Annotated in this window: 55 protein-coding genes, 2 tRNA genes and 1 pseudogene (2 of these 58 cut by a window edge); 39 read left to right on the top strand and 19 right to left on the bottom strand. The window is 64.8% G+C overall.

The genetic code is table 11. The annotated features are described in order from the left end of the window. The 3 genes from ligD to LB523_RS23125 all read right to left on the bottom strand — a co-directional run. Positions 1-1,839 carry the 5' portion of a DNA ligase D gene (gene ligD / locus LB523_RS23135; RefSeq protein WP_224607277.1) on the bottom strand. Its footprint begins 663 nt before the window's first position, so 1,839 of the gene's 2,502 nt are visible here — the first part of the coding sequence; it begins with the start codon at positions 1,837-1,839; its stop codon lies off the left edge, out of view. A gap of 12 nt (positions 1,840-1,851) precedes the next feature. Then, complete coding sequence (locus LB523_RS23130) at positions 1,852-2,715, bottom strand: Ku protein (RefSeq protein WP_224607274.1); 864 nt, start codon at positions 2,713-2,715, stop codon at positions 1,852-1,854. Between the two features lie 81 nt (positions 2,716-2,796). After that, the gene (locus LB523_RS23125; protein ID WP_095770182.1) at positions 2,797-3,303 is read right to left on the bottom strand and encodes a ferritin-like domain-containing protein; all 507 of its coding nucleotides are present in this window, start codon (positions 3,301-3,303) and stop codon (positions 2,797-2,799) included. Positions 3,304-3,700: 397 nt separating this feature from the next. Between LB523_RS23125 and LB523_RS23120 the strand changes: the two genes are divergently transcribed. From LB523_RS23120 to LB523_RS23110, 4 genes and pseudogenes are all read left to right on the top strand, one after another. Beyond that, complete coding sequence (locus LB523_RS23120) at positions 3,701-3,847, top strand: hypothetical protein (protein ID WP_095770181.1); 147 nt, start codon at positions 3,701-3,703, stop codon at positions 3,845-3,847. A 2-nt stretch (positions 3,848-3,849) separates the two neighbouring features. After that, entirely contained in the window at positions 3,850-3,975 is a 126-nt protein-coding gene (locus LB523_RS29295; RefSeq protein WP_263481806.1) for a hypothetical protein, read from the top strand. An 85-nt stretch (positions 3,976-4,060) separates the two neighbouring features. Next, complete coding sequence (locus tag LB523_RS23115) at positions 4,061-4,507, top strand: thiol-disulfide oxidoreductase DCC family protein (RefSeq protein ID WP_224607271.1); 447 nt, start codon at positions 4,061-4,063, stop codon at positions 4,505-4,507. Between the two features lie 30 nt (positions 4,508-4,537). Further along, a pseudogene (locus tag LB523_RS23110) lies at positions 4,538-6,130 on the top strand (DUF4166 domain-containing protein); the annotation flags it as partial. 44 nt (positions 6,131-6,174) lie between these two features. Here the strand turns inward: LB523_RS23110 and LB523_RS23105 are convergent. The 3 genes from LB523_RS23105 to LB523_RS23095 form a co-directional block, all read right to left on the bottom strand. Continuing rightward, entirely contained in the window at positions 6,175-6,552 is a 378-nt protein-coding gene (locus tag LB523_RS23105) for a DUF1850 domain-containing protein (RefSeq protein WP_224607267.1), read from the bottom strand. After that, the gene (locus LB523_RS23100) at positions 6,549-8,672 is read right to left on the bottom strand and encodes a TRAP transporter permease (protein WP_224607263.1); all 2,124 of its coding nucleotides are present in this window, start codon (positions 8,670-8,672) and stop codon (positions 6,549-6,551) included. The genes LB523_RS23105 and LB523_RS23100 overlap by 4 nt, the downstream gene beginning before the upstream one ends. 221 nt (positions 8,673-8,893) lie before the next feature. Then, positions 8,894-9,853 (bottom strand): TAXI family TRAP transporter solute-binding subunit, encoded by a 960-nt coding sequence (locus LB523_RS23095; protein ID WP_224607262.1) that lies wholly within the window; start codon positions 9,851-9,853, stop codon positions 8,894-8,896. Between the two features lie 255 nt (positions 9,854-10,108). Between LB523_RS23095 and LB523_RS23090 the strand changes: the two genes are divergently transcribed. Both LB523_RS23090 and LB523_RS23085 read left to right on the top strand, forming a co-directional pair. Next, the gene (locus LB523_RS23090) at positions 10,109-10,480 is read left to right on the top strand and encodes a YciI family protein (protein ID WP_224607260.1); all 372 of its coding nucleotides are present in this window, start codon (positions 10,109-10,111) and stop codon (positions 10,478-10,480) included. 6 nt (positions 10,481-10,486) lie between these two features. Next, positions 10,487-11,734, top strand: a complete 1,248-nt coding sequence (locus LB523_RS23085) for an RNA polymerase sigma factor (protein WP_224607258.1) — start codon at positions 10,487-10,489, stop codon at positions 11,732-11,734. 295 nt (positions 11,735-12,029) lie between these two features. Here the strand turns inward: LB523_RS23085 and LB523_RS23080 are convergent, their stop codons facing one another. The 6 genes from LB523_RS23080 to hrcA form a co-directional block, all read right to left on the bottom strand. Further along, the gene (locus tag LB523_RS23080) at positions 12,030-12,653 is read right to left on the bottom strand and encodes a glutathione S-transferase family protein (protein WP_224607256.1); all 624 of its coding nucleotides are present in this window, start codon (positions 12,651-12,653) and stop codon (positions 12,030-12,032) included. 109 nt (positions 12,654-12,762) lie between these two features. Continuing rightward, positions 12,763-13,743: a cysteine synthase A gene (cysK, locus tag LB523_RS23075; protein WP_140847075.1), complete on the bottom strand. Its 981-nt coding sequence runs from the start codon at positions 13,741-13,743 to the stop codon at positions 12,763-12,765. A gap of 188 nt (positions 13,744-13,931) precedes the next feature. Beyond that, the gene (locus LB523_RS23070) at positions 13,932-14,549 is read right to left on the bottom strand and encodes a LysE family translocator (RefSeq protein WP_140645935.1); all 618 of its coding nucleotides are present in this window, start codon (positions 14,547-14,549) and stop codon (positions 13,932-13,934) included. A gap of 351 nt (positions 14,550-14,900) precedes the next feature. Then, positions 14,901-16,241: a PQQ-dependent sugar dehydrogenase gene (locus LB523_RS23065; RefSeq protein WP_224607254.1), complete on the bottom strand. Its 1,341-nt coding sequence runs from the start codon at positions 16,239-16,241 to the stop codon at positions 14,901-14,903. Positions 16,242-16,362: 121 nt separating this feature from the next. Beyond that, complete coding sequence (locus LB523_RS23060; protein ID WP_095767926.1) at positions 16,363-16,560, bottom strand: hypothetical protein; 198 nt, start codon at positions 16,558-16,560, stop codon at positions 16,363-16,365. 71 nt (positions 16,561-16,631) lie between these two features. Continuing rightward, a complete protein-coding gene (gene hrcA, locus LB523_RS23055) occupies positions 16,632-17,714 on the bottom strand; it encodes a heat-inducible transcriptional repressor HrcA (protein ID WP_095767927.1) in 1,083 nt (360 codons plus the stop codon). Positions 17,715-17,933: 219 nt separating this feature from the next. On the opposite strand from hrcA, the gene rph reads away from it, so the two are divergent. The 9 genes from rph (at position 17,934) to LB523_RS23010 (ending at position 23,757) form a co-directional block, all read left to right on the top strand. Next, entirely contained in the window at positions 17,934-18,650 is a 717-nt protein-coding gene (rph, locus tag LB523_RS23050; protein WP_027169620.1) for a ribonuclease PH, read from the top strand. A 184-nt stretch (positions 18,651-18,834) separates the two neighbouring features. Then, positions 18,835-19,245: a VOC family protein gene (locus LB523_RS23045; protein ID WP_224607252.1), complete on the top strand. Its 411-nt coding sequence runs from the start codon at positions 18,835-18,837 to the stop codon at positions 19,243-19,245. After that, positions 19,245-19,937 carry an RdgB/HAM1 family non-canonical purine NTP pyrophosphatase gene (rdgB, locus tag LB523_RS23040; RefSeq protein ID WP_224607249.1) on the top strand — a complete coding sequence of 231 codons (693 nt, stop codon included), beginning with the start codon at positions 19,245-19,247 and terminating at the stop codon, positions 19,935-19,937. The genes LB523_RS23045 and rdgB overlap by 1 nt, the downstream gene beginning before the upstream one ends. Further along, positions 19,934-21,106 (top strand): radical SAM family heme chaperone HemW, encoded by a 1,173-nt coding sequence (gene hemW, locus LB523_RS23035; protein ID WP_224607246.1) that lies wholly within the window; start codon positions 19,934-19,936, stop codon positions 21,104-21,106. The genes rdgB and hemW overlap by 4 nt, the downstream gene beginning before the upstream one ends. A gap of 87 nt (positions 21,107-21,193) precedes the next feature. After that, positions 21,194-21,514, top strand: a complete 321-nt coding sequence (locus LB523_RS23030) for a hypothetical protein (protein ID WP_224607243.1) — start codon at positions 21,194-21,196, stop codon at positions 21,512-21,514. Between the two features lie 31 nt (positions 21,515-21,545). After that, entirely contained in the window at positions 21,546-21,866 is a 321-nt protein-coding gene (locus tag LB523_RS23025) for a low molecular weight protein tyrosine phosphatase family protein (protein WP_224607240.1), read from the top strand. 182 nt (positions 21,867-22,048) lie between these two features. Further along, the gene (locus LB523_RS23020; protein ID WP_224607237.1) at positions 22,049-22,480 is read left to right on the top strand and encodes a hypothetical protein; all 432 of its coding nucleotides are present in this window, start codon (positions 22,049-22,051) and stop codon (positions 22,478-22,480) included. A gap of 10 nt (positions 22,481-22,490) precedes the next feature. After that, positions 22,491-23,387, top strand: a complete 897-nt coding sequence (gene rsmI / locus LB523_RS23015) for a 16S rRNA (cytidine(1402)-2'-O)-methyltransferase (protein ID WP_224588270.1) — start codon at positions 22,491-22,493, stop codon at positions 23,385-23,387. Further along, a complete protein-coding gene (locus LB523_RS23010) occupies positions 23,380-23,757 on the top strand; it encodes a YraN family protein (protein WP_095767933.1) in 378 nt (125 codons plus the stop codon). The genes rsmI and LB523_RS23010 overlap by 8 nt, the downstream gene beginning before the upstream one ends. A 233-nt stretch (positions 23,758-23,990) precedes the next feature. Here the strand turns inward: LB523_RS23010 and LB523_RS23005 are convergent, their stop codons facing one another. Beyond that, positions 23,991-24,797: an undecaprenyl-diphosphate phosphatase gene (locus LB523_RS23005; protein WP_140847887.1), complete on the bottom strand. Its 807-nt coding sequence runs from the start codon at positions 24,795-24,797 to the stop codon at positions 23,991-23,993. Between the two features lie 161 nt (positions 24,798-24,958). On the opposite strand from LB523_RS23005, the gene LB523_RS23000 reads away from it, so the two are divergent. From LB523_RS23000 to LB523_RS22945, 12 genes are all read left to right on the top strand, one after another. Then, the gene (locus tag LB523_RS23000) at positions 24,959-25,651 is read left to right on the top strand and encodes a glutathione S-transferase family protein (RefSeq protein ID WP_040986376.1); all 693 of its coding nucleotides are present in this window, start codon (positions 24,959-24,961) and stop codon (positions 25,649-25,651) included. Further along, a complete protein-coding gene (gene queG / locus LB523_RS22995) occupies positions 25,632-26,783 on the top strand; it encodes a tRNA epoxyqueuosine(34) reductase QueG (RefSeq protein WP_224607233.1) in 1,152 nt (383 codons plus the stop codon). Before LB523_RS23000 ends, queG begins: the two co-directional genes overlap by 20 nt. A 12-nt stretch (positions 26,784-26,795) precedes the next feature. Further along, positions 26,796-27,698, top strand: coding sequence for an SDR family oxidoreductase (locus LB523_RS22990; protein WP_224607229.1), 903 nt, complete (start codon positions 26,796-26,798; stop codon positions 27,696-27,698). A gap of 126 nt (positions 27,699-27,824) precedes the next feature. Beyond that, positions 27,825-28,907 carry a penicillin-insensitive murein endopeptidase gene (mepA, locus tag LB523_RS22985; RefSeq protein WP_224607226.1) on the top strand — a complete coding sequence of 361 codons (1,083 nt, stop codon included), beginning with the start codon at positions 27,825-27,827 and terminating at the stop codon, positions 28,905-28,907. Between the two features lie 213 nt (positions 28,908-29,120). Next, entirely contained in the window at positions 29,121-30,140 is a 1,020-nt protein-coding gene (locus LB523_RS22980; RefSeq protein ID WP_224607224.1) for a glucokinase, read from the top strand. 119 nt (positions 30,141-30,259) lie between these two features. Further along, positions 30,260-32,131, top strand: a complete 1,872-nt coding sequence (locus LB523_RS22975) for an ABC transporter ATP-binding protein (protein WP_224607222.1) — start codon at positions 30,260-30,262, stop codon at positions 32,129-32,131. Then, the gene (gene dapB / locus LB523_RS22970) at positions 32,128-32,949 is read left to right on the top strand and encodes a 4-hydroxy-tetrahydrodipicolinate reductase (protein ID WP_224607220.1); all 822 of its coding nucleotides are present in this window, start codon (positions 32,128-32,130) and stop codon (positions 32,947-32,949) included. The genes LB523_RS22975 and dapB overlap by 4 nt, the downstream gene beginning before the upstream one ends. 31 nt (positions 32,950-32,980) lie before the next feature. Then, positions 32,981-33,601 (top strand): 2,3-bisphosphoglycerate-dependent phosphoglycerate mutase, encoded by a 621-nt coding sequence (locus LB523_RS22965; protein WP_224607218.1) that lies wholly within the window; start codon positions 32,981-32,983, stop codon positions 33,599-33,601. Between the two features lie 452 nt (positions 33,602-34,053). After that, a tRNA-Leu gene (locus LB523_RS22960) sits at positions 34,054-34,138 on the top strand. Between the two features lie 122 nt (positions 34,139-34,260). After that, positions 34,261-34,983 carry a hypothetical protein gene (locus tag LB523_RS22955; RefSeq protein ID WP_224607217.1) on the top strand — a complete coding sequence of 241 codons (723 nt, stop codon included), beginning with the start codon at positions 34,261-34,263 and terminating at the stop codon, positions 34,981-34,983. Positions 34,984-35,071: 88 nt separating this feature from the next. Then, entirely contained in the window at positions 35,072-36,739 is a 1,668-nt protein-coding gene (locus tag LB523_RS22950; protein ID WP_224607215.1) for an FAD-dependent oxidoreductase, read from the top strand. 123 nt (positions 36,740-36,862) lie between these two features. Next, positions 36,863-37,171 (top strand): UBP-type zinc finger domain-containing protein, encoded by a 309-nt coding sequence (locus tag LB523_RS22945; protein ID WP_224526116.1) that lies wholly within the window; start codon positions 36,863-36,865, stop codon positions 37,169-37,171. 34 nt (positions 37,172-37,205) lie between these two features. Here the strand turns inward: LB523_RS22945 and LB523_RS22940 are convergent, their stop codons facing one another. Next, positions 37,206-37,388 carry a hypothetical protein gene (locus tag LB523_RS22940; RefSeq protein WP_112128832.1) on the bottom strand — a complete coding sequence of 61 codons (183 nt, stop codon included), beginning with the start codon at positions 37,386-37,388 and terminating at the stop codon, positions 37,206-37,208. A 568-nt stretch (positions 37,389-37,956) separates the two neighbouring features. Here LB523_RS22940 and LB523_RS22935 point away from each other — a divergent pair. From LB523_RS22935 to LB523_RS22905, 7 genes are all read left to right on the top strand, one after another. After that, on the top strand, positions 37,957-38,943 hold the full coding sequence (locus LB523_RS22935) for a Gfo/Idh/MocA family protein (protein ID WP_224607213.1): 987 nt from the start codon (positions 37,957-37,959) through the stop codon (positions 38,941-38,943). 40 nt (positions 38,944-38,983) lie between these two features. Further along, positions 38,984-40,639 (top strand): FAD-binding dehydrogenase, encoded by a 1,656-nt coding sequence (locus tag LB523_RS22930; RefSeq protein WP_224607210.1) that lies wholly within the window; start codon positions 38,984-38,986, stop codon positions 40,637-40,639. Between the two features lie 105 nt (positions 40,640-40,744). Further along, positions 40,745-41,065: a hypothetical protein gene (locus LB523_RS22925; protein ID WP_224607208.1), complete on the top strand. Its 321-nt coding sequence runs from the start codon at positions 40,745-40,747 to the stop codon at positions 41,063-41,065. Positions 41,066-41,100: 35 nt separating this feature from the next. Next, on the top strand, positions 41,101-41,988 hold the full coding sequence (locus LB523_RS22920; RefSeq protein WP_224607205.1) for an RNA polymerase sigma factor: 888 nt from the start codon (positions 41,101-41,103) through the stop codon (positions 41,986-41,988). A gap of 369 nt (positions 41,989-42,357) precedes the next feature. Continuing rightward, the gene (locus LB523_RS22915) at positions 42,358-46,371 is read left to right on the top strand and encodes a Pls/PosA family non-ribosomal peptide synthetase (RefSeq protein WP_224607203.1); all 4,014 of its coding nucleotides are present in this window, start codon (positions 42,358-42,360) and stop codon (positions 46,369-46,371) included. Then, entirely contained in the window at positions 46,368-46,847 is a 480-nt protein-coding gene (locus LB523_RS22910) for a GNAT family N-acetyltransferase (RefSeq protein WP_224607201.1), read from the top strand. Before LB523_RS22915 ends, LB523_RS22910 begins: the two co-directional genes overlap by 4 nt. Beyond that, positions 46,844-47,494: a 4'-phosphopantetheinyl transferase gene (locus LB523_RS22905; RefSeq protein ID WP_224607199.1), complete on the top strand. Its 651-nt coding sequence runs from the start codon at positions 46,844-46,846 to the stop codon at positions 47,492-47,494. Before LB523_RS22910 ends, LB523_RS22905 begins: the two co-directional genes overlap by 4 nt. A 120-nt stretch (positions 47,495-47,614) precedes the next feature. On the opposite strand, the gene LB523_RS22900 is transcribed toward LB523_RS22905, so the two are convergent. The 3 genes from LB523_RS22900 to LB523_RS22890 form a co-directional block, all read right to left on the bottom strand. Next, the gene (locus LB523_RS22900; RefSeq protein ID WP_224526093.1) at positions 47,615-48,142 is read right to left on the bottom strand and encodes a dihydrofolate reductase family protein; all 528 of its coding nucleotides are present in this window, start codon (positions 48,140-48,142) and stop codon (positions 47,615-47,617) included. Positions 48,143-48,383: 241 nt separating this feature from the next. After that, a tRNA-Arg gene (locus LB523_RS22895) sits at positions 48,384-48,460 on the bottom strand. Between the two features lie 281 nt (positions 48,461-48,741). Further along, entirely contained in the window at positions 48,742-50,235 is a 1,494-nt protein-coding gene (locus tag LB523_RS22890; protein WP_095767953.1) for a sensor histidine kinase, read from the bottom strand. Positions 50,236-50,489: 254 nt separating this feature from the next. Here LB523_RS22890 and rpmH point away from each other — a divergent pair, with 254 nt between their 5' ends. From rpmH to yidC, 3 genes are read left to right on the top strand one after another with little or no spacing between them, the layout of a single operon-like run. Next, positions 50,490-50,624, top strand: coding sequence for a 50S ribosomal protein L34 (rpmH, locus tag LB523_RS22885; protein WP_008833937.1), 135 nt, complete (start codon positions 50,490-50,492; stop codon positions 50,622-50,624). Between the two features lie 16 nt (positions 50,625-50,640). Next, positions 50,641-50,994: a ribonuclease P protein component gene (gene rnpA, locus LB523_RS22880; protein WP_095767954.1), complete on the top strand. Its 354-nt coding sequence runs from the start codon at positions 50,641-50,643 to the stop codon at positions 50,992-50,994. Between the two features lie 13 nt (positions 50,995-51,007). Further along, positions 51,008-52,840 (top strand): membrane protein insertase YidC, encoded by a 1,833-nt coding sequence (gene yidC / locus LB523_RS22875; RefSeq protein ID WP_224526088.1) that lies wholly within the window; start codon positions 51,008-51,010, stop codon positions 52,838-52,840. A gap of 200 nt (positions 52,841-53,040) precedes the next feature. Here yidC and secB read toward each other — a convergent pair whose 3' ends face one another. Beyond that, positions 53,041-53,544, bottom strand: a complete 504-nt coding sequence (gene secB / locus LB523_RS22870) for a protein-export chaperone SecB (RefSeq protein WP_095767956.1) — start codon at positions 53,542-53,544, stop codon at positions 53,041-53,043. Positions 53,545-53,895: 351 nt separating this feature from the next. After that, positions 53,896-54,387, bottom strand: a complete 492-nt coding sequence (locus tag LB523_RS22865; protein ID WP_224607197.1) for an FxsA family protein — start codon at positions 54,385-54,387, stop codon at positions 53,896-53,898. Between the two features lie 201 nt (positions 54,388-54,588). Between LB523_RS22865 and LB523_RS22860 the strand changes: the two genes are divergently transcribed. Both LB523_RS22860 and LB523_RS22855 read left to right on the top strand, forming a co-directional pair. After that, positions 54,589-55,296, top strand: a complete 708-nt coding sequence (locus LB523_RS22860) for a Tim44/TimA family putative adaptor protein (RefSeq protein ID WP_224607195.1) — start codon at positions 54,589-54,591, stop codon at positions 55,294-55,296. A gap of 23 nt (positions 55,297-55,319) precedes the next feature. Next, positions 55,320-56,149, top strand: the 5' portion of a protein-coding gene (locus LB523_RS22855) for a murein transglycosylase A (RefSeq protein ID WP_224607193.1). 274 nt of this gene lie beyond the right edge of the window; 830 of the gene's 1,104 nt are visible here — the first part of the coding sequence; the start codon lies at positions 55,320-55,322; its stop codon lies off the right edge, out of view.

Raw genomic sequence — 56,149 nt, 5'->3', positions numbered from 1 at the left:
CGAGGCGTGTTTCTGGAAGAAGCGCTGGCCGTGGATGCCGTCCGGTGCCCGCACAAGGCTCAGCGGCCGGTTGACGACGAATTCTGCCATGCGCGGCCAGACCAGAGCGTAATGGTCGAGCAGGTCCCGCTTGGAAACCTTTTCGTCGGGCCATAGCAGCTTGTCGGGATGCGAGAGCTTGATCGAGGTCTTCGCCGTTCCGGCCGAGGGTTTCGGCGCGGTCTTTGCACCCGGCTTCGCCCCGGTTTCGGCCTTCTTCGGCTGTTCCTGCACGACTTCCTCCGCCGGCTTGTCCTCGCGCAACCCCTGGAACGAGGCGTGCCGGATTATACGGTCGGAAGTCCAGCTGCGGAACTCCACCTCGCCGACAAGTTCCGGCTTGACGAAGGTGAGGCCCTTGCCCTTGGGCACGGCGGCCGAGAACGGCGAGGCCGTCGCCTTGAGGCCGTCGAGCTTCTTCTTCAAATCCGTCATCACCTTGCCGGAAAAGCCGGTGCCGACACGGCCGGCATAGTGCAGCTTGCCGCCTTCGTTGAACCCGACCAGCAGCGAGCGCAGGCCGCGCCCGGTCTTGTCCGAGGGCAGATAGCCGCCGATGACGAATTCCTGGCGCAGCGTGCATTTGGATTTGATCCAGGAGAGCCCCCGCCCACTGCGGTAGGGCGCGTCGGCGCGTTTCGACACCACGCCTTCCAGTCCCATGCGGCAGACATGCTGCAGCATGACCTTGCCCGGCTCGTGGAAATGGTCGCTGAAGCGCAGCGCCGAATGTTCGGGCTGCTGGCCCAGCAGCTCTGCCAGCGCCTGCTTGCGTTCGACCAAGGGTTCGCGGCGCAGATCCCTGCCGTCGAGCCGCATCAGGTCGAAGACATAATAGACGAAGCGGTCGGCGCGTCGGGCCGACAGGTCCGCCTGCAGCAACGGGAAGGATGACACGCCGCTGTCGGCCAAAACCACGATCTCGCCATCGATGATGGCGTCGCGGCATTTCAGCCTGGCAAGCGCAGCGGTGACAGGACCATCGAATTTGTCCGTCCAGTCGAGACCGGCGCGAGTGAGCAGCCGGACCTCGCTGCCGGCGATCTGCGCCTGCATGCGGTAGCCGTCGAATTTGACTTCATGCAGCCAGTCCTCGCCGGCGGGCGCATCCTTTTCCAGCGTCGCCAGCTGCGGCTCGATGAATTCGAGACGCTTGCCAGGCCCGGCCTTGGTCTTGGGGGCAGCCGGCCTGTTGGATTGCCAGACTTTCGACTTCTCGCCCCTAGCGGTCTTGCCTTCGCCCACCTCCTCGATGGTCAGGCCCGACTTCACCGATCTCGGTTCCTCCTCGAGAACATCCTCGCCGGGTCGGGCGGCGGCATCGTCGGATTTGATCAGCAGCCAGTTGTCGCGCTTCTCGCCCGGGCGGGGCCGCAGCCTGACCAGATGCCAGCGGCCGTTGAGCTTGTGGCCCTCGAGCTCGAAGTCGATATGGCCCTTCTTCATGCCCTTGGCCGGATCGCCTTCCGGCGTCCACTTGCCTTCGTCCCAGACGATCACCGAGCCGCCGCCATATTGGCCCTTCGGAATGGTGCCTTCGAAGGACGCGTAGTCGATTGGGTGATCCTCGACATGCACGGCCAGCCGCTTCTCATGCGGATCGAGGCTCGGGCCGCGCGTCACCGCCCAGCTCCACAAGACGCCGTCATGCTCAAGCCGGAAATCATAATGGAGCCGCGTGGCGGCATGCTTCTGGACGACGAAGATGCCGCCGCCTTGCTTTTGCCTGCCGACCTTGCCGGCCGGCTCGGCGGTCTTCTTGAAGTCGCGCTTGGCGTGATACTGCTCGAGGCCGGCCATGCCGCCATCCTCCTATGCGGATTTGCGTTTTGGCGCGGCCTTGCTCTTGCTTTTCCCGGCCGCCGCTTTCGATGTGGCCTTGCCGGCTTTGCCGCCGCCTTCCGCGTTCAGGCTCTTCTTCAACGCATCGAACAGGTTGACCACATTGGACGGCTTTGGCTGCGCCTTGGCCTTGGGCGCCTTCTTGCCCGCCTTTTTGGCGCGGATCAGCTCAAGGAGCGCCTCCTCGTAGCGGTCGTCGAATTTCGACGGGTCGAACTTCGTCTTCTTGCCGTCGATGATGTGCTGGGCCAGGTCGATCATCTCCTTGTCGGTCTTCGCCGCCGCGATGTCCTCGAACACCGTCGCCGGCCGGCGCACCGTGTCGTCGTAGCGCAAGGTGGTCAGCACCATGCCCTTGCCGAGCGGCTCGATCGCCACCGGCCGCTCGCGCCGATAAAGCACGATGCGAGCAAGTCCCGCCATCTTCCTGGCCGCCATCGCGTCGCGGATGACGGCGAAGGCTTCTTGCGACACCTCGTCCGCCGGGGAAACATAGTAGGGCGTGTCGAGGTAGATCTGCTCGATCGAGGATTTCTCGACGAAGCCGTCGAGGCTCATCGTGTGCGAGGATTCGATCTGCACCGCCTCGATCTCGTCCTCCTCGATATGGACGAAGTCGCCGTCGCTCACCTCATAGCCCTTGACCTCGTCGCCCTCCTCAAGCGGCTTGCCGGTGCCCGCATCGACATAGATGCGCTTCACGGTGTTGCCGGTCTTGCGGTTGAGGATGCGGAAAGAGACTTTCTCGGCATGGGTCACGACGTTGGTGAGCTCGATGGCGCATGTGACCAGCGACAGTTTGAGATAGCCCTTCCAAGCCGGGCGTGGTGCCATTGCGAACTCCTGCGCGATGCGGTTTCAATCGCAACGGACAGGGGTTCGCTTGGGTTCCGGGCGGGCTGGCCACGCAGCCTGCTATTCGGCGGCCTGCAGGTTGACCTTGCTTTCCGCGATTTCGGTGAGCTTGCGGTCCGTCGCCTCTTCTTCCTTGAGGTTCTTGGCCAGCACGTTGGCGCAGTCGCTGCGGCCGAGCTGCTTGGCCCAGGCGATCAGCGTGCCGTAGCGCGTTATCTCATAGTGCTCGACGGCCTGGGCGGAGGCGATCAGCGCGGCATCCAGAACCTCCTTGTCGTCGACATCGCCGCTGACTTCGTCAGCCTCCGCGAGGATGCCGTCGATGGCCGGGCAATTGACGGTCTTGGCCTTGACGCCGTGCAGCTCGAACACCTGCTCGACCCGCTCGATGTGACCCTTGGTCTGCGCGAGATGCTTCTCGAAGCCGCCCTTCAATTGCGGATCGGTCGCCTTGTCGATCATTTTCGGCAGCGATTTCTCGATCTGCTTCTCGGCATAATAGATGTCGCGCAGCGTGTGGATGAAGAGGTCGTCCAGCGTCTTGATGTCTTTCGAAAAGAAGCCCATGGCGGTTGCCTTTCCATGTTTCGCATTGTCGGGAAGTTGCGCGGCAGAGGGCCGCCAACACGGCCGGTTCGCCCCGGCCTTGCGGTGTCAACGTCGTGTTCCGGGACAGGTTCCTGCCCGCCCAGACGCGCGAGAGGAAATTTCCTGTCGCCGGGCAAACGTGAAACAGATGCGCGCGCAAGCGACATCGGAACGAAACATATGTGATGCAAAAGTCACACGGAGCGGAATCGCGACGAAAGGCGCCGAAAGACCCCGAATCAGCCGCAATCCCGCCACGAAGCAACGTGTTTCGGACCAGAAATTAACATCACGTTCACCGACTATTCACGCCTCGACGCTATGCTCTCGAACAATTCGGACGGGACATCCGAAAGCGGGACAGGGACCAGGTAAAATGAACTTCTGGAATCACATCGCCGGCTATGCCGCAGCCATTCGCGAATTCGTCGCGCCGACCTATCGGCCGGAGCGCTATTACATGCGCGGCCCAGGGCCGGCCTGCGCGCGCCGCGGCAACTCGCTGGGCGTCGGCGTGAACTGATCATGACCCGCGAACGAGCCCACCATGGCCGCATCTGCCGGCCGGCCGCCGACCAGCGCGCCACCACCTATCGCGCCGAGCGGTTGACGCTCGCCGGCAACTGGCGTGCGACAACGCCGCGACTTTGACGCCGCCGCCGGCTGCCTTAGTGTCTCCCCTAGCTTAGTGTCCCCTTGGTACAGCGTAAGGGGGTCACAAGCAGCCGGGGCCGCCATGACCGACCTGCCCGAACGTCCCATCTTGCCGCGCCGGGCCTATGACGCCCGCCAGCCGCTGATCGTGTTCGACGGCGTCTGCGTGTTCTGCTCGGGCTTCGTTCAGCTCATCCTCAAGCTTGACCGGAAAAGACGTTTCCGCTTCGCCACCGCGCAGTCGCCGCTCGGCGAGGCGCTGTTTCGCGAGCACGGCCTGCCGACCGACGACTACGACAGCAACCTCGCCATCATCGACGGCGCGGCCTTCACCAAGCTCGACAGTTTCGTCGCCGTCATGGACGCGCTCGGCTGGCCATGGCGCTCCGCGAAGGCGCTGCTCATCCTGCCGCGGCCGCTGCGCGACTGGCTCTATGACCGCGTCGCCAAGAACCGCTACGCGCTGTTCGGCCGGAAAGACAGTTGCGAGATACCCTCGGCCGAGTTGCGGGAGCGATTGATCGGCTGACGGCGGTTACGGCAGGCTTGGGGGCAAGGCATGAAGCTTCTCATCGTCGGCGGCTACGGCACCTTCGGCGGACGCATCGTCCGATTGCTGGAGAACGAGCCACGCCTCGAGCTCATCATCGCCGGCCGGTCGCTCGCCAGGGCCGAGGCTTACTGCAGAGGACGGGGCGCGACCGAGGCCAGGCTTGTACCGACGGCATTCGACCGCGACGGCGACCTTGCCGCGCAACTCGCCAGCATGCTGCCCGACATCGTGGTCGACGCCAGCGGTCCGTTCCAGGCCTATGGCGAGGGGCGCCACCGGCTGGTCCAAGCCTGTATCGGTGCGCGCATCCACTATCTCGACCTTGCCGACGGTTCGGACTTCGTCGCCGGGGTATCAGCCTTCGACGCGGCGGCTAAGGCGGCCGGCGTGATGGTGCTCTCCGGCGTGTCGAGCTTTCCTGTGCTGACGGCGGCGGTCGTGCGGCGCCTTTCGGCCGGCATGGTGCGTGTCGACGGCATCCGCGGCGGCATTGCGCCATCGCCCTTCGCCGGCGTCGGCGAGAACGTCATCCGCGCCATTGCAAGCTATGCCGGCCGGCCGGTGCAGATGCTGCGGGGCGGCAGACCGGCCGAAGGTTATCCGCTCACCGAGCAGATGCGCTATACGATCGCGCCGCCCGGGCGCGTGCCGTTGAGAAACACGCTGTTCTCGCTGGTCGACGTGCCGGATTTGCGCGCGCTGCAGGCGTTGTGGCCGGAAACGAAGATGATCTGGATGGGCGCCGGCCCGGTGCCCGAGCTGCTGCACCGGGCGCTGATCGGCCTGGCTTGGCTGGTCCGCGCTGGCCTGGTGCGGTTGCTGTCGCCGCTGGCGCCGCTGATGCATTGGGCGACCAACAGGCTGTCATGGGGCGAGCATCGCGGCGGCATGTTCGTCGAGGTCGACGGCGTGGACGAGGCCGGCAGGCCGATCAAACGGTCCTGGCACCTGTTGGCCGAGGGCGATGACGGGCCGCTGATCCCGTCCATGGCGGTCGCGGCGATCATCCGCAAGGCGCTCGACGGCCGCATGCCCGCGCCGGGCGCCCGGGCAGCAGTGCGCGACGTCGAGCTCACGGAGTATGAAACGCTGTTTGCCGGCAAGACGATTTGCACCGGCTTCAGGGACGAGACCGGCAAGGGGAAGGCGCTCTATCCCGATCTGCTCGGCGATGGGTGGAAAAGCCTTCCGGCTGAAATCCGCGCCATGCATGAGGGAGCGGCGATGGCGGACGGACGCGCCAGCGTGGAGCGCGGCGGCGGCATTCTTAGCCGGCTTGCCGCCCGCATGGCCGGCTTCCCACCTGGCGCGGCCGATGTCCCCGTCAAGGTGCGTTTCGCTGCCGACGGGCACGGTGAGACCTGGACGCGGACTTTCGCAACGTACGGTTTTTCGAGCCGGCAGTTTGCCGGGCGTGGCCGATCGGAGCGGCTGCTTTGCGAGCGCTTCGGCCCGCTCACCTTCGCCATGGCGTTGGTGGCGGGCAAGAACCGCCTGTCGCTCGTGCTGCGGCGCTGGAGCTTTCTCGGCCTGCCGCTGCCGATGTGGCTTTGTCCGCGCTCGACCGCGTACGAAACCGTCGAGGACGGCCGCTTCCGCTTCCATGTCGAGATATCGCACCCGGTCGCCGGGCTGATCGTGCGCTACCGCGGCTGGCTCGAGCCGTCGCACGGTTCGAGCACGGTGGGTTCGCCGGCCGTCTCGCCCAATTCGCGGCAGCCGGCGGCCGTGCACAGCGTCCAACCCTTCCCGGTGGCGCCGGACGCTGCGAGCACCAGGCGCGGCTGGGGTCCGATCCGTGGCGCATAGACCCACCAGCCGCTGCGCAGCACCGAGCCCTCCGGCGGCTCCATGCCGGCGCCGGAGCCCTTGACCCGCGCCTCGACGGCCTGCAGCCCGGCCGGCGACACTTTCCAATCCTCCTGCCAGCGCGTCCGTTCCACCGAATGCGTCCAGGACAGCGTGAAGGCGGCGACGGCAAGCGTCACCGTTTTGCCGGCGGCAAGGATGCACAGGCTCATGCGGTCCCCGCCGTGGACAGCCGGCGGGCGCGCCACCAGTGCCAGCCGATCCAGACAAACGCCAGCGCCCAGCCGGTCTCGTCGGTGAGCGGCAATGCGGCCACCAGCAGCAGGCCGGCGCAGAACGCGACGAGACGCTCCCACCAGGCCATGCGGCGGGCGAGGAAGCCGACGGCGGCGGCGCCCCAGAGCACGATGCCCATGCAGGCCTTGACGAGGATATAGCCGACCTCGACGGGATAGCCGAACGACGCCGCGATGGGACCGGCGTCCTGCAGCATCAGCGCCGGCGTGTAGACGGCCATGAACGGCACAACGAAGCCGGCAATGGCGAGCTTGGTCGCCTGGATGCCGATCTTGAGGCCGCTTTCCTTGGCCATGGGTGCTGCCGCAAAGGCGGCGAGCGCCACCGGCGGGGTCAGGTCCGCCATGATGCCGAAATAGAAGACGAACATGTGGCTGACCACCAGCGGCACGCCGAGCGACAGCAGCGCCGGGCCGGCAAGCGAGGAGGTGATGATGTAGTTCGGGATGGTCGGAATGCCCATGCCGAGAATCAGGCAGGTGAGCATGGTCAACACCAGCGACAGGAACAGATTGTTCTCGCCGATCGAGATGATCCAGCCGATGAAGGTGGAAGCGATGCCGGTGAGCGTCAGCGTGCCGATGACGATGCCGACAATGGCGCAGGCGATGCCGACGGGCAGGGCGTTCTTGGCTCCTTCGGCAAGCGAGTCGACGCAAATGCGCAGCGTCTCGCGGCCGCCCTTGAAGGCGAGGCAGGCAATGACGAGCGCCGCGATGACGAGGCTCAGCACATTGACGCCGAAGCGCATGAAGGACGCCGCGGCAAGCCCGAGCGCCAGCCAGAAGACGAAGCGAAAGGCAAGCGGTCCGATCAACGCTGCCAGCGGCGTGCCGAGGATGAGCACGACGGTCAGCGCAAGGCCCATCGTGCCGGCGAAGATCGGCGTGTAGCCGGCAAAGAGCAGATAGACCAGAACGGCAAGCGGCAGCACGAGCGGCCAGTGCTTCCTGACCGCTTCCCACGGATTGGGCAGCTCCGCCTTGGCCATGCCGTGCAGGCCGGCCTTGCCGGCTTCCAGATGCACCTGCCAGAAGCAGGCGCCGAAATAGAGCAGCGCCGGGATGATCGCCGCCTTGACCACCTCGGCGTAAGGGATGTTCAGCGTCTCGGCCATGATGAAGGCGACGGCTCCCATCACCGGCGGCATGATCTGGCCGCCCATCGAGGAGGTCGCCTCGACCGCGCCGGCGAAGGCGGAGCGGAAGCCGAAGCGCTTCATCAGCGGGATGGTGAACTGGCCGCTGGCGACGACATTGGCGACGCCCGAACCGGAGATGGTGCCCATCAGCGCCGACGACAGCACGCAGACCTGGGCCGGGCCGCCGCGCCACGAACCGACGAGACCGAGCGCGAAATCGTTGAACAGCGCGATCATGCCGGCCCGTTCGAGGAAGGCGGCAAAGACGACGAAGATGAAGATATAGGCCGCCGAAACATAGACCGGCGTGCCGTATATGCCTTCGGTGCCATAGGCGAAGGTGTCGACAAGCTGCGCGAAATCATAGCCGCGATGGATGAAGGGCGGCGGCAAATGATTGCCGACGAAGCAATAGGCGAGGAAGATGAAGGCGATGACCGCCAGCGGCAGGCCCATCAGCCGCCGCGCCGCCTCGAAGACGAGCACCACCAGCAGTGCGCCGACGATCAGGTCCGGCGTCGTGAGGAAGCCGGAGCGGCGGATGAGGTCGGCATAGAAGACCCAATTGTAGAGGCCGGTGGCGAATCCCAGCACGCCAAGCACCCAGAAGCCCACCTTCGCCGCGGCGCTCCTGGCGCGCAGATTGGCGATCAGGCCGAAACCGAGCAGCAGCAGGAAGCCGACATGCATGGCCCGCACCACCTGGCTGGGCAGGCTGCCATAAGCGGCGATGTAGATCTGGAAGACCGAAAAAGCGACCGCAATCAGGAAGGCCGCCTTGCCGGCGAGGCCTTCGCCAAAACCGGGCGGCAGGCCTTCGACTTGTTCCTCGGCGACGGGAAGATGGAACGTGGGCGGGTTGTCGTCGCTTGTTGCGGGCTTGGCTTCGCTCATCCGACGGTCTCCAAGACGAACGAATGACAGTGCGAGGCACCCCCCTCTGCCCTGCCGGGCATCTCCCCTGCAAGGGGGGAGATCGGAAGCGTCAATGACGGCGCTCTTCCTGCTACATCGGCGATTGGCGAAGCGCGCGGCGACAGCCAATCTCCCCCCTTGCGGGGGAGATGGCCGTCAGGCCAGAGGTCTGGCGAAGACATCTCAGACTGCCCCGCCCCCTACTTCAGCAGCCCTTTTTCCCTGTAATATTTCTCCGCGCCGGGATGCAGCGCCACGGGCATGCCGTCCAGCGCCTTGGCCGGATCGATCGCCTTGGCGGCGGCATGGGCGGCTACCAGCTGGCCGAGATGCTCGAACAGCAGCTTGGTCATTTGGTAGGCGGTCTCGTCGGAGACGTCGGCCCGGGTAATCAGGAAATTGCCGACCGCGGCGGTCGCGACATCCTGCGTCTGGCCTTCATAGGTGCCTTTCGGGATAACCACGGAAAGATAGGGCGCGCCGATCTTGGCGACGTCCTCGGCCGGCACGGCGACGACGTTGATGGGAACCGAGGTGGCAAGATCGCGGATGGAAGCGACGCCGAGGCCGGCCGACTGCAAGGTGGCGTCGAGCTGGCGGTTCTTGATCAGCTCGACCGATTCGGCGAAGGGCAGGTATTCGACCCGTCCGAGGTCCTCGTATTTTAGACCGGCGGCGGCGAAGATGGCGCGCGCGTTGAGCTCGGTGCCGGAGGCAGGCGCGCCGACCGACAGGCTCTTGCCCTTGAGGTCGGCGAGCGTCTTGATGCCGGAGTCCTGGCTGGCGACGATCTGGATGTAATTGGGATAGATCGCGGCAATCCCGCGCAACTTGTCGAGCTTGCCCGGGAAGCCGGCCTCCGTGTTGCCTTCGGCAGCCATCTTGACCGAATCGCCGAGCGCAAAGGCGATCTCGCCCTTGCCCTGCTGCAGCAGGTTGAGGTTCTCGACCGACGCTTTCGTCGCCTGAACCTGCGTGCGGGCGCCTTCGATGCCCTTGCCGTAAATCTCCGACAGGGCGACTCCGAGCGGATAGTAGACGCCCGACGTGCCGCCGGTGAGCACATTGATGAATTCCTGCGCCCCGGCCGACACGGCGCCAAGGCCGAGCGACAAGGCCAGCGCGCCGGCGGCAACAAGCTTGGTCCTGAAATTGAACATCGCGATTTCCTCCCTGAAATGCCGGCCCGCAATCCGCCCCTCCTGGCGAGCCTGCGACGAGTTTAGACGGCGGAAGGCAAATGCCAACCCGCAATTGCGTGCGTTAGACCAATGGTTGAGTAGCGGCGAACGACGGCTTGCGCTCGATGGCTTTGGGGGCGAAAGATTTTCAAGACGCCTGTCGAAATCGGCCGATGCCGCACGACATAGGTCGGCACGCGACGATGCGGCCTTCAAGAAAACGGGAGAACTTCCATGCGATACATGCTTTTGATCTACAATGACGAGGCCGCGATGGCGAACGTGCCGAAGGAGCAGACCCAGCAGGTGCTCGCGGCCTATGGCGCCTATACCGAGGCGCTGAAGAAATCCGGCGCATATATCGCCGGCGAGCGGCTGCGCCCGACGCAGGCCGCCACCGCGGTACGGATGGCGAACGGCAAGACCAACGTGCTCGACGGCCCCTATGCCGACACCAAGGAGCAACTGGCCGGCTTCTATATGATCGAGGCGGCCGACATCGACACGGCGATCGAATGGGCCGCGCGCTGCCCGGCGTCCAGCACCGGCACGGTCGAGCTGCGGCCGATCTGGGAAATGGCAGAGTACGTCGCCGCCGCGGAGTGACCCGCGATGGATGATCGCTCGGAGATCGCGCGGGCGGCGGCCGAGGCGGCCGCCCGGCGCAGCTACGGCAAGCTGGTCGCCTGGCTCGCGGCGCGCACGCGCGACGTCGCCGGCGCCGAGGACGCGCTGGCCGATGCCTTCGCGGCCGCGCTCGAACGCTGGCCGCGAACCGGCGTGCCGGCGCAGCCCGAAGCCTGGCTGCTCGCCGTGGCGCGGCGGCGCGACGTAGACGCCGTGCGGCGTCGTCTGACCGGCGAGGCGGCGCGCGACCATCTGAAGTTGATCGCCGAAGAGATGGAGGAGCGCGTGCGCGGCGAAGACCTGCCCGATGACCGGCTGCGGCTGATGTTCGCCTGCGCCCATCCGGCGATCGAGGCCAGCGTGCGCGCGCCGCTGATCCTGCAGACGATCCTCGGTTTCGACGCCGCGACGATTGCCTCGGCCTTCCTGGTTTCGCCGGCGACGATGGGCCAGCGGCTGGTGCGGGCCAAGGCGCGCATCCGCGAGACCGGGATTCCGTTTCGCGTGCCGGAAAAGGCGGAGCTGGGCGAACGGCTGGACGCGGTGCTCGAAGCAATCTACGCCACTTTCGCCGAAGGCTGGTCGGATCCGACCGGGACTGACAGCCGGCGGCGCAATCTCGCCGCCGAAGGCATCTGGCTCGGCCGGCTGGTCGCCTCGCTGATGCCGGACGAGCCGGAGGCGCTCGGCTTGCTGGCGCTGATGCTTTTCGCCGAGGCGCGCCGCTCGGCGAGACGCGGCCCGGAGGGGGGTTTCGTGCCTTTAGCCGAGCAGGACATCGCGCTCTGGGACGACCGCCTGATCGACGAGGCGGAGGTCTTGCTGGTGCGCGCCGCGCAAAGGGGCATCATCGGCCGCTACCAGCTGGAGGCCGCCGTGCAGTCCGCCCATACGGCGCGCCGGCGCGGCAGCGGCACCGACTGGGCGGCGATCCGCCAGCTGTATGACGCGCTGCAGGCCGTGGCCGGCTCGCCCGTGGTGGCGATCAACCGCGCGGTGGCGATCGCCGAAACCGAGGGCGCTACGGCCGGCCTAGCGGCGCTTTACGTGCTGGGCGACGACAAGCGGCTGCAGGACTACCAGCCCTATTGGGCCGCCCGCGCCGGGCTGTTGGCGAGACTCGGCAATATCAAGCAGGCGGCAGAATCCTACGACCGGGCGATCGGCCTCGAGCGCGACGCCGCGCTGCGGCGTTTCCTGCAGGGCGAGAAGGCGAAGCTCGTCAGGAATTAGGGCAATGCCAGGGAGATTGGCTGCAGCCTCCCGACCTCGTCATTCTAGGGCGGAGCAAGGAGCGAAGCGACGCGCGCAGACCCTAGAATCCATGCCGTTACCTTGGCCGAAGGATGCAAACGGCGCAGAATTCTGCACCGTTGCGGCGCGTCGAAGTCACGGAATGGATCCTCGGGTCTGCGCGCGTCGCTTCGCTCCTTGCTTCGCCCGTGGATGACGATGCCGGACCGTTTCGGCCAATCTCCAAGGCGTGCGATCTGCCAGCGCAACCGCTGCGCACTTGCCTGGAATTGCCCTAGGCCCACATCTCGTGCGATGCGTTCAGCTTGCGCATCAGCTCATTCTCGCGCAGCCTCGCCCACAGACGTTCGATGTTCGGCCAGGCGCCGCGCACCTTCTGGACCTCGGGATGCCAAGCCACCAGCATGACGAGGTAGATGTCCGCCAGCGACAGCCTCTCGCCGGCCAGCCAGTCGCGGCCGGCCAAAGCCTGGTCGAGAATGGCAAAGCCGCGATCCATCTCGGCGACCGCCGCCTGCTTAACCGGCTGCAGGCCGTCGCCATCGGTGGTGTAGCGATGGGCGTAATAGAGCCGCAGCACCGCCGGGTAGAGCACCGACGACATGAAAGCCATCCAGCGCAGGAAATCGGCGCGGGCGGGCGAGCCCGCTTGCGGCGCGAGACGAGCTTCAGGGTGGCGCTCGGCGAGCAGGATGCAGATCGCCGCAGATTCGGTCAGCGAATGACCGTCCGGCAGTGTCAGCACGGGCACCTGGTTCAAAGGGCTGATGGCGAGGAAGGCCGGATCCGGCGGATCCTTCTTGGGCACGTCGATCTGCTCGAAGGGCACGCCGGCCATGGCAAGCGCCGCCTCGACGACGAAGCCGCCGCTGTTTGGGCGCGTATAGAGCTTGTACATGAAAATCCTCCAACCGGCCGATTGGGCCGGCGGCGATATGAGCCGGAAGCGGCGCCTGCCTCAAGCCGCCGACGAATGCCACCGGCGCCTTTTCAGCGGTCCAGTCCGTTCAGGCCCCCAGCCCGTCGAACAGGATGGTCGAGAGATAGCGCTCGGCGAAGGAGGGGATGACGACGACGAGGGTCTTGCCCTTGTTCTCCGGCCGAGAGCCGACGACGATTGCCGCCTGGAGTGCCGCGCCCGACGAGATGCCGACCGGAACGCCTTCGAGCCGGGCGACGAGACGCGCATTGGCGACCGAATCCTCGTTCGAGACCCTGACGACCTCGTCATAGATCGAGGTGTCGAGGATTTTGGGCGCAAAGCCTGCGCCGATGCCCTGGATCTTGTGTGGGCCGGGCTGGCCTCCCGACAGAACCGGCGAGGCTTCCGGCTCGACCGCCACGACGTGCAGCGAAGGCTTGCGCTTCTTCAGCACCTGGCCGACGCCGGTGATAGTGCCGCCTGTGCCGATGCCGGCGACGAAGATGTCGACTTCGCCATTGGTGTCGTTCCAGATTTCCTCGGCCGTGGTGCGGCGGTGGATTTCGGGGTTGGCCGGATTTTCGAACTGCTGCGGGATGATGGCGTTGGGCAGCGTCGCGGCGAGCTCGTCGGCCTTGGCGATGGCGCCCTTCATGCCTTTCGGGCCCTCGGTCAGCACCAGCTCGGCTCCGAGCAGCGCCAGCATCTTGCGGCGCTCGACCGACATCGTCTCCGGCATGGTGAGGATCAGCTTGTAGCCCTTGGCGGCGGCGGCGAAGGCGAGCGCGATGCCGGTGTTGCCGGAAGTCGGCTCGATCAGCGTGGTCTTGCCGGGCGAAATCTTGCCGGCCTCCTCCAGCGCCTCGATCATGGCGACGCCGATGCGGTCCTTGACGGAGGCGATCGGGTTGAAGAATTCGAGCTTGGCCAGAAGGTTGGCGACGATGCCCTTTTCCTTCGCAAACTTGTCCAGCCTGACCAGCGGCGTGTCGCCAATCGTCTCCGTGATCGAGTTGAAGACGCGGCCGCGGCCGGGCACGCGCGCGGAGGTGACGGGCTTGTTCATTGGTTTCGCTCCCAAGGCAATGGCACAGGCAGACAGAATAAGGCTTTCAGCCGCGCAAGATAGGCTGAGGCTGGAAAATATCCGAGTGGGGCGGTTGCTCAAAAGCGCCCGCGGCCGGAAATGCATTTTCCGCCAAGCCGGGTTTCAGGAATAGTTTGGCCGAATCCGGGATCGGTTGAGATTGGAACCTATTGACGCGCCGCTATGGCGGCAGCCGCGCCCATCATGAAGCCGGCGGCGGTGCGGTTCAGCACCTTCAGCGCGCGCGGCGATTTCAGGAACCAGCGCGCCTTGGCTGCGAGCGCCAGATAAGGCACCAGCACCACGAACAGAACCGCCACGGTGAGCATCGCAAGAATCGCGTAGTCGGCGAGCGTGATCGTCTTCAGGTCGACGATGGTCGGCGTGATGGCGAGATAGAAGATCATCGTCTTGGGATTGCCGAGCGTCACCGTCAGCCCGGCGATGAAGCTCGACACCAGCCCGCCTTTGGCCTTCCGCGCCTCGACGGTCTCGGGCGTGATGCCGCTGGTCCAGAAGCGCCAGGCGAGGAAGGCGAGATAGGCGACGCCGGCCCATTTGATGGCGAGGAAGACCATGCCGAAGGTCTGCGCGACGAAGGCGAGCCCGAGCACGACGGCGGTGAGATAGGTGAGGTCGCCGAGCATCAGGCCGAACGACATGGCAAGCGAGGACCGGAAGCCGGAGCCGAGCGCGCGGGCGACAAGCGCCGTGACGCCGGGGCCCGGAATGGCGGCGGCGACGCCGAGCGCGGCGCTGTAGGCAAGGAATCCGGTGAGTGTCATTGGTTCTGGCCTGGCGTATGTGGGGCTGGGTTTTTATCACGATGCCGGATCGACGGTAATTCCCTCGCACTGGAATTCGTTACGCCAGCGCGACTGGCACGGGCATTTGGCCGGTCGCCCGGCGGGCGCCTTGGAGATTGGCTGGAGCGTCCCAACCTCGTCATCCACGGGCGGAGCAAGGAGCGAAGCGACGCGCGCAGACCCGAGGATCCATTCCGTGACCTCCGAGCGCCACAACGGTGCAGAATTCTGCGCCGCTGCACTCTTTGATCAGGGTCACGGAATGGATTCCAGGGTCTCCGCGACGCCGCTTCGCGGCTGCTCCGCCCTGGAATGACGAGGTTGGGGGAGCTACCCACCATACGTAATACGCCAGATCGTCCCGTTGCCGTCCTCGGTCAGGATCAGCGCGCCGTCCCTGGCCACGGCGACGCCGACCGGCCGGCCCCAGACCGCGTCGTCGGATATGACGAAGCCGGTGGCGAAGTCCTCGTATTCGCCGGTCGGCTTGCCGTCCTTGAACCTCAGCCGCACCACCTTGTAGCCGGTGCGGACATTGCGGTTCCACGAGCCGTGCAGCGTGACGAAGGCGTCGCCCTTAAAATCGGCCGGGAAGTTGGCGCCATCATAAAAGGCGATGTTGAGTGGCGCCGAATGCGCCTGCATCAGCACGTCCGGAACCGTGACCTTGCCGGCGAGATCGGGGCGGGCGCCCTTGTGGCGCGGGTCCTCATTGTCGCCGATATAATACCAGGGCCAGCCATAGAAAGCGCCGTCCTTCACGGCGGTGGCATATTCGAAGGGGGTGTTGTCGCCAAGTTCGTCGCGCTCGTTGACGACGCACCAGAGCGCGCCCGTCGCCGGCTGCATGGTCATGCCGGAACAGTTGCGCAGGCCGGTGGCGACGGTTCTGCGGTTGTTGCCGTCGGGGTCGAAGGCCAGCACGTCGGCGCGGCCCTGTTCCAGACCCCAGGCCTCGCCCAGCGGCTGCGATTTCGTCCACGCCTCGACACCGCCCTTCGGCTTCGCGCCCATGTCCTCGGCGATGTTGGAGCCGGAACCGACCGACAGATAGAGCGTCTTGCCGTCGGGCGAGAAGGCGATGTCGCGCGTCCAGTGGTGGCTGGCGGGGACTTTGGCGACGATGGTTTCCGGCTTGCCCGACGCTTCCAGGTCGCCGTCGCGGTAGGGGAAGCGGACGACGCTGTTGCTGTTGGCGACATAGACCCATTGCGGCTTGTCGCCCGGCGGGTAGAAGGCGATGCCGTAGGGCCGGGTCAGGCCCTTGGCGAAGATCGACTCCTGTGCAGGCTTGGCGCTGCCTTCCGCCAGGCGATAGACGCGCACCTGGTTCGCCCGGCTCTCGGCAACGAAGAAGTCGCCGTTCGGCGCCACCCGCACGACGCGGGGACTGTCGATGCCGGATGCGATCAGTTCGGCGGAAAAGCCAGGCGGAAGCTTTGGCTTCGCATCCTCGGGGCGCTCGGTGACGCCGCCGCCGTTCGAGGCGGACTCCGTCATGTCGGGTTTCGGCAAATCCTCAGGTTTCAGCAGTCGGCGCACGCCCGGACGGTCGGCTTTCCAGTCGCCGAAAGCTTTTTCGCCGCTGAGCAAGGGCTGACCGGCCTGCTGCGCAAAGGCAGCCGTGGCAAAAACCAGCGCGAGGCCCGCAAGGCCGGCGATCCGCATCATGCTGTCCTCCGTCTCTGCCACTATGTCCTGCCTTCGGGTGCCTCAGTCGATAAGGCCCCGGAGACAGAACATATTGGGCTAACGATCGAAAAGAGAAGCTCGCGCACGTGACTTGCCGGCCTCAGGCCTCTTCGGCATCCAGATCGTCGTCGAGGCGCTTTTCCAACTCGACGAGATCGGCCGGCAGGGGCAGGCCCATGGCGCGCATCTCTCTTAGCTTCTCGCGCAGCTGCTCCTGGATCTCGTGCTCGTCCTCGGGCTGGTTCACCATTTCCTCGAGCAGCAGGCTGATCTGGGCCTTGAGCGATTCCAGCGCCATGTTCTTCTCCTTAGCACCCTCAGCTGTGTCGAGGTTCAGGTCAGGCCGGCCTCACCTGAATATCGATACACCTAACGAAGCATGCGGGAAATCAGTTGTGCAGTGTAATCGACCATCGGCACGATGCGGGCGTAGTTCAGGCGGGTCGGCCCGATGACGCCAAGCGCGCCGACGACGCGGGCGTCCTTGTCGCGATAGGGGGCGACGACCAGCGAGGAGCCGGACAGCGAAAACAGCTTGTTCTCCGAGCCGATGAAGATGCGCACGCCCGGCCCTTCTTCGGCAAGATCAAGCAGCTGCAGCAGCCCGTCCTGGGTTTCCAAATCCTCGAACAGATGGCGAAGCAATTCGATGTCCGCCTGAGCGGTGACGTTTTCCAGGAGGTTGGCGCGGCCGCGCACGATAAGGCGCGCCGGCAGGCCGCTTTCGGCGCCGGCCCAGACCGCGAGGCCTTTCTCGACCAGATCCTGCGACAGCGTGTCGAGGGCAGCCCTGGTCTCGTCCTTGATGCGGGCGATTTCCGCCCGCGCCTCGGCCAGTGTCCGGCCACGGATATGGGCGTTGAGGAAATTGGACGCCTCGTGCAGCTGCGACACGGTGGTGCCGGCCGGCAGGTCGACGACGCGGTTCTCGACATCGCCGTTCTGCGACACCAGCACGGCGAGTGCCTTTGCGGGCTCGAGCTGGATGAATTCGATGTGCTTCAGCGCCACCTCGTGCTTGGAGGCGAGCACGAGGCCGGCGCCGCGCGACATGCCCGACAGCATCTGGCTGGCCTCGGTCAGCATATGCTCCAGCGTCGCGCCCGAGCCGGAGGCGCGCACCTGCGCCTCGATGGTGCGGCGCTCGTCGTCGGAAAGGTCGCCCAGCTCCATGAAGGCGTCGACGAAAAAGCGCAGCCCGGTCTGGGTCGGCAGCCGCCCGGCGGAAACATGCGGCGCGTAGATCAGCCCCAGATGCTCGAGGTCGCTCATCACATTGCGGATGGTGGCCGGCGACAGCGACGAGGGCAGGATGCGCGACAGGCTGCGCGAGCCGACCGGCTCGCCGTCGCGCAGGTAGGAATCGACGATCCGCCGGAAAATATCGCGCGAGCGCATGTCGAGTGACTGAAGTACCGGCGACTGCGACGTCGGATCGACTGGTTTGTTCATTCCGGCGAGAAACCTCCTTCCAAAAGATATAGACTTAAGCTACGGCGGCGCAACCCGGTGCCGCGCTCGCGGTCACACGGTGCCGCGTTTGCGGTCACCGGTGGCGCGTTCGCAGTCGCGCGGCCCGTTTTCCTGCGCGGCGTCCTTTTCCTTTGCGACTTGCCCCGCATGCGTCTACAAGCCGGCCACGATTCCGGAAACGACAAGAAAGAAGGCCGAATGCGCCCCTCCAAACGCCAAGCCGACGAAATGCGCGCCATCTCCTTCGAACGCGGCGTCTCCAAGCACGCCGAAGGCTCGTGCCTGGTGAAGTTCGGCGACACGCATGTCCTGTGCACGGCGAGCCTGGAGGAAAAGGTGCCGGCCTGGATGCGCAATTCCGGCAAGGGCTGGGTGACGGCCGAATACGGCATGCTGCCGCGCTCGACCGGCGAGCGCATGCGGCGCGAAGCCTCCGCCGGCAAGCAGGGCGGCCGCACGCTGGAGATCCAGCGGCTGATCGGCCGCTCGCTGCGCGCCGTGGTCGACCTGCAGGCGCTGGGCGAGCAGCAGATCACCGTCGACTGCGACGTGATCCAGGCCGATGGCGGCACTCGCACCGCCTCGATCACCGGCGGCTGGGTGGCGCTCTACGATTGCCTGCGCTGGATGGAAGCGCGCCAGATGGTGAGCGTCGCCAAGGTGCTCAAGGACCATGTCGCGGCGATTTCCTGCGGCATCCATGACGGCCAGCCGGTCATCGATCTTGATTACCTGGAGGATTCCTCGGCCGGCACTGACGCCAATTTCGTCATGACCGGCAAGGGCGGTATCGTCGAGATCCAAGGCACGGCCGAGGGCGAGCCTTTCTCCGAGGAGCAGTTCGCGGCGCTGATGGGCTTGGCGAAGAAGGGTATTTCGCGGCTGGTGAGCCTGCAGCAGATGGCGGTGGCGTAGGTTTTCGAATGCCGAGCCTAGGCCCCCCTCTCTGGCCTGCCGGCCATCTCCCCCTCAAGGGGGGAGATTGGATGTCACGGCGGCTTTCGCCAATCGCCAATGTTGCAGAAGAGGTGCCGGCGTGGCCGCAGCTAATCTCCCCCCTTGAGGGGGAGATGCCCGGCAGGGCAGAGAGGGGGGCCTCGTGATACCCTCTGCAATCCTCGAATCCACCCTCTACGTCACAGACCTACACGCCGCCGAAACCTTCTACCGCGACATCATCGGCCTCGAAGCCTTAGGCAAGGTCGAAGGGCGCCACGTCTTCTTCCGCTGCGGCGACGGCGTGCTGCTTCTCTTCAACGCCGAGGCAACGAAAATCCCGCCGGCGCCGGACGCTCGGCTGAAGGTCCCGCCGCACGGCACGGCCGGCGAAGGGCACCTCTGCTTTGCGGCAACCGCCGATGAAATCGCTGCATGGCGCAAGCATCTGTCCGCCAACAACATCGCCATCGAAAGCGATTTCGAATGGCCGCAGGGCGGGCACTCGATCTATATCCGCGACCCGTCGGGCAATTCGATCGAGTTCGCCGAGCCAAGGATCTGGGGTTTCTGATGCACTCGCAACCTTTTCATTCCCTTGGGGAAAAAAAGATCGTCGTCGCCAGCCACAATGAAGGCAAGCTGCGCGAATTCGCCGACCTGATGGCGCCGTTCGGATTCGAGGCGAAATCGGCCAAGGAATACGGCCTGCCCGAACCCGACGAGACCGGCACCACCTTCGAGGAGAACGCCTATATCAAGGCATATGCCGCCGCCAAGGCGACCGGCCTGCCGGCGCTGTCGGACGATTCCGGGCTCTGCGTCGACGCGCTCGACGGCGCGCCCGGTGTCTATACCGCCAACTGGGCCGAGACGCCGGACGGCAGCAGGGATTTCGGCATGGCCATGCAGCGCACCGAGGTGGCGCTTCAGGAGGTTGGCGCTACGGAGCCCGCGCAGCGCACCGGCCGCTTCGTCGCCGTCATCTGCCTGGCATTTCCCGACGGCGAGGCCGAATATTATCGCGGCGAGGCCGAAGGCAGGCTGGTGTGGCCGCCGCGCGGCACGCTCGGCTTCGGCTACGATCCGGTGTTCCTGCCCAACGGTTTCGACAAGACCTTTGGCGAGATGAGCGCGCAAGAAAAGCATGGCTGGAGGCCCGGCCAGGCGACGGCGCTTTCGCACCGCGCCCGCGCCTTTCAGAAATTCGCCGAAGTGCGATTGAATTTGGCCAGATTGGATTTGGCGCGATCAGGATCCGCATGAGCGCAGTGCCCCTACCGCTCGACCGCAGCCCCGGCTTCGGCGTCTATATCCACTGGCCGTTCTGCGCGGCCAAGTGCCCTTACTGCGACTTCAACAGCCATGTCCGCCACCAGCCGGTCGACCAGGAGCGTTTTGCGCGCGCCTTCGAGACGGAGCTCAAGACCATGCGCGACCGCACCGGGCCGCGCGAGGTGACCAGCATCTTCCTCGGCGGCGGCACGCCGTCACTGATGAAGCCGGAAACGGTGGCCGCCGTCCTGGAGGCCGTGGCGAGGAACTGGACGGTGCCGGCCGGCATCGAGGTGACGCTGGAGGCCAACCCGTCCTCGGTCGAGGCCGAGCGTTTCCGCGGCTATCGCGCCGCCGGCGTCAACCGCGTCTCGCTCGGCGTGCAGGCCCTGAACGACAAGGATCTGCGCTTTCTCGGCCGACTGCACAATGTCGAGGAGGCGCTGCACGCCATTGGCCTCGCGCGCGAAATCTTCCCGCGCCTCTCCTTCGACCTGATCTACGCACGGCCCGGCCAGACACCGGAGGCGTGGGGGGCGGAGCTGGAGCAGGCGATCGGCTATGCCGTCGACCACCTGTCGCTCTATCAGCTGACCATCGAGGAGGGCACGCCCTTCCACGCGCTTTACGCGGCACGCAAATTCACGCTGCCCGACAACGATCATGCCGCCGACCTCTACGCGCTGACGCAGGAGGCAACGGCGGCGCAAGGCCTGCCGGCCTATGAGATTTCCAACCACGCGCGGCCGGGCGCCGAGAGCCGGCACAACCTCACCTATTGGCGCTATGGCGAATATGTCGGCGTCGGCCCCGGCGCGCATGGCCGCTTCGTCGAGAACGGCCGCCGCACGGTGACGATCGCGGAAAGAATGCCGGAGACCTGGGCCAATCTGGTCGAGGCCAAAGGCCACGGCGTCACCGGCGGCGAGATCCTGACGCGTTCCGAGGAGGCTGACGAGTTCCTGCTGATGGGACTGCGGCTGGCCGAAGGCATCGACCTGCAGCGCTACGAGGCGCTCTCGGGTCGCGGCCTTTCGAGCGCGCGGCTCTCGGTGCTGCAGGAAGAAGGCCTGGTGGCGCCTGTCGGCAACGCCCGCCTGCGCGCCACGACGGCGGGGATGATCGTGCTGGATGCGGTGGTGGCGGATTTGGCCAGGTAGCGCGGCAGCCAGTCAGTCTGCGCGATGATGTTAGATATTTGGCTTGCCTAGCCGAATGCCATTTCCATGCATCCAATGGGACCTGCAATGAAGTTCCTGATCCATGAGACGCTGCGAACTTTAAACACGGATGATGTTTTTGAGTTTGGATTGACCGAGATTTCGAAATCCCATGAGCATCCCGACCTCTATGAAGCAGTGACCGTGTTCATCAGAAACCGGAAATCGCAGAAACACAAAACGTCGGGCTTGAGCGAGTTTGACGTCGTGCGCAGTTTCATGACTTATGTTGGGATAAATTTGAGGGCAATCGCAAAAGACGATTCGATAGAATTCGACTTGAACGGACTTACTCTGGATCAGTACATACCGCTTACGAAATCAATACGCGAGATTATGGACGAGTAGCGCTGGTCCCTCCATAGGATATCTGCTCGCTTTGAAGAACGTGCTTTTCGTCTGCAGCCAGAATCGGCTGCGCAGCCCGACTGCCGAGCAGGTGTTTTCCAAACGCTGCGACATCGAGGTCGAATCGGCCGGCACCAATCACGACGCCCACAATCCGTTGACGCATGAGCTGGTCGCCTGGGCGGACATCATCTTCGTCATGGAAAAGGCACACCGCGCCAAGCTGCAGAAGAAATTCCGATCGAGCCTGAAAGGCGCCAGGGTTATCTGCCTCGAAATTCCGGACGACTATGAGTTCATGGACCCGGAACTGGTGCGGCTGCTGGAAGCGAGGGTGGGTAGATACCTTTGAAAGAGGCGAATGCCTCTCGCGTTCGTCATTCTCGGGCTTGACCCGAGAATCCATGCCGTGACTTTGGCCATAGGGTGCAGCGGAGCAGAATTCTGCACCGTCAGCGACGCTTCAATGTAACGGCCTGGACTCCAGGGTCTGCGCGCGTCGCTTCGCTCCTTGCTTCGCCCTGGAATGACGAAGTGGGGCCGCTCGCGGCCAATGACGATGGACGCGACGCCTTAAGCGTCGTGCTTCTGGCGGTGCTTGCCGCGGTGCTTCTCGCCATGCGCCTCGCCGTGACGGACAGGCTTCTGGTCGGCCTTGTCGCGGCGCGCGCCGGACTCGGCGGCGATGGGGTGTGGAGGGATGCCCTCGCGGGCGGTCTTGCTTTCAAGTCGGCTGATAAAAATATCGAAGCGATTGGGCATCGTTCGGTCCTGCCTCCTCCCGGGGAATCAGGGGTTAAATTCGCCGATGTGGGTTTCGTTCCGCACTGTGGCAAAGGCAAGGCGATTTCGTTGCGTCGACCTCACGTTTTGCAACGGGGCGTCAGCCATGCGAAACAGATTTGGTTCTTACGCAATTCCGGACGGAAAACCGCGACGCACTTTTCCTGGAATTGCTCGGAATGAGGGGCATTCGGTGACCGGCGACAAACGCAGCTATCTGATCGGGCAAAGCGAGGTCGCGGCGCGGCCGCTTCAGCCGGCGCTTTATCTGGTGGCGACGCCGATCGGCAATCTGGCCGACATCACGCTGCGCGCGTTGGAGACGCTGGCCGCCGCCGACATCGTCGCCTGCGAGGACACGCGCGTCTCGCGGGTGCTGCTCGAGCGCTACGGCATCCGCCGCCGCACCACCGCCTATCACGAGCACAATGCGGGCGAGGCCGGGCCGAAGCTGATCGAGGCGCTGGCCGCCGGACAGAGCGTCGCGCTGATTTCCGACGCCGGCACGCCTTTGGTCTCCGATCCCGGCTACCGGCTGGTCGGCGAGGCGCTGGAGCGCGGCATTCGCGTCGTGCCCATCCCTGGACCTTCGGCTCCGCTTGCGGCGCTGACCGCTTCCGGCCTTCCTTCCGATGCTTTCCTGTTCGCCGGATTTCTGCCCGTGAAGACCGGGCAGCGGCTGACCAAGCTGGAGACGTTCAAGCAGGTGCCGGCGACGCTGATTTTCTTCGAATCGCCGCGCCGTCTGGCAGAGACGCTCGGCGCCATGGTCGAGGCGCTGGGCGGCGCGCGGAAAGCCGCCATCGGGCGCGAGCTGACCAAGACGTTCGAGGAGATGCGCACCGGAACGCTTGCCGAGTTGGCAGACCACTATGCGGCGGCCGACACGCCGAAGGGCGAGATCGTTATCTGTGTCGGTCCGCCCGAAGCGGCGGAGGACCAGCCGGCCGACATCGACCGCCTCCTGCTCTCGCTTGCGGCCGAAATGCCGGCATCGAAGGCTGCAGCGGAAGCGGCAAAAATGACCGGCGGGCAGAAGCAGGCGCTTTATCGGCGACTGCTGGAGCTGAAGGCGGACGGGGATGGCTGAACGCACGGTCGGCCATCGCCGAAAGGCCTATCGGCGCGGCCACCGCGGCGAGTGGCTGGCGGCGCTGGCGCTGATGCTGAAAGGCTATCGCATCCTTGCCCGGCGCCACCGCACCAGGCTCGGCGAGATCGACCTCATCGCCCGGCGCGGCGACCTCGTGCTGTTCGTCGAGGTCAAGGCGCGGCGAACATTGATCGAGGCGATGGAAGCGATCGGCCGCGAATCGGAGCGCCGCATCGAGGGTGCCGCGGATTTGTGGCTGTCGCGCCAGCCGGATTACGGCCGGCTGTCGATGCGCTTCGACATGGTGGCGGTGCTGCCCTGGCGCTGGCCGGTGCATGTCGAGAACGCGTTTTACGGGAAGAGTTGACGGTCTGCCCAACGGCGATGGGCTGGCGGGACAGCGCCCCCCTCTGGCCTGCCGGCCATCTCCCCCACTAGGGGGGAGATCAGATGTCGCTCTCGCTTCGCCAATCGCCAACGTTGCAAGAGGTGGTGCCGCTGGCGGAACTGCTAATCTTCCCCCTCGTGGGGGAGATGCCCGGCAGGGCAGAGGGGGGCGCGAAGGAACTCGACGAAGCAGTATAAGAGAGCGACCTCAGTTCACCCCCAGACCATCAGCGCCGCCAACCCGAGTCCTCCAACCACCAGCCGCCACCAGCCGAACAGCGAATAACCGTTGCGCGAGACGTAATCGAGCAGGAAGCGCACCACGATGAGCGCGGTGACGAAGGCGGCGATGAAGCCGACGGCGATGATCGGCAAATCGGCCGAGGTCAGCACGTTGCGGTTCTTGAAAAGATCGAAGGCGAAGGCGCCGACCATGGTCGGCATGGCGAGGAAGAAGGAGAATTCGGCCGCCGCGCGCTTGTCGACGCCCATCAGCAGCGCGCCGACGATGGTCGAGCCGGAGCGCGAGGTGCCGGGGATCAGCGACAGACACTGGAACAGGCCGATCTTGAGATAAACGCTCAACGGGAAGTCCTCGACATCATGGTGGACCGGCTTGAGGTTGATGCGGTCGACGATGAGCAGAACCACGCCGCCGATGATCAGCATGATGCAGATCAGCCGGGGCGATTCGAACAATATGGTCTTGATGAAATCATGCGCCAGCGCGCCGATGACGGCGGCCGGCAGGAAGGCGATCAGGATACCGACGACGAAATGCCGGGTCTGCGGATCGCTGGGCAGCTTGATCAGCATCTGCCACAGCTTGCTGAAATAGACGCTGAGGATCGCCAGGATCGCGCCGAGCTGGATCAGGATCTCGAAGGCCTTGCCGGTGGAGTGGAAGCCGAGGAAATGCCCGGCAAGCAGGATGTGGCCGGTCGAGGACACCGGGATGAACTCGGTCAGGCCCTCCAGCAACCCAAGCAGCAGCGCTTCGACGATGGTCTGGCTTTCCATGGCAACCTCTGCTTTTGAATGACGGCTAAGGGAAGGGCTTGCTTGTCATGGGGCGGAAGTCCCCCTATAGGTCGCAACACCATGACAGTCCCTGGAATCGGGCGGCCAAGACTTATCGGCGCTGACACCGATTCGCCAGTGCGCCTTTTCATCGCGGAACCATGCTGACGCTTTTCCATCATCCCATGTTTGCCACCTGCCGCTTCGTGCGCCTCGCTTTCGGCGAGTATGGCGAGGAGTTGGCGCTGATCGAGGAAAAGCCGTGGACGCGGCGCAAGGAGTTCCTGGCGCTGAACCCGGCCGGCACGCTGCCGATCCTGCTCGCCGAAGGCGACGTGCCGATCGTCGGCGCCATGGTGATCGCCGAATATCTCGACGAGACGCGCGGTGTCCTCAAGCGCGACAAGCGGCTGTTCGCTGAGGACCCGATGCAGCGCGCCGAAATCCGCCGGCTGACCGACTGGTATCTGGCGAAGGCTGAAAGCGAAGTGACCCGCCACCTGGTGCGCGAGCGCGTGCTGAAGCCGGTCATGCCGGAAACCGCCGGCGGCGGCTCGCCGGACTCGGCCGCGATCCGCGCCGCGCGCGCCAACATCCGCCAGCACATGAAATACACCAACTGGCTCGCCGGCACGCGCCATTGGCTGGCCGGCAACAAGGTGACCTATGCCGATCTTGCGGCGGCGGCGACGCTTTCGGTGCTCGATTATCTCGGCGAGATCGACTGGCGCGAACATGGCGCCGCGCGCGAATGGTACACGCGGGTGAAATCGCGGCCATCGTTCCGGCCGCTGCTCTCCGACCGGGTGCGCGGCCTTTCGCCGGTATCGCATTATGCGGACCTCGACTTCTGAAACCTTGCGCGCGCTGATCGAGGCGGAGGCGCGCCGCGCCGGCTTCGAGGCTGTCGCGGTGACCCGGCCGGACGCGATCCCGCTGGCGGCGGCAAGGCTCGCCGAATTCGTATCCGACGGTTTCCACGGCTCGATGGAGTGGATCGCCGACACTGTTCAGCGCCGCGCCGAACCCTCGACGCTGTGGCCGGAGGTGCGCTCCATCATCGTTCTCGCCATGAATTACGGCCCGGACCGCGACCCGCGCGATGTCCTCGAAAAGCGCGACCGCGGCGCGATCTCGGTCTATGCGCAGAACCGCGACTACCACGACGTGATGAAGGGCCGGCTGAAGGAGATCGCCGGCAAGATCGTGGCGAAGGCCGGCGGCGACGTGAAGGTGTTTGTCGATACAGCACCAGTGATGGAAAAGCCTCTTGCCGAAGCGGCGGGGCTCGGCTGGCAAGGCAAGCACACCAACCTGGTCAGCCGCGCGCATGGCTCGTGGCTGTTCCTCGGCACGATCTTCACCACGGCCGAGCTGGAGCCGGACCAGCCCGAAATCGACCATTGCGGCTCCTGCCGAGCCTGCCTGGACGTCTGCCCGACCGGCGCGTTCCCCGCGCCCTACCGGCTCGATGCGCGGCGCTGCATTTCCTACCTGACCATCGAGAACAAGGGGCCGATCCCGCGCGAGTTCCGCGACAAGATCGGCAACCGCATCTATGGCTGCGACGATTGCCTGGCGGCCTGTCCGTGGAACAAGTTCGCCAGCGCGGCGTCCGAGGCAAAGCTGGCCGCGCGCGCCGATCTGCGCGAGCCGCCGCTTTCGGAGCTGCTCGCGCTCGACGACGCGGCGTTCCGCGCTTTCTTCTCTGGCTCGCCGATCAAGCGCATCGGCCGCGACCGCTTTGTCCGCAACGTGCTGATTGCCGCCGGCAATTCGGACGACGCCTCGCTAACGCCTATTGTGCATCACCTGCTCGACGACGCCTCGCCGCTGGTGCGGGGTGCGGCAATCTGGGCCCTGTCGCGACTGCTCTCCGACCGCGAATTTGGCGATCTTGCCGCCACAGCTGCGAAAGCCGAGACGGATGCGACGGTCCGCGAGGAATGGCTGGCGGCGCCGGCATATCCGGCGAAGGCCGATTGAAGGGGTTCATCGATGGGCGAAAGACGCTTCTTCATCTTCGGCGCCGGCTATTCCGGCAAGGCTTTCGCGCGGGCCAATGACCGGCGCGCTCCGGTCTGCGGCACGACGCGGGCGCAGGAAAAGTTCGAGGTGCTGCGATCGGCCGGGATCGAGCCGCTACAATTCGATGGCGCGCTCTCGCCCGAGGTCAGCGATGCGCTCGCAAGGACCACGCATCTCATCGTCTCGATCGCTCCCGACGAGGCCGGCGACCCGGTGCTCAACGCCGCCAGCGAGACGATCCGGGCAAAGATGCCGGCGCTGGAATGGATCGGCTATCTCTCGACCGTCGGCGTCTATGGCGACCATGGCGGCGCCTGGGTGGACGAGACCAGCGCGTGCCGGCCGGTGTCGAAGCGCTCGATGATGCGGGTGGCGGCCGAACAGGAATGGCTGAAGCTTGGCCGGGCGATCGGCAAACCGGTGGCGATCCTGCGGCTTTCCGGGATCTATGGACCCGGCCGCAACGCGCTGTCCAATCTCGAGGACGGGACGGCGCGGCGGCTGGTCAAGCCGGGACAGGTGTTCAACCGCATCCATTGCGACGACATCGCCGGGGCGCTCTGGCTTCTGTCGGAAAACAATCTCGGCGGCATTTTCAACGTCACCGATGACGAGCCGGCGCCGCCGCAGGACGTCGTGGCTTACGCCGCCGGGCTGATGGGGATCGAGCCGCCGCCCGAAATTCCTTTTGAGACCGCCCAACTTTCGCCCATGGCGCGGTCTTTCTATGGCGAGAACAAGCGCGTCGCGAATCAGGCGATCAAGGCGGCCGGCTACCGCTTCCGGTTTCCCAACTACCGGGTGGCGCTGGAGCGGATGTGGGCCGAGGGCAACTGGCGGGACGGAGCGCCGCGCAGCCCGATGCGAGGATGATGCCGGTGAAGGACGATCATCTTCTACTGCTTTGATCGATGTGGGACGCGCGGCGTGGTATGATTCGTTCCTGATCAGATCGCTTGACGCGCGGCAAACGGATAGACTGGAGAGGGACCCAGCCTGATGAATTTGCGATCGCTGCCTGACCGCAAGCCGTTCCTGACCGCCGCGCTGGCGCTGGTGGCGCTCGCCGCGCTGGCGGCTGTCGCTATTTCGGCCGAACCTCGTGCCAAGGAGTTGTTCGGCGCCCGAAAACTGCCGGCCGTGGCGCCCGCGCAATCCTTCGGTTTCTATTCGAAAGGCTGCTTCACCGGTGGCGTCGCGCTGCCGATGGACGGCCCGACCTGGGAAGTGATGCGCCCGTCGCGCAACCGGCGCTGGGGTCATCCGGCAATGATCGCGCTGATCGAGAAGCTTTCGCGCGATGCCCAGGCGGATGGCTGGCCGGGGCTTCTGGTCGGCGATGTCTCGCAGCCGCGCGGCGGACCGATGATGACCGGCCACGCCTCGCACCAGATCGGGCTCGACGCCGATATCTGGCTGACGCCGATGCCGAAGCGGCCGCTGACCATCGCGCAGCGCGAGACCATGAGCGCGACGCTGATGGTCGACGAAAAAACGCATCTGGTGAAGGACGCGCTGTGGACGCCGGCGCATACGCGGCTTTTGAAGCGCGCGGCGAGCTATCCTGAGGTCGAGCGCATCCTGGTCAATCCCGGCATCAAGAAGAAGCTCTGCGACACCGTCACCGGCGACCGCTCCTGGCTGCGCAAGATCCGGCCGTTCTGGGGCCACGACTATCATTTCCATATGCGCATCGGCTGTCAGCCGGGCTCGCCCTTCTGCAAGGGGCAAGAGACGACGCCGGACGACGATGGCTGCGGCAAGCCGCTGGCCTGGTGGTTCACCGAGGAGCCGTGGCGGCCGAACAAGAATCCGGATGCGCCCAAGGCGCGCGACCTGATGACGATGGCCAACCTGCCCAAGCAGTGCCAGGACGTGGTCAACGCACCGGACGCGCCCTCGCTGGAGGCCGTGACCTATCATGGCGGCGGCGATGCCGCGGCGGCCGTGGCCGAACCGCAGCCGACCGAGCCGGCGGAAACGATCTCCAGCGGCAACGCCGCGATCCCGGCGGCGGCAAGCGCTTTCGCGCCGACGCCAAAGATCGGCATCCCGCTGCCAAGGCCAAGGCCCGGGAACTAGTGCGTTTCACCGTTTCACGAAGCGGCGAAACGCCCTATCTCTTCGCTTTGACGCAATTCCGGACGGAAAGCTACGGCGCGGGCGCCGAGCCTAACCGCTCTCACTTTTCCTGGAATTGTTCTAAGGCGCAAGCGGGCTTCCCCTTTGCGGGGTCATGCGCTAGTCAATCGATTGAAACGGCGCAGCGGCGCCGCAACGAGGACGATCAAAAGCATGGCAGGCGAAGACGAGAAGGGACTGCGGTTTCCGGTCCTGATCGGCGATATTGGCGGCACCAATGCGCGCTTCTCGATCGTGCTCGACGCCAATTCGGAAGCCACCGAGCCGCAGATCGTCCAGACGGCGAATTTCAAGACCATCGACGAGGCGATCCAGGCGGCGGTGCTCGACCGCTCGTCCATCCAGCCGAACTCGGCGGTGCTGGCGATCGCCGGGCCGGTTGACGGCGACGAGATCCCGCTCACCAACTGCCCCTGGGTCGTGAGGCCCCGGCAGATGCTTGCCAATCTGGGTCTGGGCGAGGTCGTCGTGCTCAACGATTTCGAGGCGCAGGCGCTGGCCGTGGTGGCGCTCGGCGAAGAGCATATGGAAAAGATCGGCGGCGGCACGCCGGAACCCAATGCGAGCCGGGTTGTGCTCGGTCCCGGAACGGGTCTCGGCGTCGCCGGGCTGATCTATGCGCTCGACCATTGGATACCGGTACCGGGCGAGGGCGGGCATATGGACATCGGCCCGCGCACGCCGCGCGACTTCGAAGTGTTCCCGCATATCGACAAGCTCGAGGGCCGCATATCCGGCGAGCAGATCCTGTGCGGACGTGGGCTCGTCAACGTCTACCGCGCCGTGGCCAGCACGGACGGCAAGCCGACGCCCTTGACCACGCCGGCCGAGGTCACGGCGGCGGCGCTTTCGAAATCCGATCCGGTGGCCGAGGAGGCGCTGGCGCTGTTCGTCACCTGCCTCGGCCGCACCGCGGGCGACCTGGCGCTGGTGTTCATGGGCCGCGGCGGCGTGTTCCTGACCGGCGGCATCGCGCAAAAGATCGTGCCGGCGCTCAAAGCGGGCAATTTCCGCGCTGCGTTCGAGGACAAGGCGCCGCACCGCGCGCTGATGCGCGAAATGCCGGTCTACGTCATCACCCATCCGCTGGCGGCGCTGCTCGGGCTTGCCGCCTATGCCAGGACGCCTTCGCTGTTCGGCGTGCGGACGGCGGGGCGGCACTGGCGGGCGTGATCGCTCCGGCGCTCGGGACGGCGCGACGAAGTTTCGCCATAGGCAAGCCGTAGCCGGGGCGCTAAGAGGGTGCGAAAAAGGCGTCCTGACGTTTACGAGAACCCACGAAGCGCTTCGATTTGACACTTCAAAATCCAAACAAGGCAAAAAGCCGGTCCGCCGAGGTCACGGCGGTGCTGCGCCGTATCGTCGCTGAAAACGGCTATGACCATCGCTGGTCCTATGCGGTCGTCATCGTCTGCTCGCTGCTGGTTTCGGGCGCGACCGCCTTCTCGGCCTGGGTCATGGCCCCGATGGTCAATCAAATCTTCTACGAACGGAGCAGCGGCGCCGTCTGGTGGATTTGCGCCGGCTTCATGGGCGCCTTCCTCGTGCGCGGCTTTGCCGGTTACGGCCAGGCGGTGATGTTAGCCACGATCGGCAACAATCTCGTCGCCCGGTACCAGAAACGCTGTTTCGACCAACTGATGAAGCTCGGCGTCAATTTCTTCAACGATACGCGTTCCGGGCGCCTGGCGGCGCAGCTGGACGAGAATGTCGGCGGCATTCGCGACCTGCTGTCGCTGACCTTGATTTCGATCACCCGCGACGCGGTGACGCTGATCGGCCTAGTCTGCCTGATGGTCTACCAGGATCCGGTGCTGTCGCTCAGCTCGCTGCTGATCGGACCGCCGCTGATCTGGGCCGTCGTCTACATCACCCGCCGGGTGCGCAAGATCAACCGCGAATCCGTGCTGATCAACTCGCGGCTGAGCGGCTCGGTGCAGGAGGCAGTTCAAGGCATCGCCATCGTCAAGGCCTTCACCATGGAAGACGAGCTGGCCCGCCGCATCGGCATCATGGCCGATACGGCCGAGCAGCGCAGCAACAAGATCGCCCGCGTCTCCGAGCGGCTGTCGCCGATTTCCGACATGCTGGCCGGTCTCGCCGTTACCGCCGTCATCGCCTATTCCGGCTATCGGGCATTGTATCTCGGCCAACCGCCGGGCGCGGTGTTTTCCTTCATCACCGCGCTGATTCTTGCCTATGATCCGGCGCGGCGCCTGGCGCGCATGCAGGTCACGATGGAACGCGCGCTGGTCAATGCGCGCATGATCTACGAGCTGCTCGACCTCGAGCCGAAGCAGGGCGACGCGCCCGACGCGGTTGAGGCGAAGATCACCACCGGCGAGGTGCGCTTCAACAATGTGACGTTCGGCTACAGCGCCGACATGCCGGTGCTGCGAAACCTGAGCTTCACCGCTGCCGCCGGCAAGGTGACGGCGATCGTCGGCGCCTCGGGCGCCGGCAAGTCGACGCTGGTGGCGCTGCTGCAGCGCTTCTACGACGTCGACCAGGGCTCGATCGAAGTCGACGGCCAGGATATCTCGAAGGTGACGAAGCGGTCACTGCGCCAATCGATCGCCTATGTCTCGCAGGCGCCTTATCTGTTCGAAGGCACGATCCGCGACAACATCCGCTACGGCCGGCTGTCGGCCACCGACGCCGAGATCGAGCAGGCGGCGAAACAGGCGGCCGCCGACGATTTCATCCGCCAGCAGCCGCAAGGCTACGACACGCCGGTCGGCGAGAACGGCGTGACGCTGTCGGGCGGCCAGCGCCAGCGCGTCTCGATCGCGCGCGCCATCGTGCGCCAGGCGCCCATCCTTCTGCTCGACGAAGCGACCTCGGCGCTCGACAACGAGGCGGAAGCGCGCGTGCAGGAAGCGCTGACCCATGTCATGGAAGGCCGCACCACCATCGTGATCGCTCACCGGCTGTCGACCGTGGTCAATGCCGACCGCATCATCGTGCTGGAAGAGGGGCGGCTGGTCGAGGAAGGCACGCACGCGACGCTGATGGCCGACCCGCACAGCATCTATGCCCGCTTCCATCGGATACAGGGCAAGAAGGGGCTGGGGCTTGTCGACGACGTCAAGGCAAGCCAGACTTCGGCCCAAACTCCCGCATCGCGCAGCCGCGCCAAGAAGACCGTCAGGAGAAGCGCATGAGTGAAGCCGGCGATATGGGCCTGGTGGTGGTGGGCGCCGCCGGCCGCATGGGCCAGACGCTGATCCGCGCCATCCACTCCATGCCCGGCGCGCGCGTCGCCGCCGCGATCGAGCGACCGGACTCGCCCCATCTCGGCAAGGATGCGGGCGAGCTCGCCGGCATCGGCATCATCAACGTGCCGATCGTCGACGACCCGCTGCCGGCCTTCGCCAAGGCCGACGGCGTGCTCGATTTCACGGCGCCCGCGGCAAGCGTCGAATTCGCCGGCTATGCCGCGCAGGCGCGCATCGTCCATGTCATCGGCACCACCGGCTGCTCGGCCGACGACAACGCGAAGATCGCCGCCGCCGCGCGCCATGCCACGATCGTCAAATCCGGCAATATGAGCCTCGGCGTCAATCTGCTGGCGGTGCTGGTCGAGCAGGCTGCGAAGGCGCTCGATTCCGACGATTTCGACATCGAGATCCTGGAGATGCATCACCGTCACAAGGTCGACGCGCCGTCCGGCACGGCGCTGCTGCTCGGCGAGGCTGCTGCGAAAGGGCGCGGCATCGATCTTGCCGGCAACAGCGTGCGGGTGCGCGACGGCCATACCGGAGTGCGCAAGGCCGGCTCCATCGGCTTCGCAACGCTGCGCGGCGGCTCCGTCGTCGGCGACCACAGCGTGATCTTGGCCGGCACCGGCGAGCGCATCACGCTTTCCCACCATGCCGAGGACCGGGCGATCTTCGCGCGCGGCGCCGTGAAAGCCGCGCTTTGGGCCCGCGCGAAGAAGCCGGGGCTTTATTCCATGCGGGACGTGCTCGGCCTGAGCTGATCCCGATCCAAACCATTCCATAGGAGCAAACATGTCGGGAACTCTCGTGCTCGTGCGCCACGGCCAGAGCGAATGGAACCTGAAGAACCTGTTCACCGGCTGGCGCGATGTCGACCTGACCGACCAGGGCACCGCCGAAGCACTCGCGGCCGGCGAAAAGCTCAAGGCGCGCGGCCTGAAATTCGACATCGCCTACACCTCTGCCTTGAAGCGGGCGCAGGTGACCTGCCAGCACATCCTCGACATCGTCGGCCAGAGCGACCTGAAGACGATCCGCGACCAGGCGCTCAACGAGCGCGACTATGGCGACCTCTCCGGCCTCAACAAGGATGATGCGCGCAAGAAATGGGGCGAGGAGCAGGTGCATATCTGGCGCCGCTCCTACGACATCGCGCCGCCCGGCGGCGAAAGCCTGAAGGATACCGGCGCGCGCGTGTGGCCCTATTACCTGCACGAGGTGCAGCCGCATGTGCTGCGCGGCGAGACCGTGCTGGTCGCCGCGCACGGCAATTCGTTGCGCGCGCTGATCATGGCGCTGGACGGCAAGAGCGGCGAGGAGATCGTCAAGCTCGAGCTCGGCACCGGCGTGCCGGTGATCTACAAGCTCAACGCCGATTCCACCGTGGCGAAGAAAGAAGTGCTGGAGGGGTGAGCTTCCTTCTCCCCGTTCACGCTACGGCATGCGCACATTTCCAAGCGGGCTGGCCTTTGGCGATAGCGTGCATGGCAGCTTGGCGCATGCATTGTCTTATGTAGCGCTGGTCGACCCCCACTCCGTCTCGGCTTCGCCGAGCCACCTCTCCCCCGATCGACGGGGTAGAGGAAAGGCGCCAAGCCTTTTGCCGTCAACGCCCGTCCAGCAACACTCCCTTCCTTTCCCTCCGGAGGGGGGAAAGGTGGCGCTGCGAAGCAGCGACGGATTGGGGGAACCACGTGGCAATGAAGCCTCGGCCCGATCAGTCGCGCCAGGCACAGAGTACGTGTGCATAGCGTAGCCCGCTCACGAGGAGAAAATACCCGGCAGGGCAATGAGGGGCAGCGCGGCCATCGACGAAAAAACCGCGTTGACACACACCGTTTGCCCGCTTACTAGAGCGCCCACCAGCCCAGATGGCGGAATTGGTAGACGCGCACGGTTCAGGTCCGTGTTCCGCAAGGAGTGGAGGTTCGAGTCCTCTTCTGGGCACCAAATTCCCGTTTCAGACGATCTGACGCGATGAGCAAAAAAGCCCGGATTTTCCGGGCTTTTTTGTGTCCCGCAACTCATCTCGCGTTGAACCGTTCCTATCTTGCCGGCTAACCCGAGGTTCCATGATGCCCGCGCCGTTCAAGGAGTGGAAGGTTCTGCCGCATGGCAGGCTCTCTCCTGTCGACGACGATATTCTGACGGTGACCGGCGACATACCGATGCCGGTTGGCAACATGAAACGGCGCATGACCGTGGTCCGACTGCGCGACCGGCGGCTTGTCATCTTCAGCGCCATCGCGCTCGACGACGAACAGATGCGCGAGATCGAGGCCTTCGGCCAGCCGGCCGTCTTGGTCGTCCCTAATGATCATCACCGGCTCGATGCAAAGCCATGGAAGGATCGCTATCCCACCCTTCAGGTGATTGCACCGGCGGGCGCACTCAACAGCGTCGAGAAGGCGGTACATGTCGATGCGGCGCGCGGCGACTTTGGGGATCCCGACGTCAAGCTCGTCACCGTACCCGGAACCCGTGATCGCGAAGCGGCGTTGCAAATTGACGGAACGAACGGCACGACGCTCGTTCTCAACGATATCGTCGGCAACATCCGCGGCGCATCCGGCTTTGCAGGCTGGGCATTGCGCATGATGGGATTTGCCGGTGATGAGCCGCATATACCCTGGCCGGTCAAGCTGACGATGGTCCGCGACAAGGCGGCACTCGCGGCGCAATTGAGACAATGGGCCGAACAGCCGGCGCTCAAGCGCATCCTTGTCTCGCATGGCTCAGTCATCACCGAGGATCCGCGCGGGACGCTGCGCAAGCTGGCGACGTCGCTCGGATAGATGAAAGCATAGCGACCAACCTCTCCTTCCGGCCAGTCTCCCAACAAAGCGCTTCAAACCCGGCCTCGACGACGCTACGGTCCGCCCCATGGCCCCTTCCGTCAGCCCGACCATCGCCGCGCGCCGCGACCAGATGTTTCCGATCCTCACCGACGCGGACATCGAACGCATGCGCCGCTTCGGCGAGGCGCGCGCCTATGCCGCCGGCGATCACATCGTGACGGCCGGCACGGTCTCGCCCGGGGTGATCCTCATCCTGTCGGGCAAGGTCGATATCACCCAGGCCGGCGGGCTTGGCCCGCGCGAGGCGATCATCAGCTATAGTGCCGGCAATTTCGTCGGCGAGCTGGCGCAATTGTCGAACCGGCCGTCGCTGGTCAATGCCGAGGCGGACGGACCGGTCGAGGCTATCGTCATCCCCTCGCAGCGCCTGCGCGATCTGATGGTGCAGGAGGCCAATCTCGGCGAGCGCGTCATGCGGGCGCTGATCCTGCGCCGGGTCGGCCTGCTCGAAAGCGGCACCAGCGGGCCGGTCGTCATCGGCCCGCCCGGCAATGGCGACGTGCTGCGGCTGCAGGGCTTTCTGCGGCGCAGCGGCCTGCCGCATCGGGCGCTCGATTCCGACACCGACCCTTGCGCCAAAACGCTGATCGAGCGTTTCCATGTCGACCCGCACCATCTGCCGATCGTGCTCTGCCCCAACGGCAAGCTGATGCACAATCCGGGCGAGACCGAGCTTGCCCGCTGCGTCGGCCTGCTGCGGCCGATCGATGCCGAAAAAATCTATGACGTGGCGATCGTCGGCGCCGGGCCGGCGGGGCTGGCAGCCGCTGTCTATGCCGCTTCCGAAGGGCTGTCGACCATCGTGCTCGATTGCCGCGCCTTCGGCGGACAGGCGGGCGCCTCGGCCCGCATCGAAAACTATCTCGGCTTCCCGACCGGAATCACCGGCATGGCGCTGATGGCGCGCGCCTATAACCAGGCGCAGAAATTCGGCGTCGAGATGGTGATCCCCGACGAGGCGAAGCTGCTGGACGACGCTACCGACGGCGCCCGCTACCGGTTGGCCCTCGGCGATGGCGAAACGGTGCGCGCACGCGCGGTGGTGATCGCCAGCGGCGCGCGCTACCGCCGCCTCGATATCGCCAACCTCGCGCAATTCGAGGGGACCTCGGTGCATTACTGGGCCTCGCCGATCGAGGCACGGCTTTGCCAGGACCAGGAAGTGGCGCTGGTCGGCGCCGGCAATTCGGCGGGACAGGCGGCTGTCTATCTGGCGAGCCAGGTGCGCAAGGTGACGCTGCTGGCGCGCCGCGACAGCCTCGACGCCACCATGTCGCGCTATCTGGTCGAGCGCATCGCGGCGCAGCCCAACATCGAGGTGCTGACCGAGACCGAGGTCGCGGCGCTGGAGGGCAGCGAAGGCAAACTCGAGCAGCTGCACTGGCGCAACCGGGCGACCGGCGAGGAGACGACGCGCGCCATCCGCCACCTCTTCCTGTTCATCGGCGCCGACCCGAACACCGACTGGCTGGCGAACTGCAACGTGGCGCTGGACGCCAAGGGTTTCGTGCGCACCGGGCCGGACACGACACCGGGGCACGGGCTGATGGAGACCAGCCGCAGCGGCGTGTTCGCCATCGGCGATGTGCGCTGCGGCTCGACCAAGCGCGTTGCTGCCGCCGTCGGCGAAGGCGCCCAGGTGGTTGCGGCGCTGCATGCCTATCTGGCGCGGGACGGCGCCGCTAGACCATGATGGCGGTTCGTTGAATCGCCATCACGGTCCAACTCTTGTTGGAGCATGATCTTTCTCCGGAAACCGGTTCCCACTTTTCGGGATCATGCTCTAGAACCAACAGGCCAAACCGCCCAGGAGACCATGATGGACGAATGCAGGCATACGAAGGACATCAAAAAGGTCACGCCGAGCGCGCTCGGCTGCGAGGAATGCCTGAAGAGCGGCTCCTGGTGGGTGCATCTGAGGCTCTGCCGGACCTGCGGTCATGTCGGCTGCTGCGACGACTCGCCCAACCGCCACGCGACAAAGCATTTCCATGCCACGCAGCATCCGATCATAGAGGGCTACGACCCACCGGAAGGCTGGGGCTGGTGCTTCGTCGACGAGGTGTTCATCGATCTCGGCGACGACACGACGCCGCAGAACGGCCCGATCCCGAAGTTTGTTTGACGGTGCAGGGCAAGCCGGCCGGGCGACGCCTTGTTCAGCGCACCGAACTCGTGACGGTCGGATCGACGGCATCGGGCACGGATTTGCGCTCATTGCCGGCGAAGATGCCGATGAGGAGAAGGCTGAGCACAACCGGCACAAACAGGATGGCGACGCGCGCCTGCACGTAAAAGATGGCACGCCATTCGTTTCGCTTTTCGGGGCTATCGTTCATCATGCTCGCTCTGTTGTGCCTCCCAGGGAGGGGACATAGAGACGAAGCGTTAAACATCTCCTTCCGATTCGGTTAACGCGGGAGGTCTGCTGCAATCGCAAAGGGCAGCGCTGCCCCCTCTCCGTCCGCTGCGCGGTCAACTCTCCCCACTTCGTCTACGCTATGCACACATCTTCTGTGAGTGACTGGCGAGGCCGAGGCTTGATTGCCAGGTGGTTCCCCCAATCCGTCGCTGCTTCGCAGCGCCACCTTTCCCCCCTCCGGAGGGAAAGGAAGGGAGCGTTGCTGGACGAGCGTTGACGGCAAAAGGCTTGGCGCCTTTCCTCTACCCCGTCGATCGGGGGAGAGGTGGCTCGGCGAAGCCGAGACGGAGTGGGGGTCAACCAGCGCTGCATAAGACAAGGCATGCGCCAAGCTGCCATGCACGCCGTCGCCAAGACCAGCCGCTTGGAAATGTGTGCATGCCGTAGCCCACTGCGTGAGGCGAGGAACGGCGGGCCGCCTCACGCATTGGCTTTTCCGCCGATTTCAGGCAAACCTCGTCGCTTGTAAACCGACACGGAGAAGCGTGATGTTCCGATGGGGTGTTCTGTCGACGGCGAAGATCGGCCGCGAGCAGCTTTTGCCGGCAATCGTGGAGTCGGAGAACGGTGTCCTGTCGGCGATCGCCAGCCGCGACCTGTCGAAGGCCAAGGCGCTGGGCGAGCGTTTCGGCGCCCGTCATGCCTTCGGCTCCTATGAGGAACTGCTCGCCTCCGAGGAGGTCGACGGCGTCTACATCCCGCTGCCGACATCGCAGCATGTCGAATGGACGGCGAAAGCGATCGAGGCCGGAAAACATGTGCTGGTTGAGAAGCCGCTGGCGCTCGACGCCAAGGACATTCCGCCGCTGATCAGGCTGCGCGATGAGAAGAAGGTGCTGGTCTGCGAGGCCTTCATGGTCGTCTATCACCCGCAATGGATCAAGGTGCGCGACCTGATCGCAAGCGGCGCCATCGGCCGGCTGCGCCATGTGCAGGGCGCGTTTTCCTATTACAATGTCGACCCCAAGAACATGCGCAACCAGCTCGATCTCGGCGGCGGCGCGCTGCCTGACATCGGCGTCTATCCGGCCGTGTCGACGCGCTTTTCGACCGGCAAGGAGCCGCTGCGGGTGCAGGCGACGATCGAGCGCGACAAGACTTTCGGCACCGACATCTATTCCTCGATCCGAGCCGATTTCGGCGATTTCGAGCTGTCCTTCTACCTGTCGACGCAGATGGCGGCGCGGCAGGTGATGGTATTCCACGGCGAGAAGGGCTTCATCGAGGTCTTCGCCCCGTTCAATGCCGGGCTCTACGATCACCACCGCATCGAGCTGCACAACCAGAACCACAGCGAGGCGCAGGTGTTCCGCTTCCCAGGCACGCAGCAATACAGGCTGGAGTGCGAAGCCTTCGTGCGCGCCGCCCAGGGCGGCAAGGACCGCGTCTTCACGCTGGAGGAATCGGTGCTCAACCAGAAAGTCATCGACGCCATCTTCCGCGCCGGTGACAAAGACGGCTGGGAGCCCGTCTGAGGCTTTGCAATAAGTTTGCCGGCTGATCCTGGGAGGGAAAATGGCTGACGCGGACGTGATCATTGTCGGCGCGGGGCTGGCCGGCCTCGTCGCCGCGACGGAGGTGGCGGAGGCCGGCAAGAAAATCATCATCGTCGACCAGGAGCCGGAACAGTCGCTGGGCGGCCAGGCCTTCTGGTCATTCGGCGGGTTGTTCCTGGTCGATTCGCCGGAGCAGCGGCGCATGCGCATCCGCGATTCCCACGACCTCGCGCTCGAGGACTGGATGGGCACCGCCGCCTTCGACCGTCCGGAGGATTTCTGGCCGCGCAAATGGGCTGAGGCTTATGTCGGCTTCGCCGCGGGCGAGAAGCGCTCCTGGCTGCTCGAGCGCGGCCTGAAATTCTTCCCCGTGGTCGGCTGGGCCGAGCGCGGCGGCGGCAATGCCGTCGGCCACGGCAATTCGGTGCCGCGCTTCCACATCACCTGGGGCACCGGGCCTGGCGTGCTCGAACCTTTCGTGCTGCGCGTGCGCGAGGCGCAGAAGCGCGGGCTGGTCGAGTTCAGGTTCCGCCACCGGGTCAACGAGATCATCCGCACCGGCGATACAGTGACGGGCGTGCGCGGCGATGTGCTGGAACCGAGCAGCGTCGAGCGCGGCCGCAAGAGCGCGCGCGCCGCGACCGGCGCGTTCGAGCTTCACGCGCAAGCGGTGATCGTCGCTTCCGGCGGCATCGGCGGCAATCACGAGCTGGTGCGCCAGAACTGGCCGCAGCGGCTGGGCGCGCCGCCGAAGCGGATGATCACCGGCGTGCCGGACCATGTCGACGGCCGCATGCTGGCGATCACCGAGGCCGCCGGCGGAAGGGTCATCAATCGCGACCGCATGTGGCACTATGTCGAGGGCATCAGGAACTGGGCGCCGAACTGGACCGAGCACGCGATCCGCATCCTACCCGGCCCCTCCTCGCTTTGGCTCGACGCGCGCGGCAAAAGGCTGCCGGCGCCGCTCTATCCGGGCTTCGACACGCTGGGCACGCTCAGCCACATCATGAGCACCGGCTTCGATTATTCCTGGTTCATCCTGACCAAGAAGATCATCCAGAAGGAGTTCGCGCTGTCGGGCTCCGAGCAGAACCCGGACCTCACCGGCAAAAGCTGGCGGCAGGTGCTGGGCCGCGCGACATCAGGTATTCCCGGCCCGGTGAAAGCGTTCATGGACAAGGGCGAGGATTTCATCGTCGAGGCCGATCTTGCGAAACTGGTGGCGCGCATGAACGCGCTGGCCGGCGGCGAGCCGCTGCTGGACGTCGCCCAAATCGAGCGCGAGATTCGCGCCCGCGACATGCAGCTCGACAATCCGTTCTCCAAGGATGCGCAGATCACCGCGCTGCGCGGTGCGCGCTCCTATCTCGGCGACAGGCTGATCCGCACCGCCAAGCCGCACAAGATGCTCGATCCGGCGAACGGCCCGCTGATCGCGGTGCGCCTCAACATCCTGACCCGCAAGACGCTGGGCGGGCTGCAGACCAACCTCGATAGCCGCGTGCTCAATGCCGCCGGCCAGCCGGTGCCGGGGCTCTACGCGGTCGGCGAGGTGGCCGGCTTCGGCGGCGGCGGCGTGCATGGCTATGCGGCGCTGGAAGGCACGTTTCTCGGCGGCTGCATTTTTTCGGGGCGCAGCGCAGGGCGGGCGGCGGCGAAGGCGGTCGCCTGAGCGGTTATCCCCCCTTGAGGTGGTTTAGGGGGAAATTTTTTGTGTCCACGCGAATCCTTTGACCCGCACGAAACGTCTTCCTCATACCAACCGAAGGAGACGACAATGACCTACAATCTGATCCGCTACGGCGTGAAGGACACCAGCATCGCCGAGAACCGGGCGCTGGTGGCTAAAGTGTTCGAGGCGCTGGATGAAACGCAGCCGCAATCGGTGCGCTATCTGGTGCTCGAACTGGAGAATGGCGAATTCGTCCACCTCGTCGGCTACGACAAGGACAGCTCGGCGTTGACCGAACTCGACGCTTTCAAGGCGTTCGGCGCCGATCATGCCGCGCGGCGTTCGACGCCTCTTGTGAGGGCGCCGGCGAAGATCGTCGGGAATTATCGTATGCTGGCCAAGGCCTATGAAGCCGTGCCCGCCTGATCCGGCACGGCCTCGGCAAGGCGAGAAAGAGGACGATGAGCTCAGCAGGGTTCGGCCGTGCGGAACTTGACGCCATGCTCGTCGGCCTGCGGCCGAAACTTCACCGCTACGCCGCCCGCATGGCCGGCTCGTCGATCGAGGGCGAGGACATCGTGCAGGAGACGGTTGTAAAGGCGCTTGCCGCGTATGATGGCGGCGCCCGCGTCGAGCGCCTCGAGCAGTGGCTGTTCCGCATCGCCCACAATGCGGCGCAGGATCATCTGCGCCGCCGCCAGCGGGAGCGCTCACGTATCACCGAAACCGACATGACGACGATTGAGGATCTCTCGGCCAGCGCCGAGGCGAGGCTTGCGGCGGCAGCAAGCCTGCGCACGTTCATGCAACTCACGCCGGCGCAGCGCAGCGCCGTGGTCCTGATCGACGTGCTCGGTCTCAGCCTTTCAGAAACCTGCGAGGTGACGGGAGCGACTTTGGCTGCAACCAAGGCGGCGCTGCATCGCGGCCGGGCAGAGCTGAAGGCGCTGGCCGCCCGAACGGACCAAGTGGCCATGCCGAAGCTCGACCGGGAGGAGGAGCGCCGGCTGCGCTGCTATGTGGACCTGTTCAACGCGCGCGATTTCGACGGGGTCAGGAGGCTGATCGCCGAGGATGTCCAGGTCGACGTCCTCAATCGCACCCGCCTCAACGGCAAGAAGGAAGCCTCGACCTATTTCGGCAATTACGACCACCTCGGTGACTGGGCCCTGTCGCTCGGCTTCGTCGATGGCCGGCCGGCGATCCTCATCCGCAACCCACAGGCGGACGATGCCGTGCGCGGCTTCGTGCTGATCGACTGGCGCGACGAAGAGGTCGCCCGCATCCGCGATTTCCGCTACGTGCCGTACTGCGTCGCCGAGGCGGATATCTGCTTGCTTACCAATTGAGCTGCGAAGCGATCACGGTTCGAATAGAACCGAGCGCGTTTCTTTGCTGCCGTTAGCCACCGCCTTGATCGCCCTGCTCGACGGAGCGAACGGAAAGGCCAATGCCGGCAAGGGCTGAATAGAGGCGATCAGGTGCCGTCGCGAGGACGGCGCTCCGTCACATCATCGTGAACGTCGCGTGGCATGAATTGCCGATCGGAACGCCATCTCAAATCCGCCGCAAAGGCAAATCAACTGGCCCGTCATCGTCAGTCAATTGTCTTTTCGCCAATCACGGCATAGTGCGAGCCATACGAGCTCGCGGGTCCTCCAATGTCTCTGAATGAAGCAACCAAGCCCGCCAAGAAAAACGCGCCCAAAGCCAAACCAGTGACGGAATCGCCACCGCGCGATCAGATCCTGATCGGCCCTGATTTCATACATAAGGGCGAGCCGCACGAGAGGCTTGACCGCTTCTTCGGCGATCTGGCGAGCCGCTTCGACGCAGCACCGGCGGTGATTTCCGGCGGCCGGCCCTGGTCATATCGCGAGCTGAACAGCCGTGCCAATCAGTTCGCGCATCTGCTGATCGAGCGTGGCGTGAAGCCGGGCGACAGGGTAGGCCTTTTGCTGGACCGCTCCGCTGAAACCTATATCGCCATCCTTGCCGTGATGAAGGCCGGGGCGGCCTTCGTCCCTCTAGCCACCGCGTTCCCGGAAGATCGCATGGTGATGATCATCGAGGACGCCAATGTCACGATGGTGATCAGCGTCTCCGGTTATGCCGCGCGCGTGGCGCGCCTGCCGGTTCCGCATATCTCGATCGACTCGGCGGAATCCGAAATCGCTCTCAAGCCGGAAACGGCGCCCCTGCCGGAGGGTAGCCAGGACCAGACCTGCTACATTCTCTACACGTCCGGCACCACGGGCAAGCCGAAAGGCGTGGTCATCACGCATCAGAGCTTCTGCAATTTCATCCGCGTCGCCGCGGCATCCTACGGCTACCAGCCGGGCGACCGCGTGTATCAGGGCATGACCATCGCTTTCGACTTCTCCTCGGAGGAGATCTGGGTGCCTTTTGCCGCCGGCGCCACGGTCGTGCCGGCGCCCGGCCAACAGCCCCTCATGGGCGAAGAGCTGGCCAGCTTCCTGCGCGAGCATCACATCACCTGCATGGCCTGCAGTCCGACGCTTTTGTCGTCGATCGAGAGCGACGCGCCCAGCCTGCGCACGATTCTGGTCGGCGGCGAAGCCTGCTCGCATAAGCTCGTGGTGCGCTGGGCGAAGCCCGGCCGCCAGATCCTGAACACCTATGGCCCGACCGAGGCGACGGTCACCGCCACCATGGGCTTGCTGACGCCGGACGAAGCGGTGACCATCGGCAGGCCGCTGCCCACCTATTCGATAGCCATTCTCGACCCCGAAAAGCCGAAAGTGCTGACCGGTGATCAGCTGGGCGAGATCTGCATCGGCGGCATGGGCGTGGCGGTAGGCTATCTCAACCGGCCGGAACTCACCGAGCAGCGATTCATCAAGGATTTCATCGGCCTGCCGAACAATCCCAGCGGCCGCATCTACCGGACGGGCGATCTCGGCCGCATCAACGGCAAGGGCGAGATCGAGTATCACGGCCGCATCGACACGCAGGTGAAAATCCGCGGCTACCGCATCGAGCTGGGCGAGATCGAGGCCGTGCTGCTGGAACAGCCGGGTATCGCGCAGGCGGCGGTCACGACGTGGGAGATCGAGCCCGAGCGCACGGAACTGGTCGCCTATTACGCCCCCAGAAGCGGCGGCGACAGTGTGGATCGCACCATGCTCGTGCGGGAACTCAAGCTGCGGCTGCCCGACTATATGGTTCCGGCCTATCTGGAGCAGCTGCCGGCGATCCCGATGACCGTCTCCAACAAGGTCGACCTGAGAAAGCTGCCAAAGCCGACCAGCGCGCGCGTCGCGGCCGGCCATGCGATGATCGACCCGCGCAACGAGGACGAGAGGTTTCTGGTCGACACGCTGCAGGATGTGCTGAAATTCGAGGACATCTCCATCGAAGACCACTTCTTCGACGACCTCGGCGCGAACTCGCTGTTGATGGCGAGGTTCTGCGCGCGCATCCGCTCCCGCAAGGCCTGGTCGACGACCTCGATGCGCGACGTATACCTGCATCCCACGGTCGCGAAGCTCGCCGAGCACCTGCGCGCGCCGCAGATGGCCGCGGTTGCTGCGAGCGAGCCGATGCTGACGCATCGGGCTTCCAGCTTTGCCTATTGGAGCACGGGCTTTGGGCAGCTCATGTTCTACGCGCTCTACAGCTATGGCTCGCTCTGGGCGATCAATGACGGGCTCAACTGGGTCTATGACGCGCTGGACGACCCGGTGCAGCTCTATCTGCGCTGCGTTCTGTTGTCCGCCAGCGTCTTCTTCGGGCTCAGCGGTTTTGCCATCATCGCCAAATGGCTGCTGGTCGGCCGCTGGAAGGCCGAGACGTTCCCGATCTGGGGCTGGCGTTATTATCGCTTCTGGGTCGTCAAGACGCTGGTCCGCAGCGCGCCGGTGGTGCTGTTCCGCGGCAGCCCGCTATACAGCCTCTATTTGCGCCTGCTCGGCGCTCGGCTAGGCAACCGCACCGTTATCGAGTGCCGGTCCGTTCCGGTCTGCACCGACCTGATCAGCATCGGCGACAACTCGATCCTGCGCAAGGATACCATGATCCTGGGCTTCCGGGCCCAGGCGGGCTACATCCACACCGGCCCGCTCGACATCGGCCACAACGCTTTCGTCGGCGTCGGCTCAACGTTGGACATCGACACCCGCATCGGCGACGGCGCCCAGCTGGGCCACGCTTCGTCGCTGCATCGCGGACAGGCGATTCCTGCCGGCGAGCGTTGGCACGGATCGCCGGCGATCCCGACCGAGGCGAACTATTGCACGGTTCCCAACGTGCCGCTGTCGCACGCGCGCCGGATCATCTACGAAGCGATCCAGCTCTTCATCCTCTTCGCCATCGTCACGCCGTTCCCGCTTCTGTTCCACACCTACTGGGAGAATGTCGGCGACGACTATCAGGAGACCATCGGCATCGTGGCGATCGGCACCACGGTGACGGTGGCGGGCTTCGTCATCGGCGGCGTGCTGCTGGCGGCCATCGTGCCGCGGCTGTTCAACCTCATGCTGAAGCCCGGCCGAAACTATTCGCTCTACGGCTTTCACTACTGGCTGCAATCGATGCTGGAGCTGGTAAGCAACGTGCGGCTGCTGAATGTGCTGTTCGGCGACAGCTCGGCCATCGTTTATTATTTGCGCGCCATCGGCTGGCGGCTGAACAAGGTGAACCAGACCGGGTCGAATTTCGGCACCAACCAGCGGCATGAAAACCCGCAGCTCAGCGAGATCGGCTCGGAAACCATGGTGTCCGACGGCCTGTTCATGGTCAACATGCAGAAGTCCGCCAATTCCTTCCGCCTCGAGCACACGCGGATCGGCGAGCGCAACTTCTTCGGCAACAACATCATCTATTCGCCGGATTCCCGCACCGGCGACAATTGCCTGCTCGGAACCAAGGTGCATGTACCGGTCGATGGTCCCGTGCGCGAGAATGTCGGGCTGCTTGGGTCGCCGCCCTTTGAAATCCCGCGCATGGTCAATCGCGACAAGGAGCTGCTCGGATTGATTTCCGACGAGGAGCGCCGCCGCCGGCTGCCGCTGAAGAACCTCCACAATCTGGTCACCGCGCTGCTGTTCCTGGCCGCGCAGTGGCTGATCCTGTTCCTGACGCTCGCCATTTGGGACAGGGCGCTCAACTACTACAACGAATGGGAGCAGACGGCGCTGTTCGTGGCGGTGGTGCTGACCACGGCGATCGGCATTCCGTTCTATGTCTTCCTGGAACGCGTCAGCCTCGGTTTTCGCCGGCTGAAGCCCAGGATGGCGACGATCTACGACCCCGTATTCTGGCGGCACGAACGCCATTGGAAACTGTCCGATTCGCCGATCATGGGCCTGTTCACCGGCACCCCCTTCAGGCCGCTGCTCCTGCGTCTGGTGGGCGTTAAGGTCGGGCGGCGCGTCTATGACGGGGGAAGCATAATCACCGAGCGGTCGCTGGTGGAGATCGGCGACGACGCGACGCTCAACGAGGGCTGCGTCATCCAGGCGCATTCGCTGGAGGAAGGCGCGTTCAAGTCCGACTACATCCGCATCGGCAATGGCTGCACGCTCGCCCCCGCCGCCTTCGTCCACTACGCCGTGGCAATGGGCGAGGGATCCGTGGCGGACCTCGATTGCTTCGTCATGAAGGGCGAAGTGCTGGAGCCCAACACCGTGTGGCGCGGCAACCCGGCGAAGCTCTATGGCGTGGTGACGCCGATCGACGCGAGCGCGATCAAGATCGGGCAGAAACAGTGAAGCGTGCCGCCGACGCGCGGACAGGCGACCGCCCGGTTGTCCTGCGTCCCGTCGGCGAAGATAACCGGGCGGCGATCCTGGCGCTCGAGCTGACGCCCGAGCAGCAAGGCTTCGTTGCTTCGAATGTCGACTCGCTGGAAGAGGCCGGGGAGGATGACGAGGCCATCGCCCGCGCTGTAGTTGCGGCCGGGCGCGTCGTCGGATTCCTGATGTACAGCGCTCCGGAGGACGATGACGAGGCGATCATCTATCGTTTCATGATCGACCGCCGCGAACAAGGCAAGGGCCTTGGGCGTGCCGCGGTTGCCCGGGTGCTGGAGGAGATCGCGCAGCTCGGCCACATACGCCGCGTCTCGATCTGCTACGAACCGGACAACGAGGCGGCGCGCCGGCTCTATGCCGGCTTCGGTTTCGTCGAGACGGAACTGGACGAGGATGGCGAGATGATTGCCGTGCTCGAATTGAGCAGCAAGTGATCACACGGCCGGACGACGCGCGACCGGACATCGAGAGCGCCGTCGAGCAGGCGCTGGCCGGCCTCGCGCAGCCCGGCCTCGTCACCGGCTGCCGTCTTATTCGTGCCGGCGACGAGCAATACATCCTGCCGGCGGAAGGCGCTTCCATCGCCACGCGCGAACAGAGGGCGCGCGCCGCCACTGGAGCGGGCCGTCGGGTCGCGCATGAATTGCTGCGGCGGCTGAGATGTGCGGATCTCGCCGTCTTACGGGGCCAATTGGGAAACCCGATCTGGCCTGCAGGGATCGTCGGTTCAATTGCGCATGACGACGAACTTGCCGTGGCAGTCGCCGCGCGATCCGACGCGATGAGAAGCGTGGGCGTCGACATTGAGCCTGCCCTGCCCCTGCCGCACGACCTCCAAGGCATGGTGGCAACGCCGCAGGACCGCCTGGGCGATCTTGATTCCGGTATAGGCAGCCGCATTCTGTTTGCGATCAAGGAGGCGGTCTACAAGGCCTCGTTTCCGCTCGACGGCCGCGTGCTGGGCTTTGAGGACATCGCCGTCGATCTCACCTCGGGCGAGGCGGTCACTTCATCGGGCAATCGGTTGACCGTGCGCTTCACCATCTCGCCCAGAATCCTGGCGCTGGCTTACCCGGCATAGGCGCGCCCTGCCCTGCCCTGACATTTCAGGGTGGGCGTTTGAACGACGAATAGCGTCCGAAGATTCGAACTGCGAGCCTCGAATAAGCGGTCTGGCGGAGGGCGCGTCGGACGACGGAGATCAGGCGGGAGCGTAGGCTAACCTGATCACATCCTCGATCCGGTCATGAGCCATCAGGCGGAGCGGCGGTCGGGGTCCGGCGAAATAAGGCTTGCCGTGGCCAAGCACCACCGGGTGCAGGTAGATCCGATACTCGTCGATCAGGCCCAGCTGGGTGAGGCTTCGCGCCAAATCCGGGCCGGCGACCTCGATCTCGCCGTCGCGCTCGGCCTTCAGCTTTCGGATAGCGTCCCCGAGATCGCCCTCGACAAGCCTTGCGTTGGGACCGACGGACTCCATCGAGCGTGAGACGACCCATTTCGGCTGGCGCCGCCACGCCGCCGCGTAGGCAAGTCGCTCGGCATCCCATTCAGGATGCTCGTCGTCCCAGTAGCGCATGATCTCATACATGCGGCGACCGTAGATGCTGCCCGCCTGACGCTCGGCCTCCTCGATGAAGTGGCGGAAAAGCGCGGGGCTCGGCCCGAAGGCCGTGTGATCGACGTAGCCGTCCAGCGACTGGTTCATTCCGAACACGAGCTTGGCCATTGTCTGTTCCTCACACGGCATCACAAATCTAATTGCATTGTGCAATCGGTTCAGATTAGGCCGACTGATTTTATTTTGCAATTGGTTCTGCCGCATACATAAACGCAACACGTTTCGGGCCGGATGATCGCCCGATCCTTTGCTGCAGTTCTCCCAACCGCGCAAATCCATCCGACGATGCAAAGCCGTTTCAAAACGGCCATTTGAAAACGGTGGGATTCAGCTAAACATCTGAAATTGCTGGCGCGCCCGAAGAGATTCGAACTCCTGACCCCCAGATTCGTAGTCTGGTGCTCTATCCAGCTGAGCTACGGGCGCGCAACAGGCCGTGCATGACACAGGCCCCGCGATCCGGTCGAGAAGGCCGGCCGCGATGTGGAGTGTTCCCTAACGACTGAATTTGCGAAAAGCAAGCCGATCCGGCAAAAGTTTTGTCGCAGGTGGTTTTGCCGTGCCTGAGGTGTATCGAGATTCAGGTCAGGCCGAGTCGAAAATGGTGGTTTCTGAGAACCGGAGCGGAGCGTACTTGAAGTACGTGAGCACCGGAAGCGCAGGAAGCCGCCATTTGCAGGCCGGCCTCACCTGAATATCGGCATACCTCAAGCCGGGCGGCGCAGGCCGTTGCGCGCCTGATCGAGCCGCACCGGCTGATCAGGAATGGTGACGGCGAAGACGGTGCGGCCGCCGATCGATTCGACCAGCTCGACCGTGCCGCCATGAGCGCGGATCAGCTCGTGCGCGATCGCTAGGCCAAGCCCGGTGCCGCCGCTGCGCGCCGAGCCGCGGAAGGCGGCGAACAGGTTCTCGCGCGCCTTGGGCGGCAGGCCGGGTCCGGTGTCGGTGACGGTGATGCGGCTGACGCTGCCCTGGCGCTCGGCCGCGACCGCCAGCCGGCGCACCACCGCGCTTTCGGTGTCGGCTGCCATCGCCTGCACGGAGTTGCGGCAGAGATTGGTGAGCACCCGGAACAGCTGGTCGGAATCGGCATCGACCTCGAAGGCGTGCTCGATGGCGTTGATGAACTCGATGCCCTCCTCGATGTCGAGCAGGCCGTGCACGTCGTCGACCAACTGGCGCAGTCGCACGCGGCGGCGCGACGGCGCCGGCTCCTGCGTGCGGCCGTAGTGAAGCACACCTTCGGAATAGGAGACGGCGCGGTCGAGGGCGCGCAGAAGCTTCGGCGCGAAGGCCTGCACGGTCGGGTCCTTCACCTGGCGCAGGCGATCCGACATCAGCTGCGCGGACGCCAGGATGTTGCGCATGTCGTGGTTGATCTTGGAGACGGCCAGGCCGAGATCCGCGAGATGCTTCTGCTCCGACAGCATCTTCTGCAGCCGGTCCTGCATCTGCGACAGCTCGCGCTCGGCGACCCCGATCTCGTCGGCGCGGTCGGCGGGGCGGATGACGCGGCCGGGATCGTCGGGCGCCTCGGAGAAGGCCAGGATCGAGCGCGTCATGGTGCGAATCGGCCCGATCATGATCAGGTCGATCGCCGCATAGACCAGCATGGCGGTGAACAGCGAGATGAGCAGCGAGACGACGGCGACGTTGCGCGAGTATCTCAGCATGGCGTCGCGCAAACGGTAGTCCGGCATGATCAGCTCGAATTCCTTGTCGCTGTCGCCGACCGGGCCGAAGACGCGCAGCATGCGCTTGCCGCCGAAGAACAGCGTGTCGAGCGCGCCGGTCATGCCGTTGATCAGGCCGACATTGGCTATATCGATGTGCGCGTCGACCTGTGGCGGCATGTCGGCGACCACCAGAAGCCGTGAGACGCCACCGTCACGCACCGCGATCGCCTTGGCGCCGATCGCCATCAGCACATCGTTCTGGGCGTTGTGGGACAGCGAGTTGGGCTCGCCCTGCAACAGCACGATCGACACCGCGGCGGCTGTGCTGAGGCGCTCCTTCAGCCAGTTGACCCGGTAGCTGGCGATCCAGGGCAGGAAGATCAGGATTTCAGCCAGCAGCACGAAGGCGATGGTGAGTAAAAGCAGCTTGGTCGACAGACCGCGCGACAATGGCACCCGGCGCGACGAATTCGCCGCCGCCGGTTGTGCCTTCTCGTTCGTGGGCAGAGTTTCACTCGTCATTGACGCGCATTCACAAAGGCTTGATCGGCCAAGATTATGCGATTTGCGGTCTTTTTGCCAATTTCATCGTCGGCTCGGCGAAAAAGGCCTCGCGGCGGGGCGGATTGACTTCCAAAGACCTTCTTTCTATAAGCCCGCTCACGCTCGGGCCATTCGTCCCGGCGCGGTTTCGATCGCGCCTAGGCCGGCCCGGCAAAGCTCCTGTTACACGGTGACAGAATCAAGAAGGGCCGCACCCCGCGGTATTAAAACAAATGAAGCGTACCTACCAACCGTCCAAGCTCGTCCGTAAGCGCCGGCATGGTTTCCGTGCCCGCATGGCCACCAAGGGTGGCCGTGGCGTCGTTGCCGCCCGTCGCAACCGCGGCCGCAAGCGGCTCAGCGCCTGAACGAAAGACGAGATCGTTGCCCGCACCCGGCAAGCCACAGGGGAAAACTCCCGGGCGGCTTCTGAAACGCGCGGATTTCTTGGCTGTGCGCGGCGGCGAGAAACGCCGCGGGCGGCTTTTTCTCGTTGAAGTTCTCGACCGCGGCGATGACCTTGCGCCGCGCGTCGGCTACACAGTCACCAAGAAGGTCGGCAACGCCGTGGTGCGTAACCGCGTCCGGCGGCGGCTGAGGGAAGCCGTGCGCGTTCATGCCGCCGATGACATGGCGCCCGGCAATGACTATGTCATCGTCGGGCGCGAAGACGTGCTTGCCATTCCGTTCGGCCAGTTGAAGGCCGAGCTCTCCCGCCGGCTGCGCGGAACACGATAGGCCAAGGGCTTCGATGGAAAACAACCGCAATTTCTTCATCACCATTGCGCTGTCGGTGCTGATCCTGACGCTCTGGCAGGTGTTCTACATGAACCCGCGCATGGAGCAGCAGCGCGAGCAGGCCCGCATCGAGCAGCAGCGCGTCGAGGCGCAGAAGAAGGAAGCGGGCGGCGGCGCCAACTCCGGCGCGGCCGGAACGCCGGCCCCGGCTTCCGGAAGCGTTCCCGGCGCGCCCGGCGGTGAAACGGTGACCGCCGCCAGCCGCGACCAGGCGATTGCCGCCACCAAGCGAGTCAAGATCGACACGCCAAGCCTCGAGGGCTCGATCAACCTGACCGGCGCGCGCCTCGACGACTTGAAGCTCAAGCATTACACCGAGACGGTCGACAAGAACTCGCCTAAGATCGAGCTGCTCAACCCGTCATCGCTGCCCAATGGCTATTTCGCCGAGATCGGTTTCGTCGGCAACGACAAGACCGGTGCGGTGCCAGGTGCGGATACGGTTTGGAGCGTCGAGGGCAACGCGACGCTGACTCCATCGTCGCCGGTGACCCTGACCTTCACCAACGACAAGGGCTTGACGTTCAAGCGCACCATCTCGGTAGACAGCGACTATATGTTCACCGTCTCCGACACCGTGCAGAACTCAGGAACCGCCGCCGTCTCGCTCTATAATTACGGCAGGGTTACGCGTTTCGATAAGCCTGCGGTCGCCAGCACTTATGTGCTGCACGAAGGCTTGATCGGCGTCACCGGTAGCGAGGGGCTGCAGGAGCACAAATACGCAGCTGTCGAGAAAGACAAACAATACAAGCCTGGGAAGTCGACCGATGGCTGGCTCGGCATCACCGATAAATATTGGGCGGTGACGCTGGTGCCTTCCGAGAAGCAGCCGTTTCAACCTACCTTCTCGTATTTCGATCTGAGCGGCGGCCTTCACCCCCATAGCTACCAGTCTGACTTCCTGACTGATGCCATCAATGTAGACGCCGGCCAATCGGCAACCATCGAGACCGAGGTGTTTGCCGGCGCCAAGGAAGTAAACAAGATCAACGCCTATGAGAAGGACCGCAACATCCGGCTCTTCGACAAGCTGATCGATTGGGGCTGGTTCTGGTTCATCACGCAGCCGATGTTCTCGCTCATCGACACGCTCTACAAATTCTTCGGCAATTTCGGGCTGGCGATCCTCGCCACCACCGTCGTCGTCAAGGCCATCTTCTTCCCGCTCGCCAACAAGTCCTATGCCTCGATGGCGAACATGAAGAAGGTGCAGCCGAAGATGGTCGAGATCCGCGAGAAATATGCGGACGACAAGATGAAGCAGCAGCAGGCGATGATGGAGCTCTACAAGACCGAGAAGATCAATCCGCTGGCCGGCTGCTGGCCGGTGGCGCTGCAGATCCCGGTCTTCTTCTCGCTCTACAAGGTGCTCTACATCACCATCGAGATGCGGCACGCGCCGTTCTTCGGCTGGATCCACGACCTCGCGGCGCCCGATCCGACGTCGATCTTCAACCTGTTCGGCCTGCTGCCGTTCGCGGCGCCCGCTTTCCTGCCGCATATGGGCGCCTGGGCGGTGGTCATGGGCATCACCATGTTCCTGCAGATGCGCATGAACCCGGCGCCGCCGGACCCGACGCAGGCGGCGATCTTCACCTGGATGCCGGTGATCTTCACCTTCATGATGGGCAGCTTCCCGGCCGGCCTCGTCATCTACTGGGCCTGGAACAACACGCTGTCGATCCTGCAGCAGGGCGTGATCATGAAGCGCCAGGGCGCCAAGATCGAATTGTGGGACAATCTGGCATCGATCTTCCGCAAGAAACCATCGCCGGCGGAATAGACGGCTCCTGAACTGCTAAGACGAAAAAACCCCGGCATCGTTTTGTCCGGGGTTTTTGTTGATCAGGCCCAACGATCAGCCGTCAACCTACGAAATTGGGCATGGCCATGTTCCCGGCCTCATTCCAGGGCGGAGCAAGCAGCGAAAAAAAAAGCCCGGCGCTAAGCCGGGCTTTCGATAGGGTGTAGCGCCGGTTAGCCTCAGCTCACCTGGACCTTGCCAGCTGCAGCCTGGTCCTCGGCGATGCGCTGCTGGAACATCTGCGCGAAATCGATCGGATCGAGCATCAGCGGCGGGAAGCCGCCATTGCGGGTGGCGTCGGCGACGATCTGGCGGGCGAAGGGGAACAGAAGCCGCGGACATTCGATGAACAGCAGCGGCAGCATGTGCTCCTGCGGGAAGCCGCTGATGGCAAAGACGCCGCCATAGACCAGCTCGACATTGAACAGCACTTCCTGGTCGAAGGAGGCCTTGGCGTTCAGCGTCAAATTGACGTCGAACTGCTTGTCCGAGAGTGGGTTGGCGTTGACATTGACATTGATTGCGATGCCCGGAGCCTTGTCGCGGCCGCGCAGCGAATTCGGTGCGCCGGGGCTTTCGAAGGAGAGGTCCTTCACATATTGCGCAAGCACATTGAGCGAGGGCTGGTTTTGGGTGCCGTTGCCGTTGGCGGCGCCGGTCGCGGCGTCATCGTTGCTGGCCATGAGCCTTTAAGTCCTTTTGCCTGGGCAGCATTGCTGACCGGATTGAAATCGCGGGTTCGCTACCATGCTCGGCCGGACAAAACAAGTTTTGCCGCCCTCATCGGCGGAAGGAACAGGACAGCGCGAACGGCGGGGATTGGCAGGAGCCTCCCAACCTCGTCATTCCAGGGCGGAGCAGCCGCGAAGCGGCGTCGCGGAGACCCTGGAATCCATTCCGTGACCTGAGCCGTGCAATGCGGCGGAGCAGAATTTTGCACCGCGGCAACACTCGAAAGTCATTGGATCCTGTGGGCTGCGCGGTACGCTCGCTTCCCGCTCCGCCCAAGGACGAACCGGTAGGCGTTTTGGCCCTTAATCGTTCTTCAGCCGCCAGGGCGAATTGTGGTCCGGCCGGTCCGGATAATCGTCGCGCGAATAGTCGCTGTCGTCGAGGTCGATGACATTGTTGCGGCGGCGCGCCGAAAAGCCGCGGCTGAAGCTGGTCGCCATGACGATGCGGTTCTTAAGCAGGCGCCAGGCGAAGTCGCGCACCGGCGGCAACAAGAGAAGAATGGCGAAGAAATCGGTGATGAAGCCCGGAATGATCAAAAGGATCGCCGCCAGCACGATCATCGCCCCATGCGCGAGCTGGCGGCTGGGATCGCGCCCGGCATCCATCTCCGCCCGCACCCGCGCCATGACGCCAAAACCCTGAAGTCTCAGCAGCAGGCTGCCCGCGACGCTGGAAAGGATGACCAGCCCGACCGTAGCCAACGCCCCGATCTCGCGGCCGACGACGACGAAGCCGGCGATCTCCAGAAGTGGCAGCAGGAGCAGGAACAGCGGGATGAACGAGATGCGCAAGTCTTGACCGATCGCTTTCTTCTTTTGCGGCGCTGACGGACAATCGCCGCTGGCCTTGGCGCCTTTAGATAGGTATGGCTGCCTTTGATTTGAATGATTGCGCCTGCCGTTCTATATGCTTTGGGTGTTGAACGCTATGCGACCGCGGTCCCCAGGGGTTACGCCGGTCCGGCACGGACAGGGATCGAGTTGGCGGAAAATATGGGTTTCTTCGACTTCGGCACGATTTTCTTTCTGATTGCGGCGGTTGTGATCTTTTTCCAGCTGCGCAACGTGCTTGGACGTCGCACCGGAAACGAGCGCCCGCCCTTCGATCCTTATTCGGCGAGCCGCACGCGCGAGGCCGACGCGGCGCAAAAGCCTGAAAATGTGGTGTCGCTGCCGCGCAAGCGCGCGCCGGGCGAAACCGCGCCAGAGATCTATGCCAATATCGACGCCTTCGCCAAACCCGACACCGATCTCAACAAGGGCCTGCGCTCCATCAAGGACAACGATCCGTCCTTCGATCCCAAGACCTTCGTCGACGGCGCCAAGATGGCCTATGAGATGATCGTCATGGCCTATGCCGACGGCGACCGTAAGACGCTGAAGAACCTTTTGTCGCGCGAAGTCTATGACGGTTTCGTCGCCGCGATCGGCGACCGCGAGGCCAAATCGGAGAAGATCCAATCCTCCTTCGTCGGCATCGACAAGGCCGACATCGTCGCCGCCGAAATGAAGGGCTCGGAAGCGCATATCACGCTGCGCGTCGTCTCCGAGCTGATCTCGGCGACCCGCGACAAGGCCGGCGCCGTCATCGACGGCGACCCTGAAACGGTGGCCGAGGTCAAGGATGTCTGGACCTTCGCCCGCGACACCCGCTCGCGCGACCCGAATTGGAAGCTTGTCGCCACCGAAGAAGAAGATTGAGATCAAGCGGCGGGGCTCCAGTCGTGCCGCTCTCTTCCGCATTCGGCATAAAATCCTTCAGCGACCTTCCGGGCTGGGGCGAAGATGACCATGCTGCGGCCTTCGCCGCGTTTCGCCGCTCGGCCTTCCACACGCCGATAAAATCTTACCGCACCGGATCGCTCGGCGTCGATTTCAATGCTTTTGCCGATGCCTATGCCGAGGCGCGTGCCGTTTCGGCGCCGAGCAGGTCCGAGGCGCGATCTTTTTTCGAACGGCATTTCGTGCCGATGCTGGTGCAGCCCGAAAACGGCTCGGGTCTCGTCACCGGCTTCTACGAGCCCGAGGTCGAAGCCTCGCCGGTCAGGACCGGGCGATTCACCGTGCCGCTGCTGTCGCGCCCCGCCGACCTGATCGAAATCGACGACGGCAACCGGCCGGCCGGCATGGATGCCTATCTGGCCTTCGCCCGCCGGACCGATGGTGTTCCGGTCGAATATTTCGATCGCGGCGAAATCGAGCGCGGCGCGCTCGCCGGCCGGAACCTCGAAATCGCCTGGCTCGCCGAGAAGGTCGATGCGTTTTTCATCCACGTGCAGGGCGCGGCACGTCTGAAGATGACCGACGGCAAGCTCGCCCGCGTCACCTATGCCGCCAAGTCCGGCCAGCGCTTCACCGGCCCCGGCAAGGTCTTGAGCGATCTCGGCGAGATTCCGCTGGCAAAGGTAACGATGCAATCGATCCGCGCCTGGTTCAAGGCACATCCCGACCGGGTCGACGAGATCCTGTGGCGGAACCGCTCCTACATTTTCTTCCGCGAAGCCGCGGTCGACGACGCGGCGCTTGGGCCCATCGCCGCCGCCAAGGTGCCGCT

The sequence above is a fragment of the Mesorhizobium sp. ESP-6-4 genome (genome assembly GCF_020164735.1).
Taxonomy (GTDB): Bacteria; Pseudomonadota; Alphaproteobacteria; order Rhizobiales; family Rhizobiaceae; genus Mesorhizobium.
The sequence above is the reverse complement of the archived record's forward strand: the minus strand, read 5'-3'. Positions and strand labels throughout refer to the sequence as shown.

Excerpts from the sequence above, each read along its gene's own strand:
- LB523_RS23030 (WP_224607243.1), top strand. The coding sequence starts at position 21,194 with ATGAAGTTCCTGATCCATGAGACGCTGCGAACTTTAAACACGGATGAT.
- yidC (WP_224526088.1), top strand. The coding sequence starts at position 51,008 with ATGGAAAACAACCGCAATTTCTTCATCACCATTGCGCTGTCGGTGCTG.
- LB523_RS23130 (WP_224607274.1), bottom strand. The coding sequence starts at position 2,715 with ATGGCACCACGCCCGGCTTGGAAGGGCTATCTCAAACTGTCGCTGGTC.
- LB523_RS22950 (WP_224607215.1), top strand. The coding sequence starts at position 35,072 with ATGGCCCCTTCCGTCAGCCCGACCATCGCCGCGCGCCGCGACCAGATG.
- LB523_RS23000 (WP_040986376.1), top strand. The coding sequence starts at position 24,959 with ATGCTGACGCTTTTCCATCATCCCATGTTTGCCACCTGCCGCTTCGTG.
- rdgB (WP_224607249.1), top strand. The coding sequence starts at position 19,245 with ATGCACTCGCAACCTTTTCATTCCCTTGGGGAAAAAAAGATCGTCGTC.
- LB523_RS22860 (WP_224607195.1), top strand. The coding sequence starts at position 54,589 with ATGGGTTTCTTCGACTTCGGCACGATTTTCTTTCTGATTGCGGCGGTT.
- mepA (WP_224607226.1), top strand. The coding sequence starts at position 27,825 with ATGAATTTGCGATCGCTGCCTGACCGCAAGCCGTTCCTGACCGCCGCG.
- rpmH (WP_008833937.1), top strand. The coding sequence starts at position 50,490 with ATGAAGCGTACCTACCAACCGTCCAAGCTCGTCCGTAAGCGCCGGCAT.
- LB523_RS22930 (WP_224607210.1), top strand. The coding sequence starts at position 38,984 with ATGGCTGACGCGGACGTGATCATTGTCGGCGCGGGGCTGGCCGGCCTC.
- rph (WP_027169620.1), top strand. The coding sequence starts at position 17,934 with ATGCGCCCCTCCAAACGCCAAGCCGACGAAATGCGCGCCATCTCCTTC.
- LB523_RS23070 (WP_140645935.1), bottom strand. The coding sequence starts at position 14,549 with ATGACACTCACCGGATTCCTTGCCTACAGCGCCGCGCTCGGCGTCGCC.
- LB523_RS23105 (WP_224607267.1), bottom strand. The coding sequence starts at position 6,552 with ATGAGCCTGTGCATCCTTGCCGCCGGCAAAACGGTGACGCTTGCCGTC.
- LB523_RS22980 (WP_224607224.1), top strand. The coding sequence starts at position 29,121 with ATGGCAGGCGAAGACGAGAAGGGACTGCGGTTTCCGGTCCTGATCGGC.
- LB523_RS22935 (WP_224607213.1), top strand. The coding sequence starts at position 37,957 with ATGTTCCGATGGGGTGTTCTGTCGACGGCGAAGATCGGCCGCGAGCAG.
- LB523_RS23120 (WP_095770181.1), top strand. The coding sequence starts at position 3,701 with ATGAACTTCTGGAATCACATCGCCGGCTATGCCGCAGCCATTCGCGAA.
- LB523_RS22900 (WP_224526093.1), bottom strand. The coding sequence starts at position 48,142 with ATGGCCAAGCTCGTGTTCGGAATGAACCAGTCGCTGGACGGCTACGTC.
- queG (WP_224607233.1), top strand. The coding sequence starts at position 25,632 with ATGCGGACCTCGACTTCTGAAACCTTGCGCGCGCTGATCGAGGCGGAG.
- LB523_RS23115 (WP_224607271.1), top strand. The coding sequence starts at position 4,061 with ATGACCGACCTGCCCGAACGTCCCATCTTGCCGCGCCGGGCCTATGAC.
- LB523_RS23125 (WP_095770182.1), bottom strand. The coding sequence starts at position 3,303 with ATGGGCTTCTTTTCGAAAGACATCAAGACGCTGGACGACCTCTTCATC.
- hemW (WP_224607246.1), top strand. The coding sequence starts at position 19,934 with ATGAGCGCAGTGCCCCTACCGCTCGACCGCAGCCCCGGCTTCGGCGTC.
- LB523_RS23100 (WP_224607263.1), bottom strand. The coding sequence starts at position 8,672 with ATGAGCGAAGCCAAGCCCGCAACAAGCGACGACAACCCGCCCACGTTC.
- LB523_RS22890 (WP_095767953.1), bottom strand. The coding sequence starts at position 50,235 with ATGACGAGTGAAACTCTGCCCACGAACGAGAAGGCACAACCGGCGGCG.
- LB523_RS22955 (WP_224607217.1), top strand. The coding sequence starts at position 34,261 with ATGATGCCCGCGCCGTTCAAGGAGTGGAAGGTTCTGCCGCATGGCAGG.
- LB523_RS22990 (WP_224607229.1), top strand. The coding sequence starts at position 26,796 with ATGGGCGAAAGACGCTTCTTCATCTTCGGCGCCGGCTATTCCGGCAAG.
- LB523_RS22920 (WP_224607205.1), top strand. The coding sequence starts at position 41,101 with ATGAGCTCAGCAGGGTTCGGCCGTGCGGAACTTGACGCCATGCTCGTC.
- cysK (WP_140847075.1), bottom strand. The coding sequence starts at position 13,743 with ATGAACAAGCCCGTCACCTCCGCGCGCGTGCCCGGCCGCGGCCGCGTC.
- hrcA (WP_095767927.1), bottom strand. The coding sequence starts at position 17,714 with ATGAACAAACCAGTCGATCCGACGTCGCAGTCGCCGGTACTTCAGTCA.
- secB (WP_095767956.1), bottom strand. The coding sequence starts at position 53,544 with ATGGCCAGCAACGATGACGCCGCGACCGGCGCCGCCAACGGCAACGGC.
- LB523_RS23065 (WP_224607254.1), bottom strand. The coding sequence starts at position 16,241 with ATGATGCGGATCGCCGGCCTTGCGGGCCTCGCGCTGGTTTTTGCCACG.
- LB523_RS29295 (WP_263481806.1), top strand. The coding sequence starts at position 3,850 with ATGACCCGCGAACGAGCCCACCATGGCCGCATCTGCCGGCCGGCCGCC.
- LB523_RS23085 (WP_224607258.1), top strand. The coding sequence starts at position 10,487 with ATGGATGATCGCTCGGAGATCGCGCGGGCGGCGGCCGAGGCGGCCGCC.
- LB523_RS22965 (WP_224607218.1), top strand. The coding sequence starts at position 32,981 with ATGTCGGGAACTCTCGTGCTCGTGCGCCACGGCCAGAGCGAATGGAAC.
- LB523_RS23005 (WP_140847887.1), bottom strand. The coding sequence starts at position 24,797 with ATGGAAAGCCAGACCATCGTCGAAGCGCTGCTGCTTGGGTTGCTGGAG.
- LB523_RS22925 (WP_224607208.1), top strand. The coding sequence starts at position 40,745 with ATGACCTACAATCTGATCCGCTACGGCGTGAAGGACACCAGCATCGCC.
- dapB (WP_224607220.1), top strand. The coding sequence starts at position 32,128 with ATGAGTGAAGCCGGCGATATGGGCCTGGTGGTGGTGGGCGCCGCCGGC.
- LB523_RS23090 (WP_224607260.1), top strand. The coding sequence starts at position 10,109 with ATGCGATACATGCTTTTGATCTACAATGACGAGGCCGCGATGGCGAAC.
- LB523_RS22940 (WP_112128832.1), bottom strand. The coding sequence starts at position 37,388 with ATGATGAACGATAGCCCCGAAAAGCGAAACGAATGGCGTGCCATCTTT.
- LB523_RS23060 (WP_095767926.1), bottom strand. The coding sequence starts at position 16,560 with ATGGCGCTGGAATCGCTCAAGGCCCAGATCAGCCTGCTGCTCGAGGAA.
- LB523_RS22945 (WP_224526116.1), top strand. The coding sequence starts at position 36,863 with ATGATGGACGAATGCAGGCATACGAAGGACATCAAAAAGGTCACGCCG.
- LB523_RS23095 (WP_224607262.1), bottom strand. The coding sequence starts at position 9,853 with ATGTTCAATTTCAGGACCAAGCTTGTTGCCGCCGGCGCGCTGGCCTTG.
- LB523_RS23080 (WP_224607256.1), bottom strand. The coding sequence starts at position 12,653 with ATGTACAAGCTCTATACGCGCCCAAACAGCGGCGGCTTCGTCGTCGAG.
- LB523_RS23010 (WP_095767933.1), top strand. The coding sequence starts at position 23,380 with ATGGCTGAACGCACGGTCGGCCATCGCCGAAAGGCCTATCGGCGCGGC.